The following is a 40809-nucleotide window of genomic DNA, read 5'->3' as shown; positions in this document are numbered from 1 at the left end:
TGTCAAGGATCAACCGAAACAGCTGTAAAGAATCAGCCGAAACACTGTCAGGCATCAACCGAAACCGAAACGTCAAGCATCAGCCGAGGTAATACAGAAATACGGTGGGGCGGGCGGGGCTCGAACCCGCGACCAACGGATTATGAGTCCGCGGCTCTAACCAACTGAGCTACCGCCCCGTGTGACGCGGCCACCATGCTGCCATACCGTCAGCCGAACACCGTCTGACCATCAGCATCGAGTAGATACCGCTCCGTGCCGTGCTCGACCCGCGGGGCATCGGCACCCAGCGCCACCGCGACTTTGTTACTGGCATTACGCATGATGTCGAACGTCAGCTCAATGGCCTCAGCCTCGGAGAACCGAGAACGCACCTCGGCGACATCGTCGGCGACGAGGTGCGCCGGGCTCCAAATTAACGCATCCGTATACCGCAGCGCTGCTTTTGCGCGCCCGTCAAGCAACGCCGAGCTCTCGAAACGCTCGATATCGTCGTACAACGTCTCCGAACCGCCGGCATCGAGTGCAGTGCTCTCACGCAGCGACTTGCACAGCCGGCAGTTGTGTTGGGCTGCGCCGCGGAGCCGGACGAGTTCAGACGTGATCGGGTCGAGTGCGCGCATCCGAGCCACCGCCGGTAGGAAGCCGTTGAACAACGCATCCGACGGGTCGGCGTGCTCCCACGAGATCGGTCCGTTCACCCAGCCGAGATATTCCGAACCGACGCCCAGCGCTTCCAGCCCGGCCCGCACCCGGGGAACGAAGTCGGCGATGTACATCGCAACGACGGCACCGAAAGTACTGTCCCCCAGCGCTTTCCATAGCCGCGACCGCTGCTCGTCAGTGATCACCGAGACGTCGACACTGAACTGCTCGGCAAACTCAGCAACCGTGGTCTCGGCCTGCGACGCCGGTCCGTCAACCTCGACATCGGCGGGCAATGGCGGCAGCGACAGCGCCTGCGCACACACCCGTCGCGCCAGGGCGGTAAGACGACCCGACGTCAACGTCACCAGTTGAGTGAGCTGATCTTTGTGAACAGATACCGGGGCAACCATTGATCCAACGTTAGAAGGCAAGTCGGCAATCGGCTACTGCGCCTGGCTCACCGAGGACATGTGGAAGTCCGGTATCCGCAGCGACGGCATCGCTGCGCGGGTGACCCAATCCCCCCATTCCCGAGGCAGGGTCTTCTCGCTGGCACCGGCTTCGGTGGCCCGTCGCAACAAGTCCAGCGGACTTTCGTTGAACCGAAAATTGTTGACCGCCGCGGTCACCTCGCCGTCTTCGATGAGGTAGACCCCGTCCCGGGTCAGCCCCGTAAGCAGTAGCGTGGCGGGGTCGACCTCCCGGATGTACCACAGCGTGGTCAGCAGCAGACCGCGCTCGGTCGAAGCGATCATGTCCGCCAGATCGGCCGACCCGCCGGTCATCACGATGTTGTCCGCCGCTACCGCCACCGGCTCGTCGTATTTGGCGGCGGTCGCCCGGGGGTAGGCCAGCGCGTTGATCACCCCGTTGCGGATCCAGTCGACCTGGTTGATCTCCATCCCGTTGTCGAACACCGACACCGTCTCCGAGGAGTTGCTCACCGCGACAAACGGCGTGCACGCCAGTCCGGGTGCGGACGGATCGGAGAACAACGTCAGCGGCAAATCGGTGAGCCGCTCCCCCACGCGCGTCCCACCGCCGGGGGCCGAGAATGCGGTCCGGCCCTCCTGTGCCCCCCGCCCAGACATCCTCCAAGCCAGGTGGATCATCATGTCGGCCACCGTGGACGGCGGCATGATCGTCTCGTAACGTCCCGCGGGAAGCTCGACAGTTCGCGCAGCCCACCCCAGTCGTACCGACAGGTCATCGAGCATGGCATCGATTGGCACTTCGACGAAATCAGGCGTGCCAACCCCCGCCCAAGCGCTCGCGTCGCCGAGCTTTGCGTTGATCTCCACCCCGCCAGTCGGCTGAGTGTAGCGCCGGCGCAGCCCCTTCGACGACGCCAGGAATGTTGTCGAAAGACTGTGGTGCGCAAAGCCGTACAGTTGGTCGGCGCCCGCGAAGCCCCGGCTCAACGACGACGCGACGTCGCCGAACACTTCGGCGCTAGTACCGGGTACCGGCGCGTCCCAGTCGGCCGGCACCCCGGTGTCGGCAATCAGCGGCGCGGCATCACCGGCCTCCGGCGCACACTGAGCCGCTTCCTCGGAGGCCGCTACCAGCCCGCGAATCACCGAAGGGTCGACCTCACCTGATACCACCGAGCCGACAAAGGTGCTATCGCCATGGCGCACAATCGATATCACCGCGAGATTGCGGCTGACCGAAACTCCGTTCGTGGTCATCGAATTGCCCGCCCAACGCAATGTCGCTTCGGCGCGATCGGTAACCAGGACCATGGTCTCGTCGGCGCGGGCTTCCCTCGCCGCTTCGGCCAGAACAACTTTGACAAGGTGCTGCGCTGTGATCATTTGCGCTGCTCCTCAGCATCGCTTCGTCCCCCTCGCCGCTGCGCGGGTGGGGGTGCCCCCACTGCATCGTCGCCAGCGCGGATCATCGGCCGCCCTCGGCGAGGACGTTGAGCACATTGACATTCCGGAACAACGCCGACGGACAGCCATGGCTGACCGGCGCCACCTGGCCCGGCTGGGCCTTACCGCAGTTGAGCGCGCCGCACAGTCGCCAGGTCGACGGGCCGCCGACCGCTTCCATGGAATTCCAGAAATCGGTGGTGGTGGCCTGATACGCGACATCACGCAGCTGACCGTCCAGGCGGCCGTCGCGGATACGGAAAAACCGCTGGCCGGTGAACTGAAAGTTGTAGCGCTGCATATCGATCGACCACGACTTGTCGCCGACGATGTAAATTCCGTCTTCGACCCGTGCAATCAGGTCGGCAGTGCTGAGGCCGTCGACACCGGGCTGCAACGACACGTTGGCCATTCGCTGGATGGGCACGTGATGCGGCGAGTCGGCATATGAGCATCCGTTCGAACGCGCCTGCCCAAGCCGCGGGGCGAACACTCGATCCAGCTGATAACCGACGAATACCCCGTCGCGCACCAGGTCCCAGCTCTGCGCGGCCACGCCCTCGTCGTCGTAACCCACACTGGCCAAGCCGAATTCGACGTTACGGTCGGCGGTGACGTTCATGACCGGTGAGCCGTAACGCATGGTGCCAAGCTTGTCAGGGGTGGCGAAGGATGTTCCGGCGTAGGCCGCTTCGTAGCCGATGGCTCGGTCGTATTCTGTTGCGTGGCCGATGGATTCGTGAATGGTCAGCCACAGGTTGGTCGGGTCGATTACCAGATCCTTAAGCCCCGGTGTCACGCTGGGCGACTTGACCTTTTCGGCCAGCAGCGACGGCAGCTCCGCGAGTTCCTCGGTCCAGTTCCAGATCTCGTCACCGGCCACCACTTCCCAACCGCGGGCCGTCGGCGGCGCCAGGGTGCGCATCGAGTCAAAACTGCCCGCCGCCGCATCCACGGTCACCGCCTCCAATGTCGGCTGCAGGCGCACGCGTTGCTGAGTGATCGTCGACCCGAAGGTGTCGGCGTAGAACGTCTGCTCCTTTGCTGCGGTCAGCGCGGCGGACACATGGTCGACGCCGTCGGCGCTCAGCAACCGCCCGGAGTACTCCTCGAGCACGGCGATCTTTTCCGTGGCGTCGACGTGGAACGGGTCGACTTGGTAATGCGACACCCAGGTGACGTCGTTGTACACCGGCTCGGGCGCCAGCTCGACTCGGTCGGTGTTCAGCCCGCGCAGCGTCGTGGCCACGTGCACTGCGCGGCGCGCGGTGTCGGCCGCGACAGACGGCGAAAGCTCGGCGTGCGACGCGAAACCCCACGTCCCGTCCACGATCACCCGGACCGCCAAACCGGCTTCTCTGGTGATGACAGCAGTCTCCAGCTCGCCGTCGCGCAACTGGACGATCTCGGTGCTGAGGCGGTGAATGCGCAGGTCGGCGTGGCTGGCCCCGGCTGCGGTGGCCGCCGACAATGCGGCATCGGCCAGTTCGTGGCGCGGCAGATGGAGAAAGTCGGCATCGATCCCCCGGTCGAGTGTCACGACTCCACCGTAACGAGAGGCTTTAATACAGCCATGGTCGACGCGCCCCCGCGATCCACCACGCTGGCGTATGCCCTGCTGGCGCCCAGCCTGTTCGGCGTGGTGGCTTTCCTGCTGCTGCCGATCCTCGTGGTGGTGTGGCTCAGCCTGTACCGATGGGACCTGCTCGGGCCCCTGCACTATGTCGGCCTGGCCAACTGGCGATCGGTCCTGGCCGACTCCGGCTTTGCCAACTCACTGCTCGTCACAGCCGCGTTCGTGGCGATCGTCGTCCCCGCGCAGACAGTGCTCGGTCTGCTGGCGGCTTCCCTGCTGGCCCGCCGGTTGCCGGGCACCGGAATGTTCCGCACGCTGTACGTGCTGCCCTGGATCTGTGCGCCGCTGGCGATCGCGGTGTTGTGGCGCTGGATCCTGGCGCCCACCGACGGAGCCGTCAGCACCCTGCTCGGCCACCGCATCGAATGGCTTTCCGACCCGGGCCTCGCGCTGCCCGTCGTGTCAGCGGTGGTCGTGTGGACCAACGTCGGGTATGTTTCGCTCTTCTTCCTGGCGGGCCTGCTGGCAATCCCGGCCGATATCCATGCCGCCGCTCGTACCGACGGCGCCAACGCCTGGCAGCGATTCTGGCGCATCACCCTGCCGATGCTGCGGCCGACGATGTTCTTCGTCCTGGTCACCGGAATCATCAGCGCCGCACAGGTTTTCGACACCGTCTACGCCCTGACCGTCGGCGGCCCGGCGGGCCGCACCGACCTGGTGGCGCACCGGATCTACGCCGAGGCGTTCGGCGCCGCAGCCATCGGGCGGGCGTCGGTAATGGCCGTGCTGCTGTTCGTCATCCTGGTCGGGGTCACCGTCGTTCAGCAGCTGTACTTCCGGCGACGGGTCAGCTATGACCTCACGTAACATGCCGGCCGCGCTGATCTACGCCGGCCTCGCGCTCGGCGCGGTGATCACGTTGGCGCCCTTCTTACTTGGATTGCTGACCTCGTTCACTTCGCCGCACCAGTTCGCCACGGGCGCGCCGCTGCAATTGCCGCGACCACCTACGCTGGCCAACTATGCCCATCTGGCCGGTGCCGGGTTCGGTCGCGCGGCGGTGGTGACCGCGTTGATGACCTTGTTGATTCTGTTGGGCCAGTTGAGCTTTTCGGTGCTGGCCGCTTACGCGTTCGCGCGTTTGCGATTCGCCGGACGCGACGCGCTGTTCTGGGTTTACATCGCAACTCTGATGGTCCCGGGGACGGTCACGGTAGTGCCCCTGTACCTGATGATGGCCCAGCTCGGCCTGCGAAACACGTTCTGGGCGTTGGTCCTGCCGTTCGTATTCGGCTCCCCCTACGCAATTTTTCTGCTGCGCGAGCACTTTCGGATGATCCCCGACGACTTGATCAACGCCGCGCACCTCGACGGTGCCAACACCCTGGACGTCATCATGCATGTGGTGGTTCCGTCCAGCCGGCCGGTGCTGGCCGCCCTGACGCTGATCACGGTGGTCTCGCAATGGAACAACTTCATGTGGCCGTTGGTGATAACCAGCGGCAGCAAGTGGCGGGTGCTTACCGTGGCGACGGCCGGGCTGCAGTCCCAATACAACGCCCAGTGGACGTTGGTGATGGCGGCGACCACGGTCGCGATCGTGCCGCTGGTCGTGCTGTTCGTTGTGTTCCAACGCCATATCGTCGCCTCGATCGTGGTCTCGGGTCTCAAGTGAACCGGCCCCGCTTTTCGACGCTGGTCGCTGCGGCGCTGATTTTGGTGGCCGCGCTGCTGGCGACGACGGCGGTGCTGCTGGGCAGGTCCGGCGAGCCGAGCAGCGGCAGAATCGTGGTGACGGTGCGGCTGTGGTCCGATCAGATCGCCGCGGCATATCGGGAGTCGTTCGCCGCCTTCACCCGCGCCCATCCCAACGTCGAAGTACGCGTCAACCTGGTCTCCTACTCGACCTACTTCAACACATTGCGCACCGATGTCGCCGGCGGCAGCGCCGACGACATCTTCTGGGTTTCGAACGCGTATTTCGCCGCCTACGCCGACAGTGGGCGCCTGATGAAGGTGGACATCGCTGCCGACTGGGAGCCGTCGGTGGTGAACCAGTTCACCCGCGGCGGTGCGCTCTGGGGAGTGCCGCAGCTGACCGACGCCGGCATCGCGTTGTTCTACAACGCCGACCTACTCGCTGCGGCCGGTGTCGATCCCACGCAGCTGAACGATTTGCGATGGAATCGCAACGGGGACGACACTTTACGTCCCATGCTGGCCCGGCTGACCGTCGATGCCGACGGACATGCCGCGGGCACACCGGCTTTCGACGCCGGACGGGTACGCCAGTGGGGGTACAACGCGGGCAACGATGCTCAAGCCATCTACCTCAACTACATCGGGTCGGCGGGCGGCGTATTCCAGCGTGGCGACCAGTTCGCGTTCGACAACCCCGCGGCGGTGCAGGCCTTCCGTTATCTGGTCGGTCTGATCAACGACGACCATGTCGCGCCGCCGGCCTCGGACACCAACGCCAACGGCGATTTCTCCCGAAACCAGTTCCTGGCCGGCAGGATGGCGCTGTTCCAGTCCGGCACTTACAATCTGGCGCCGGTGGCCAGCGACGCCAGATTCCGCTGGGGAGTGGCGATGTTGCCGGTTGGCCCGAAAGGCCGGGTCAGTGTCACCAATGGTATTGCTGTGGCGGGTAATTCGGCATCCAAGCACCCCGACGCGGTACGTCAGGTATTGGCGTGGATGGGGAGTCGTGCCGGCAACGAATACGTGGCTCGGCATGGTGCTGCTATCCCCGCGGTGCGCTCAGCCCAGCGGGTGTACTTCGATTACTGGGCGGCCAAAGGGGTCGACGTGACGCCATTTTTTTCCGTGCTCGACGGACCGCGAATTGGTGCACCCGGTGGCGCCGGCTTCGCAGCCGGATTCCAGGCGCTACAGCCCTATTTCGACGAAATGTTTCTCGGCCGAGGCGATGTCGCTGCCTTGCTGCGACAGGCGCAGGCTGCGGCCAATACCGCTGCACAGCGTTAGCCGGGCAATACCAGCACCGGTATCGGGCTGTGGCGGATGATTTTCGCGCTCCGGGATCCGAGGAATACTCGGGCGATGTCGCCGCGCGGTGAGGTACCGACCGCCAGTATCTCGCCGTCTTCCCACACCGCCGCGGCCAGTGCGTGAGCCCATGTTCTTCCGGTAACCACTTCCAGCACAACGTCTTTGCCGACTATGCCGTCAGTCTTCAAGTTCTCGAGTATGTCTCGCGCCTGCGACGCCCATGCTTCCAGCACCGAATCCTCGGCATGCAGGCCCACCTCGGGTGGGTACATCGTCTTTCCGCGGACTGCAAAGGTGAGCACTCGCATCGGCACCCCGAATCGCTCGGCGGACTCGACACACCGTCGTACCACGTCAACCGACTCCGGGGTGGCCGAGTACGCGCAGGTGAGCCGCGTCAGTTTGCCGGTGTGAGCGCGATATCCGCGCGGACTAATCGCCACCGGCACCGGCGACGAATGCAAGAGCCAGTCGGCGGTCGACCCGATAACCACTTGCCCACGCCGAGCGCTGGGCAGCGAACCCAACACCAGGACCTCCGCGTCGGCTTCGGCAACGACCTCGATCAGGCCACCCGAGACCGATCGGTGCGCGCGATGAAAGTAAGTGACCTCGACTCCGTCGGCCGATTTGCGCAGATAGCGCCGGGCCTCCTCGGCCGAGTCGACGGCCAGTTGATCGGCCCAGTGCTCGAATTCAGCGTCGACGCGGGCGAGCGAAGGTGTCAGCCACGGCTTGGGCACGATGGTCGCCACCGTCAGCGAGGTGCCAAGCGTGCGCGCCGCGCGGACCCCTAGATATAAGCCGGACAGCCCGACCTTGCCGGCCAGGTAACCGACAACGACCGTCACTGCACTTCCTCCGCCGTTGGCGCCTCATCGTTCAATGCGCTGTGGTGTCGGCCCCACACCAGGTAATAGGTCAGCGCCAGCGCAACCCATCCACTGAACGCAAGCCAGGTGTACCAATGCAAGCTGGCCAGGATGTATCCACACGCCGCCACGGAGAGCGCGGGTGTGACGGGATAGCCGGGCACCTTGAACCCGCGCGGCAGGTCGGGCTGGCGGATCCGCAGGATGATCACCCCGATCGACACGACCGTGAACGCGGTGAGCGTGCCGATAGACACCAGGTCCGCCAGTTTCTCGAGCGGCACGAATGCCGCCAGCATCGACGCGGCGACCGCGACGATCACTGTGTTGGTCACCGGAGTCATCGTGCGGGGGTTCACTGTCGCGAAACGGGGGGGCAGCAATCCGTCGCGGCCCATCGCGAACACGATGCGAGTCTGGCCATACTGAGTGACCAGCGTGACGGAAAAAATGGAGATCACCGCCCCGGCGGCCAGGATGGTGCTGGCCCACCGGCCTTTTGTGACGTTGTCGAGAATCGTGGCAAGCCCGGCCTCCTGCTGGCCGCCGAATTCCTGCCAACGCTGGGTGCCAAGTGCGGAGAGCGCGACGAGCACGTAGACGCTGGTGACGATAACCAGCGCCGAGATGAGCGCGCGTGGCATTGTTTTTTGCGGGTCTTTCACTTCGTCGCCCGCGGTCGACACCGCGTCGAGGCCGATGTAAGAGAAGAAGATTGTGCCCGCCGCCGAACCGATACCGGCCACACCGAACGGGGCGAAGTCCCGCAGATGGTCGGCGTCGTAGGCGGTGAATGCGAGGACCACGAACATGCCCAGCACGCCCAGCTTGATCAGCACCATGACGGCGTTGACCTTCGCGGATTCGCTGGCGCCGCGGATCAGCAGCAGTGCGCACACCCAGATCAAGAACACTGCCGGCAGGTTCATCAGGCCCGGATATTCGTCCCACGGCGCAGCCGACAACGCATGCGGCACCTGAAATCCGAATACGTTGTTCAGCAGCTTGTTGACGTAGCCGCTCCAGCCGACCGATACCGCGGCCGTGGCCACCCCGTACTCCAACAGCAGGCAGGCCGCGACCACCATTGCGACGGCCTCACCGAGGGTGGTGTATGCGTAGGAATACGCTGAACCGGAAACCGGTACGGCGGAAGCCAATTCGGCGTAGCAGATGGCCGCGAGCCCGGCAGCGATACCGGCGATGATGAACGAGACGATCACGCCGGGGCCGGCTTGGGGTACAGCCTGCGACAGCACGAAGAAGATGCCGGTACCGATCGTGGAGCCGACGCCGAACATGGTCAGCTGAAACACGCCGATACTGCGCTTGAGGTGATCTGCGGCGCCGTGAGCGACGGGAGCGCCGCTCACGGGGCGGCGGCGCAGCATCTGCTTTTTCAGACTGATCGACGGGGCCGTCATCGCACCTCCCGCTAGTAGGTCAGCTGATTATGCGGCCTGGTCCAGCGTGGCGGCGGACTTTGCCAGGCTCCGCGCCGAACCTCGTGATGAGTCCCAGGCGTCTGGCACCGGGTCGCGGACCGGTCGGCGAGTGCGTTTCTCCTGAGTCCCATCGGTCACAAAATCTGAGCCTGTGGCTTGTCCGCCTCAACGCGAAAACCGTTGCGCGGCAAGCTAATTGTCGCGTTGAGCCCAGAAAGCCCGCGCCTCGATCAAGCCTGCACTGCAAGGCGATCCCGGCCCGCCTACCGCGCCAAATGCAGGGCCGTGTCCAGCGCCACCGCAGCACCGCTGGCCGCGACCACGACACCGATTGTCACCCAGTCCGCCAGTTTCGGTCGCGCCGGATTCGCACTCAGCTGACCGGTGCCGCCGCGGGCGGTGATCGCGTCTCCCATCTCGTCCGCGCGCCGCAATGTCACGGTGATTGCGGCGGTGAGCAAGTCGATAAGTTCCAGCGCGTGCCGCCAGCGCCGGGCCTTGCGGCTGCGCGGTATCCGTTTGGGCCGTAACCGCCGAGCCGCATAAAGCACCTGGAACTCATCGATCAACATCGGGAAGGCCCGCAGCGCCAATGCCAAAGCCACCGCCCATTCGTCTACCGGTATCCGCAGAAGCCGCAAAGGCCAACCCAAAGTCGCTACCGCAGGCCCGATTTCGGCTACGTTGGTGGTCCAGGACACCATCCCACCCAACGCCAGCAACACGATCGACAGCGTGGTGAACCGCAAAAAGTTCAGCGCCCCGCCCAGTCCGATCTGGGTCCCGCCCAGCGTGACCACCGGACTACCGCTGGCTAGGGCGGCGGTGATAAACCCGAACGCGAGCAGGATCCAGAGCCAGCGCGGGATTGACGGCAGCACGCCGCGCGGGATGCGGGCGATCCAGATGGCAGCCGTCACCAGGACCCCCACCACGCCGATCGTCACCCACCCCGGATAGAACGTCAGCAGCAGCGAAACGCCGAAAACCACCAGCAATTTGGTGCCGGCCCACAGATCGTGGATCGTCGACCGTCCGGGCACCGGAACCAGCAGCACCACGGGACGAGGCTGGCGCCGGGGTTGCGCGTGGGTCGAGGCAGAGGCCGAGATCGCGGTCATGGCATACCTCCCGCCGCGGTCTGCGCCGATTCCAGCGCGCCATCGTGCAGGTGCAGGATTCGCGGGCACAAATCCTCCAGGCCGGCGACGTCGTTGGAGATAACCACCACCGTCAGGCCCCGCTCGCGGCGCAAGTCCTCCAGCAACCGCAGTAGACCGCGCTGGCTGGCCGCATCCAACCCGGCCAGCGGCTCGTCCAGAATCAATGCTCGCGGCGAACGCGCCAACAGCCCGGCCAGCACGACACGGCGCATCTGACCCCCGCTGAGCTGGTCGATGCGCCGCTTGGCCAGCGTGGGATCCAGCCCGACGACGCTCAGCGCGGCGACCACCCGGTCATGTTCGCGGTGTGAAAAGCCCGCTGCCGAAGCAACTTCCAGATCGACGCGGCTGCGCATCAACTGCAGCCGGGCCGCCTGGAACGACAACGCCACAGTGCCGACCTGCTCGTGGGTGGGCCGGCCATCGACCAGGCAAGCGCCGGCCGTGGGCACCGTCAGGCCCGCCATGATCCACGCCAGCGTCGACTTGCCCGAACCGTTGCCGCCATGGATCAGCACCCCGTCACCTTGTTCCACGACGAAGCTGACATCGCGCAGTGCGATCTTGGCCCACGGCGTGCCGCTGCCGTATTCGTGACCAACGCCGAGGAGCTCGAGCGCGGGGGCCTTGCGGCCGTGATCCACTGCGACGCGCGGCGTCGGGACTTGCGCGCGGTCGGCCATATCGGTGTTGTCCGGTGAATTGCTCAGGTTGATCGTGCGGTCGGCGGACGCGGCCTCGTTGTCGAAGTGCGTGATATGGACGAGAGCGGTCCGGTGCCGTTTGGTCAAACCGGACAGCACATTCAACAGCGCGTCACGGCCCTGCTGGTCCACCATGCTGGTGACCTCGTCCGCGATGAGCATCGCCGGTTCGCGGGCCAACGCGGCAGCCAGCGAAAGACGTTGCAGCTCGCCGCCGGACAGGCTTCCCGTGTCGCGTTCACCAAGACCTTCGAGGCCGACTTCGCTGAGCAACCGGTCGACATCGACGTGCGTGCCCGGCGGAAGACCCCACACCACGTCGTCGGCCACCCGGGTCCCCAGCACTTGACTTTCGGGGTGTTGCAGCACCACCGCCGTGCCACCCAGCTTGCCCAGACCCACCGCGCCGGGCCGATCCACGGTTCCCGACGTCGGTTCCCGGCCGGCCAGGATCAGCATCAGCGTGGTCTTGCCGGAACCGTTGGCGCCGGTGATCGCGACGTGTTCGCCGACTCGCAGGTCCAAGCTGACTTCGCGTAGCGCGTCCTGGTTTGCACCCGGGTACCGGTAGCGCACCCTCTCCAGTCGCACCGGAACCGGTCCGACCGCGACGTCCGGGTCGGCGTCGGCGGCGGGGGCGTCCAGTTTGTGGACGTCGGGGACCCCGCGCATCCGGTCCAGCACGCGCGACAACGCCCACCAGCCGATCAACGACACCACCAGGACCATCAAGACGGAATAGGCGAGCAGCACCCAGGGCCAGTAATGCATGCCGAGGGCGAAATAACGCCTCAGCATTGCGGCGAGCCCTTGCAGATGCACCCGAGACAGGAAGCTCGCCAGCCCCTCCACATTTGCCGTCATCGCGGCGAAGATGAGATGCCGTAACCGGAACATCACGGCCAGTGCTGCGACGTTCGCGACACCGAAGAAGATGCCCGCGATCAATGCCGACGCAATCACGGTGGGCGTGCCCCGGCGTCTGCGTTTGATGATGCCGGTCAGCCCGCCGATATAGGCGCTATTGACGACCGCCAAGAATCCGCCCAAACCGGCGATCAGGAAGGCGATCATCCCGGCCGCGACCAGCGCGGCGATGAGCACGCGCATCCGGTAGCGGTAGGCCAACAGCCCCATCGGCACAGTGCCCAGCAGCGCCAGGCCTGCGGCAAACGGGACAACGACGGAGATGATGGCGGTCACCGCGCACAATGCGGCCATCACAGAGGCTTGCGCCAATTCGCTCGGTTGCAGCGCTACGCCCCGGTGCGAAGAAGGTGCCGGGGCGATCACTTCACCGATTCTGCCAGGCCGCGGCGGTAAGCACTTGCGCAGCGCACCCCGCGAATGAGTTTTCCCGCGAGGCGACAGTGGAGATCGGTTATTGGTCTCGCATAGCAAAGCTATGCAACGATGGTCGCATGAATTCATCCGCTCCCGCCAACCACAAAGGCGTTGTTGAAGAGGTAGTTGATGCCGCAAGTACCCAGCCCCAGCCAGGCCTGGGAGCGGATTTGCTCGCGGTGGTCGCGCGACTCAACCGACTGGCCACGCAGCGCATTCAGATGCCGTTGCCGGCGGCCCAGGCCAGGCTGCTTGCCACGATCGACGCCCACGGTGAAGCCCGGATCGGTGACCTGGCCGCCGTCGACCACTGTTCGCAGCCGACGATGACCACGCAGGTACGACGGCTCGAAGACGCCGGCCTGGTCACCCGAACCGTCGACCCCGGAGACGCCCGGGCAGTCCGAATCAAGATCACGCCCGCGGGGATGCGCACGCTCACCGCGGTCCGGGCCGATCGCGCCGCGGCCATCGAACCCCAACTGGCACAGCTCGATCCGGCCGACCGCAAGGTGCTGGCCGATGCCGTCCAGGTATTGCGCCGCCTTCTCGAGAGCTCCGCAACCACGCCACGTCGCACCACCCCGTGACCAGGGCAGGACGTTTGAAGTGGCTAGACCGTCTGCTGCGGGTGGACACTTGAACCAATAGCTGGCCTGGCCGGATCGATGCGGTCGGCGCGAGGCCAAGGATGAAAGGTGGCGGGCATGCGGACCGAGGCTTCCGCTTTCCAAGCCTCCCCCTTGACCGTTTGGGTCGGTTCGACGAGGTACGTCTGCCTCCCTGGGCCCGACGTGAGCGTAGGCACTGGTAGCCAGTGCGACATCCGGCTGGAACCAGGCGACGCCGCCGGTATCGCGCACCCGGCATCCGAGGACCTGGTGCTGCGGTTCGCCGGCACGCACTGGTTGGCCATCGATAGAAGCGGACAGGGCATCCTCGTCGACGGCGTCCGGGTTGCGACGGTCGACATCCAAGACGGTCAGGCGATCACCATCGGTGATCCACAGCAAGGTCAGCAGCTCACTTTTCACATCGGCTCCCCAGACCACACAGCTGCGGAACCCGCCTCGCCAACCGTCGCGCACCATACCGTCCCGACCGAGCAATCCACTGGGCCGATGCGCGTTCCCCAGATCGCGGCCGCTACGGACTCACCGACCGGTCCGATCCCATTGCCGCCGATGGCGCAGCGCGAGCAACCTCCCGTCGCGCCGGACATTCCGGAGCCGCCGCCGGCTGAACCCAGTTCGACCTTCCGGCTGCCGCTGAAGTCCGACGCACGCACTGACGGCGTGGCCGCGTATCAAGTCGCGCTGACCGCGGGCAAGGCCGGCGAACACGAGTTGCTGGCCAACGTGTCGTTCGCGGCCCGTCCGGGCACGCTGACCGCGGTTGTCGGACCTTCGCACGCACGCAACTCGGCTCTGCTGGACGTGCTCAGCGGCGCCCGCGAGCTCAGCTCGGGAAGAGTCACCGTGGACGGCCAAGACGTGCAGCATGTACAGGAGGCGGTGCCCGCCCGGATCGGGATAGTGCCCCGCGGCGAACGGCTCCATCCGCAGCTCACCGTGGAGCGGGCGTTGAGTGATGCCGCCAAGTTGCGGCTGCCGCCCGACACGTCGTCCGAGCACCGCGAACGGGTGGTCGGTCAGGTGCTCGACGAGCTCGAATTGACGCCGCACGGTAAGACGCGCATCCGCAAATTGCCGCCCGAGGTTCGTCGGTGCGCATCGATGGCGATCGAACTCATCAGCAGACCGACGCTGCTCGTGGTCGACGAGCCGGCCGTCGGGCTTGATCCGGCGCAGGCTCACCACGTCCTCGCAATGCTGCGGCGCCAGGCCGACATCGGTTGCGTAGCAGTGGTAGCGGTGTCGTCGCAGTCCTCGGCGATCCATTTGCATATGTGCGACGAGGTGCTGCTTCTCACCGCTGCCGGCACGATGGCGTTCGCCGGCCCGCCTGCCCAGATCGGGCCCGCCATGGGTACCGCCGACTGGCCGTCGATCTTCGCGCGACTGAACTTCGATCCCGCGGGGGCCCACCGCGCGTTCCAGGCCCGCCAACCGGCGGCAGCGCCTCCACCGCCTCCATCCGCTGCGGCTGTGTCGCCGCCGGCCCGCCTCACCTTCATCCAGCAGACCCGCTTCGTTGCCGCCCGCCAGCTGCGCCTTCTGCTCGCCGGCCGCGTTTACCTGCTCTTCTTGGTGCTGTTGCCGGTGGCGCTGGCAGCGCTGACGCTGCTGATTCCCGGTGACTCCGGGTTCAGCCGGCCGGCCCCGTCGAGTCCCAACGCGCACGAAGCCGTCGAGATCCTGGCGCTGCTCAACCTCGCCGCAGTGATCATCGGTACCGCGCTGACCATCCGCGACCTGGCTGGGGAGCGCGGCGTGTTCCGGCGGGAGCAGGAAATCGGGCTGTCGACGTCGGCCTACCTGCTCGCCAAGATCATCGTCTTCGGCGTGGCCGCGGCCACCTTGGCGGCAGTCCTGACCGGAATCGTGATCGCCGTGAAGGGCGAACCGGTGCGCGGCGCTGTCTTACTGGGCAATCCGGTGGTCGAGGTGTACCTGGCTGTGGCCGCGACGGCCATGGTCTCGGCGATCGTTGGGCTGGCGGTGTCGAGCCTGGGCAACTCGCTGCGCGAAGTCCTGCCGCTACTTTTGCCGGTGCTGCTGGCGTCGTTGGTGTTCGCCGGTGGGCTGATCACCCTGGTTGGCACCTGGGGCTACGACCAGATTTCCTGGTTCATTCCGGCCCAGTGGGGTTTCGCGGCGGCGGCGTCGACCGTCGACCTGCGCCGGGTCGACGCGCTTGCCGCCAACGCCCAGATGTGGACCCATTATTCGGGCTGGTGGGTGTTCGACATGGGCGCACTTCTGGTGCTCGGCGCGCTGTGGGCCGGCTTGGTCCGGTATCGGCTGCGCCCGCCGGAACGGCTAACCCGCAGCCGGCCGCGACCAGCTCCGACATCGCAAAAATAGTAGGCACTGAGTGACCTAACCTCGGCGAGAACTGTTGCATCACATCACACATACCGCCGGACACGGTCGCAGTACTCGAGGTATTCCCGGCCGTACCGATGACGCATGAATTTTTCCTCCCGTAACACCTGGCGATGGAACAGCAGAGTGCCGGCGACCAGGTAGAACAGCGGAACCCAGTTGGGAAACACCAACAGCTGGCCGACCAGGAACAGAAAGAAACCGACATAGATCGGATTGCGGCTCACGGCGAAGACACCAGTGGTGACCAGCCGGCCAGGTTTGTCGACGTCGATGCCGACTCGGAAGCTGCTGCCGAACGCCACCAAGCTCAGCACCAGGATCAGCACGGCACCCACGCAGAGCCCTACCCCCAGCCAGGCAACAGCCGTTGACCGGAAAAATCGCTGGGAGCTGGCCAGGGGCCAGCCGAAAGCGGCGGCAAACACCGTGTAGAAGTAGAACAATGCCACCGGAGGTATCAGAAAATCTGTCTTGTCGAGTTCTCCGAAATGCATTGCCCGAGTGCCGCTTCGGCGCAACAGGAGGACTCGGCCCAACACCGTGCCCAACAGCAGCACGATCATGACAGCGGCCAGGTATTGCGGCATGCCGTTTAGTGTGCGCGCGCAGTCCCCGCCAGCCGGTGGCGCCCCCTCGCCGAGCCTATTCCCGCGGCGCGCACGGCACGTTACGGTCTGGTTATGGCGCCGAACATGACAAGCACTGCCGAACATCTGCGCAACACGCTGGACGGGCGTTGGCGCGACGTGAAGAACCAGACCCGGGCCAAGTTCGAACACGAACAATTCCGGCCGCACTACACGCCGAACACCGTCATCGCCCGCGCCAAAGTTTTCGAGCAGATGAAGATCATCTCCGCGGCCGGCATCTCCGACGAAGGGTTCCGGAAGGAGCACGGCGGCACCGGCGATGTCGGTGCCGCGATCACGATGATCCAGATGCTCGCGATGTCGGACCTGTCGCTGATGGTCAAGGCCGGCGTGCAATGGGGCCTGTTCGGCGGTGCCGTGGAGAATTTGGGCACCGAACGCCACTACGACTACGTGAAGGACATTATCTCGCTGGAATTGCGCGGTTGCTTTGCGATGACCGAGACCGGGCATGGCAGTGACGTTCAGTCGCTGGAGACGACGGCCACCTACGACCCCGAAACCGAAGAGTTCGTCATCCACTCGCCCACTCCCACCGCCCGGAAGGATTACATCGGCGGCGCCGCCGAAACGGCTTCCATCGCAGCGGTTTTCGCGCAGCTGATCACTCACGAGAACGGTGAGCCGGTCAACCACGGCGTGCACTGCGTCCTGGTGCCGATCCGCGACGTCGAAGGTAACGACCTACCCGGCGTGACGACATCGGACTGCCACTACAAGGGCGGGTTACCCGGTGTCGACAACGGCCGCATCATGTTCGACCATGTCCGGGTTCCGCGGGTGAACCTGCTCAACAAGTACGGCGAGGTCGAGCCGGACGGCACCTACACCTCACCCATCGACAATCCGAACCGACGATTCTTCACGATGATCGGCACCCTGATCCGCGGCCGGGTGACCGTGGGCGGCAGCGCAGGTGCCGCGGCTCAGGTCGCACTCGACATTGCCACCCGATACGCGTTGCAGCGCAAGCAGTTCAGTTCGCCCGATGACGACCGCGAAGTGCTGATCATGGACTACCTGGTACATCAGCGGCGGCTGTTTCCCTTGATAGCGCGGTCCTATGCACTGCAATTCGCACAGAATGAGTTGGTGTCCAAGTGCCACGACCTGCAGACGTCGGACGTTGTGGATGCCGATGAGCAGCGCGAGCTGGAAGCTCGCGCTGCGGGGTTGAAGGCGGCCAACACCTGGCACGCCAGCAAGGCCATTCAAGAGGCTCGGGAGGCATGCGGCGGTGCGGGTTACATGGCGGAGAACCGGCTGATCGCGCTGCGCGCCGACACCGACGTGTTCACCACCTTCGAGGGCGACAACCATGTGCTGACCCAGCTGGTGGCCAAGGAGTTGCTGACCGCCTACGCCGACGACATCCGGAGCATGAGCCCGGTGGAATGGGTGCGGTTCGCCGCCAATGCCGTCGGTGATCGGGTGATGAAACGCACTGCGGCCGAAGCGATTATGCAGCGGATCGTCGACGCCAGCCAGGATAGCGAGGAGGAAGGCAGCCTGTTCAACCGCGGCACCCAGGTCACCATGTTCGAGGAGCGCGAGAACTACCTGCTGTCGTCGGTTGCCCGCCGGCTGCAGGGCAAATCCAAAGAGATGTCGGCGTTCGACGCTTTCAACGCGGTGCAGGATCACGTCCTGCACGCGGCGAGCGCACACATCGATCGGGTGATCCTTGAAGCGTTTGTCGCCGGCATCGAGTCGTGTGAGGACGCCGAGGCCCGCGAGTTGCTGGATATGGTTTGCGACCTGTATGCCTTGTCGGTGATCGAGGAGGACAAGGCCTGGTATGTCGAGCACCGGTACCTGTCCACTGAGCGAGCCAAGGCGGTCACCCGCGGCATCAACGACCGGTGCCGCAAGCTGCGCCCGCATGCCGAGACGCTGGTCGACGGCTTCGGCATCCCCGAGCCGTTGCGCTACGCCGAGATGCTGCACCCGGAGAATCTGCCCGGCTGACTGAAGTTGTTCGTCGCGTTTTGCTCAGAAGTCCCACGAGTCCCAACAAATTCGGGGTGTCTTTTTGCCCGACTCGTAGCGACAACCGTTGCACGCCAGCCGATTTGTCGCTCGGAGCCGGGCAGAAGGACACATTCCCCGCTGCGGGATTGCAGTGACAGGCGGGCCTGGCGATGCACCGAAAGTGCTCCGCCGCAGCCGAAGTGCCCGCATCCTGGCGGCGCAACAGCCACGTTATTGGTTCGGGATCGGGCCGAGCGCCGTCAGCTTGCCGTCCGGTCCGATCTGGAACTTCACCGTGCCGATGCCGGTGGGGCAGCAAGGCTCGTCCTTGCCCTTCTGCCACTGGTATTGGACGGTGATCGTGTCATCCGAGGGCGGCAGCACAGTGATGTACGGCTTCGGGTTCGGCGTCGCTGAGCCCAGCGGGGTGTTGTGGTCGAAGAACAGCAACTGCTGGGGAGTCGACTGGCTGGCAATCGTCGGGATGATCTGCACCCAATACAACCGGCACTTCCTGGTGTGTCCCCGGGCGATTTCCACCCACATCGAACCCGGCACCACGATCGGGACAGCGGTGATGGCCTGCTTTACCGTGTCGGCAGTCGGACCGTCGGAAACCTTGCACTTGTCCGGCGGTGGCGGGGACGCGGTCGGCGGCTTCCAGCCACACCCCGAAAACAGAACCAGCAGGATCAGCAGGACGACGACCAGCCGGCGGGACACGCAACGAGCTTAACGAAAGCTGTAAATGTCCCATTTGTTTCGTCGGAGCGCCGGTTTGAGCACGCGCCGCAGGGCCCATTGCGGGTAGCCTGATCCAAGATCGGCTGGTCCCGGTTGGTCGATGCTGACCCGCGAAAGCCGTGGTCAACCGCAGTTTTCTTACCCATTTCACCAGTGCGCCGCATGCGTTGCGAGGAAGCCGTAAAACGGCGGAAACGTCGGATACCCGGTGCAGAAACATCCTTGACGCACGATTCAGCGGTAAAGCCTCGTGCGCATTTGAGGGGAGGTAGGCGTGGCCGGCGATACCGTGCACACCCTGTGCGCCTACTGCGGTGTGGGCTGCGGCATGGTGCTGCAGCTCACAACCGACCCGGAAAGCGGCCTGCGTCACGTCGCGAAGTCCGCCGGAAACACAAGCCATCCCTCGAATTTCGGCCGGTTGTGCACCAAAGGCGCAACCACCGCGGACCTGCTTGCCGCACCCGGCAGGGCGGAGTCGGCATACGTTCGGGCCGACCGTGGCCAGGCCCTGGAACCCATCGCCATCGATGCCGCGATCACCCGGTCCGCCAACCGGTTACGAGCCATCATCGACAAGCACGGTCCCGACGCCGTGGCCTTCTACGTGTCGGGGCAGATGTCCCTGGAAGCCCAATACCTGGCGAACAAGCTGGCCAAGGGTTTCATCGGCACCAACCAGATCGAGTCGAACTCACGATTGTGCATGGCCGGTGCCAGTTCGGGTTACAAGCTATCCCTCGGCGCCGACGGCCCCCCCGGCTCGTATCAGGACTTCGACCATGCCGACGTCTTTTTCGTCATCGGCTCCAACATGGCCGACTGCCACCCAATCCTGTTTCTGCGCATGATGGATCGCGTCAAAGCCGGCGCCAAACTGATCGTCGTCGACCCCCGCCGCACCGCGACCGCCGCCAAGGCCGATCTCTTCCTGCAGATCGCACCCGGCTCTGATCTAGCACTGCTGAACGGCCTGCTGCACCTCATCGTCGAAAACGGGCACACCGACCCCGAATTCATCGCGCAGTTCACCAAAGGCTGGGAGGTGATGCCGAGTTTCCTGAAGCAGTTCACCCCGGACAAGGTCAGCGAATTGACCGGTATTCCGGCCGACGACATCCGCACGGCAGCACGATGGATCGGCGAAGCCGGAAACTGGATGAGTTGCTGGACAATGGGACTCAATCAGAGCACCCACGGTACCTGGAACACCAACGCGATCTGCAACCTGCACTTGGCTACCGGGGCGATTTGCAAACCGGGCAGCGGCCCGTTCTCGCTCACCGGTCAGCCCAATGCGATGGGCGGACGCGAGGTGGGCTACATGGGTCCGGGTTTGCCCGGACAGCGCACGGTGATCTCCAGCGATGACCGCGAATTCGTGGAAGACCAGTGGGGTATCCCGCGTGGGTCCTTGCGCACCGACGTCAGCGACGGTGTGATCGACATGTTCTCCCGCATGGCCGACGGCAAGATCAAGGCGTGCTGGATCATCTGCACCAACCCCGTTGCAACTGTTGCCAATCGAAGAACGGTGCTGGCCGGCCTGGATAAGGCCGAGTTGGTGATTACCCAGGATGCGTTCCTGGAGACCGAGACCAACGACTATGCCGACGTGCTGCTACCGGCGGCCTTGTGGACAGAATCAGACGGGGTGATGGTCAATTCTGAGCGCACCCTGACCCTGTTCCAGCGGGCCGTCGATCCGGTGGGTCAGGCGCAGCCGGATTGGCAAATCATCGCGAAAATGGCTTGCGCAATGGGGTATTCGGATTCATTCAGCTATACGTCCGCTGAGGAGGTGTTCGAAGAGATCAAGCGGTTCTCGAACCCTGCGACGGGATATGACCTACGCGGCGTCAGCTACGACCGGCTGCGGCAGACGCCGCTGCAGTGGCCCTGCCCGCCGGACAGCGATACTGACCGCAACCCGATCCGCTACCTCAACGAGGGTGTCAGCCAGACACGCCTGGTGCGTGAGGACGGCACCGTGCCCCGCATCGCCTTCCCCACCCCACACGGCCGGGCGGTGTTCTTCGCCCGGCCGCACCTGCTGCCCGAAGAGATGCCCGACGCCGAGTATCCGTTCCTGCTCAATACCGGGCGTCTGGCGCACCAATGGCACACCATGACCAAGACCGGCAAGGTTGCCAAGCTCAACCAGCTCAACCCGGGACCGTTCGTCGAAATACATCCCGACGACGCCGCCAGGCTGCAGATCCGCGACACAGATCAGGTCGAAGTCGCTTCTCGCCGTGGCCGGGCCGTGCTGCCCGCCGTCGTCACCGACCGGGTGCTGCCCGGTACGTGCTTCGCCCCGTTCCACTGGAACGATGACTTCGGCGAGTACTTGTCGATCAACGCCGTCACCAACGACGCCGTCGATCCGATTTCGCGCCAACCGGAGTACAAGGCGTGCGCAGTGACATTGACCAAGGTCGGCGTCGCACCCAGCGCCGATCCAGCGGTACCCGACACCCGAGCTGTCCCCGAAGCATCCGAAATCAGCGTGGCGCAGGTCGATGCCCTTGCCGAGATCCTCGGTATGGCAAATGAACCGGCCCCGCAGTTCGGTCCGCTTGGACGTTCTTACCTCGCGGGACTCATCGCGGGCTTGCGGTCGGACGCCGGTCGCCGCACCGCGGGCGTGCCCACCGTGCCGCTGAGCGCCCCTTTCGATTCGGCCACCCGGCTGTGGGTGGACGGCCTGCTTGCTGGAATCTTCGCGCGCGCCGATACGCCGCCAATCTCACAACAGTCAGATGTCGTGTCCGCTGGCCCGAAACCCGCTCCGGCACAAGCAGATGCGTCCGAACGTGCGCCGGTCGTGGTGTTGTGGGCCTCGCAGACCGGGAACGCCGAAGTGCTCGCCACCGACTTCGCCGCGCAACTGGGCGCGGCCGGGATGCCGGTCGCGTTGCACGGCATGGACGACTTCCCCGTCGCCCAACTACCGGCGACGCGACAGCTATTGCTGATCACCAGCACCACCGGTGACGGCGAACCACCCGACAACGGTGCCGGCCTGTGGCGTGCCCTAACTAGTGGTGACGCACCGCGATTCAGCGATACGCGCTACGCCGTACTGTCGCTGGGCGACTCCAACTACAGCGACTTCTGCGGTCACGGACGCAAACTCGACGAGCGGCTGGCGGAGCTGGGTGCCACCAGGATTGTCCCCCGGGTCGACTGCGAACCTGACTACGAGGACGCGGCGGCCGGTTGGCTGAGTACGGTCATTCGAGCGTTGACCGACACTACCGCGGCCACCGAAGCCGGCGGCGCGCCCACCAAGCTGGTCGTATCGCCCCGACCGGCGACCAAGCCCGCGACGCCCACCTACACGAAGAAGCGCCCGCTGGTCACCGGCATGATCCGCAACACCATGCTCAGTGGACCGAGCTCCGCAAAAGACGTGCGGCAGATCGTATTTGACCTTCCCGATGAGGCCGCCACTTATGAGGCGGGCGACGCCCTCGGGGTCTGGCCGCGCAACAGCGACCGCCTGGTCGACGAATGGCTGGCGGTCACCGGCCTGGACGCGCAGACCCCGGTCGAGGTCGGAGAACATGGTCTGATGTCGTTGCGCTCCGCGCTCACCGAGCGAATCGAGATCGCCCACATCAGCCGAGACCTGGTGCGGTTCGTGCAGCAACGCACCGGCAACCCGAAACTCGCGGAGATGCTGAAGCCGGAAAACAAAGCTGCGCTGAGTAATTGGGCATGGGGGCGCCAGTCCATCGATCTGCTTAGGCAGCTGCCGGTCTCCGCATCGGCCCACGAATGGCTGCGGGTCCTCAAACGCCTTCAGCCGCGGCTGTACTCGATCTCGTCGAGCCTGAAAGAGTGCCCGGGGGAAGTTCACCTGACGGTCTCGCCGGTGCGCTACAACTTCCAGGGCGTCCCGCGCCGCGGGGTGTGTTCGACCTACCTTGCCGATCGTTCCCCCGGCGATCGAGTCGCCGTCTATCTGCAGCCATCGAGCAACTTCAGGCCTCCGAGCGACTCGCGCACGCCAATGATCATGATCGGACCGGGAACCGGGATCGCACCCTTTCGTGGTTTCCTGCAGGAGCGCCGCGCGCTCGGCCACACCGGACCCAACTGGCTGTTCTTCGGCGAGCAACACGCCGCCACCGATTACTACTACCGCGACGAGATCGAAAAGATGCACGCCGACGGCTTGCTCACCGAGCTGGACCTCGCCTTCTCGCGGGACCAGGACGAGAAGGTCTACGTGCAGCATCTGATGCGCAAGCGGGGGGCCGAGCTGTGGCGATGGCTGCAGGACGGGGCCCATCTCTTCATCTGCGGCAACGCCGACCCGATGGCCAAAGACGTTGACCGCGCGATCTGCGAGATCGCGGCCGAACACGGGAACCTCGACCCGGAAGCGGCCGCGGACTATGTCCGGCAGTTGGGCGCCGACAAGCGCTACCACCGAGACGTCTACTGATCCAGCTGTACCCAGAAATGAAATCATCACGGTCAAAACTGTTGCGCCCCCGTTTCCCAACCGCTTGACGGTGCGAAAGCCTCTGCCCGCGGCGGGCTGAGCGGTGTTTTTGCCCTACCGTGCGGATGAGGCGCCGGCGCGACAATTGATAACCTGCGCGACAACGAATATCGGCGACTCGGCACGCCGGCGAATCGCAATTACATTGGGCAAGTGGGCGCCTTAAACGACCAACGCGCAGGCACGTTGCACGTGAGGGTTATCGAGACCTCAGGATTGGGCGATCGCAGTTATCTGGTTAGCGACGGTGAAGTCGCGGTCGCCATCGATCCGCAGCGGGACATTGATCGGGTTCTCGAGCTGGCGGCCGACCTGCGAATAACCCACGTGCTCGAGACCCACATCCACAACGACTACGTGACGGGCGGGCTGGCGCTGGCCGACGCTACCGGTGCCCAATACGTCATTCCCGCAGGAGAAGACGTCGAGTTCAGCTGTCGCGCAGTCACCGACAGCGACCACATCGACACGGGCGGGATACACCTAAAGGCCCTCTTCACTCCCGGACACACCAACCACCACATCAGTTATGTGCTGCGCGAAGACTCCGGCGACACCGTGGGGGTATTCACCGGCGGGTCGATGCTTTTCGGCAGCACGGGAAGAACCGACCTGACCGGCGACGCCGTCGAAATGACTCGCCGCCAATACCATTCGGTACGGCGTCTCGCCGAAGAGCTCCCGCCCTCAACTCCCGTCTACCCCACGCACGGATTCGGTAGTTTCTGCTCCGCCGCCCCCGCCGACGGCGACAGCTCCACCATCGGCGAGGAACGCCGAACCAACCCTGCGCTGACCAAGGACGAACAGACGTACGTCGACGAACTTCTCGCGGAGTTGTCGGCCTTCCCGGCCTACTACGCGCACATGGGCGTCATCAACAGGACCGGGCCGACGGCACCAGACCTGTCTTTGCCCGCTCCGGTGGACGCGGGTGAATTGCGTGCGCGGATCGAGGCCGGCGAATGGGTGGTAGATCTACGTAAGCGAACCGCATTCGCGGCCGGACACCTCTCCGGCACATACGGATTCGAGCTCTCCGACCCGTTCGTCAACTACCTGGGCTGGCTCTACACCTGGGGTGCGCCGCTGACCTTGATCGGCGAGGACACCCGGCAGGTCGCCGATGCCCAGCGCGAGTTAGCCCGCATTGGCGTGGACCGGCTCACCGGCGGCGCCAGCGGCGACATCCGCGCGCTGGCGGACGGAACCGAGCTGCGGAGCTACCGCGTTGCGTCTTTCAAGGACCTTGCCGAAGCGCTCAGCGAGCGTGCCGACGGGAATGTCTTCGTGCTGGACGTCCGCCAACCGGGCGAATTCGACGCCGGCCATGTGCGCGGTGCGGTCAACGTCGCGGTGCACGAGCTGCCCGAACGCCTCGCCGATATCCCAGCCGACCGCGAGCTGTGGATCCACTGCGCGAGCGGATATCGGGCGTCGGTGGCCGCCGCGCTGCTCGACCGTCACGACCGCCAGGTCATACTCGTCGACGACGATTTCGACAACGCCGACAAGGTGGGAATCACCAGGTCGAGCTGAGCGGCGCGGGCGAATTTGATTGCGGCGCCTGACAACTCGACCAAAGACTCAGGCTGAGCAAAAGTATGTGGTTTCCGGCGGAGGTGGGTACTTCTGGCTCAGCACCGAACACAGGAGCAGCGAATGAACGCAGCCATTGCCACGATCACCCCGACACAGCTTCGCCGGTTGCTCGCGTCGCCGGATCCCCCGCGTGTCGTCGACGTGCGGACCCCTGCCGAATTCGAAACCACTCACATCACCGGCTCGGTCAACGTTCCCCTCGATGTGCTGGACAAGCACAGCGGCGAAATCGCCGAGTACCTCGACGAGGAGCATGAGGTAGTCGTGGTGTGCCGGTCGGGGCAGCGCTCCGCGACGGCAGCGCAGCACCTGCGCAGTGCGGGCCTGACCGGCGGGCGGGTTCTCGAGCATGGGCTGACCGAGTGGGAATCCCAGGGTTTCGAGGTCGAACGCGGCGCACAGCGGTGGGAGCTGGAACGTCAGGTGCGCCTTGCCGCTGGATCGATCGTGCTTTCCTCCGTTGTCGCCAGTGTGGTGATTCCCCAGCTCAAGTGGGTAGCGGCGGCAGTGGGCGGCGGCTTGACGTATGCGGCGATCAGCAATACCTGCGCCATGGCTACGGCGTTATCCAAGCTGCCCTACAACCGTGGCGCTACCTCGGATGCTCGCACGGTCCTGTCCCGACTCGGTGGTCCGCCCACCGCCGAGAAAGTGAGCTAGGCCCGCGGCACGCTCACCGGAGCAACCGTAATACGCCGGAAACATCGCACACCCGTAGGCGAAACATCCTCGTCGCACGATGCACTCAGGTGGTCACGCAGTCGAGGAGGGGTGTTCGCATGACTCGAGAGTGTGACGGTCTCAGCAGGGCCGCCGTGCACAATGACTGCCCGTTGCAATGCTGGCGGCGACGCGACGATGCCCCTGACAATTCGTCCAGTAGCCAGACCTGGGCCCGGGACCATGTGGACTGGGCAGGGCTGCCGGTCAATCTGGACCTGGCGTTCTCTCCACAGCATCGCGATAAGGTTTACGCGCAGCACATGATGCGCAAGCGCGGCGCCCAGCTGTGGCGCTGGCTGCCGCGCACCGCTGCGCTTTGTGTCTGCGAGGCCTCAGCCGAGCGGCTCGACACGAGCGCTGCCAAAGACTACGTCTGACACCGACGATCTCGTCACGCCTGCGCCGCTCAGCACCGATTTGATCAACTGAAATCCCTTGCTGCGCACGGTCACCGATTCCGCGCAACAGGTTGGCCGTAGACAGCAACTACAACGGTTCGGTCCAGACTGTTTTCCGACCACACCCCGATGGCGGTGTTGCCGCAGTCGCGCATGATGGCCAGATAATCAGGGTTGTAGTACCACTGCTTGATCAGTTCGAGGTTGCTGATGGACAAAGCGGGGTTGATACCTACCGTCTCGGCGACCCTGCCGTGAAAGCCGGCGGCACCGGCGCGGTCTTGCGGGTTGGATCCGTCGGATCCGATGTCGCCGTCGAGGTTTCGGTTGTTGAGCACGTCGACTGCATGCCACTGGGCGGCCAGTTGTAGCTGTAGGTTGATGACGACGTCATTGGTGCAGCCCGCTTGGTGCTGGATGGTGTACACATCGGAGACGACGGCGTCGTTGAGCCTCTTATTGTCGGCGTTCGCCGCAGAACCCGCCAATGTGGTTGCCGCCAAGAGGATCACCGTCCCGGACAGGACGCGGGATATTCGCCGGATCATCAGATTTGCCCTCACACCGGATCGAAATGCGAAACCAGCCACTTGCCGTTGACCTTGTCCAGCGTCACGCGCAACACGGGTGTGGTATCGGTGGGCGCACCGTTACCGATGGTCACCGTCTGGTGGACGAACGCCAGCACCACCGCATGGCTGCTCGTCGCTGAAACCGATGCTGCCGCCGTCACTTTGGCGACCGCAGCAATGTGCTTCTCCTTCGCGCCGGGGATGACCACCTCGCGGGTCAGCGCGGTGTACGCGTCTTTGAAGTCGCCGGTCAACCGTTCCCGTGCCACGCCGAGGTCTCGGTCTACCGACTCCGGCCGGTAAGACAACAAGACGGCCGCGTCGTCGCTGGCGACGCGCACCGATTCGCTGCGGGCTGTGGCGAAGTCATCGCCCGACCGGTCCCACCAGCTCAGGTACGCCGCGCCCAGGGCCAGCACGAGCGCCACTCCGGGCAGCACCCAGTAGCCAAGCACCCGCGTCCAGGCGACCCGGCGATGCGTGCTGCCCTCATCGGTGTCAGTGGATGCCGGGTCCTGCGCCGCCTGCGCGTCGGCTGCCGGCTCGTCGATCTCCGCGAGTTCCTCGTCGCGGGTGGTGGGTTCTTTCAGCGTGGTCATGGGACGAACACCACGTTGGATACCTTGGCGCCGTCGCCGACGGCCTGCACCTGAATTCTCATCCGCCACTCCCGCGGCGCTTGCTCACCAACAGCGGTCCGCGACTTCACCGCTACCGCCACCAGCACCTCGGCGGAGTCGCCCCGTTGGGATTCCAGCCCCGCCTCGGTTATGGTGCCTTCCGATTGTGACCGCGCCGCCTTGACGACCTCGATGAACGGCTGGGAGCGTTTCGCGAAGTCGTCGCGGAAAGCGCCGGTGGCTGAATCGAGAACCCGCTGCACGTCGGCTTCGGCCTCGGTGTAGTTGATCGTCGTGAGGTTCAGCGCGCCTTGACGAGCGGTCTGCACGAAAAGCTCACGCAGAGCCTGGGCTTCATGCTTTTGATAGCCGCGGTAGCCGAACCAGCCCGCCAATCCCGCCAGCATCGCGACGACGAGAGCGCTGGCCACCAACGCCCACCCGGCATTCGAAAGCCGCCGCGGGGCGCGTGGTTCGACCGATTGAGGTTCTTTCTCATCGGCCTCGCCGTCGTCGGCTTCGTCGTCCGCGTCGACTTCGTCGGACTCGACGGCGTCAGCGGCCTCATCGTGTTCGCTGTCGTCGATCTCGACCTTCGTTGTTTGTTCCCCGGAGTCGGGGTTGTCAATTTCGGTGGCCATGGTGCTCCTTCATGCGGCGGGCCAAGTTGTTATCTGAGTTGTCACGAGTTCGCTTCCTTGCCAATGGCATTCGGTGGCTTACGGCGGCGGCACCAGCAGCTGCTGCCAATTCTTGGCGCGTGGATGCGCGAGATCGGACTCGGTGTAGCGACGCCCGTCGGGTGCTATGTACTCGCCTGTCGCGGGGTCATAGGTGGTAACCGCGAGCGGCGGGGCCGACGGCGCAGTCCCCCGTGGCGGTGGTAGCCGCGGATCGGCCCCCGGCGGATATTGCGGGACGCCCTGACCGGTGTAAGTGGCATTCGGGTCGCCCTTCCAGTTGTAGCCCTCGTTGAGCGGCACATACTCCTCGTTGCTCTCACACAGTTCGACAGTGGGGGCGCGCTTCCACGGCTTGGTTTCACACGGAATGTTGCGCACCCCACGGACATTGAGCTCCGAATCTTGCGGCAGCCGGCAGTACAGGTCGGCCGCCGGCCGGTCTGGGGCATCGACGCTGGCCGGTGAGCGTCGCTGTTTGGGTGGCAGATATCCGGTGGTGCAAGGCGGCGGCAGGTTGAGGTTGAGATTGAAGTCCAGATACGCGCCGCGGTAATCCTGCTTGGTGCCCGAGTTGGGCACGATGATCGCCGACATGGCCGCAATGCCTTGCGGCAGCAGCACCAGCAGTTGCTCGATGTCGTGGCGATAGACCACGGCGATATCACCCAGGCTGACCAGGTTGGCCAACAGCAGCGGCAAGGCCGGCGCCACCCGGTCGAACAACCGGTGGCCTTCTTGCACGCCCGCCGCGCCCTGGGTGAGCAGGTCGCGCAGGGCCGCGTCCTGCGCCTTGAATTGCGCCATGATGGCCGCGGTCCGACTGGCCCAGGTGGCGATCGCATCCGACGTCCGCACCTGGGAGTCCAGCACCGGAGGGGACTGGTCGATCAGGGCGGCAAGCGGGTCGGCGGTCCGGCCTCCGGCGATCGCCAGCGCCGCCGACCCGTCGACGATGCGGGACAGCTCGGGCCCGAGCCCGCCGACCGCCCGGTTGCTCTCCTCGATCACCGTGCGCAGGTTGTCTCGCGGAATCGCCTGCAGCGCACGGTTGGTGATGTCGAGCAAGTGGCCGATGTCGACGGGCACGTCGACGCGTCCTACCGGAATGACATCCCCGGCGCGCAGGGGCCGGGCATGTACGCCGGCGTTGCCCGGCTTCGGGGTCAGTTCGATGTACTGCTCGCCGATCGCCGAACGGCTGTGCACCGACGCCTGCACGTCGGAGGGCACCGGTGTGCCGGACTTCATTGAGAGGACGGCACGTACGCCGCTGGCGGTTACTTCGATCGACTTGACCTGGCCGACGTCGGTGCCGCGATAGGTGACAACCGAGGTCTGATACAGGCCGCCCGACTCCGGCAAGTCGACCGTGACGTTGTACTCCCCGACCCCGAACAAGGTCGTGGGAAGCTTCATGAAGTCCAACGCCATTGCCCCGCAGGACAATATCGTGACCAAAGCCAAGACCGCCAGCTGAATCCATGTCTTGCGATGCAGGCGCAGCATTCAGTACCCCCCGTCGTGGTACGGGAAGGTCAGCGGGTTGCCGCCGGTCGCCGGGCTCGGCTGCATGCCGATGGTGCGTCCCCACTGCAATTCGAGTCGGGTGAGGTTGCCCTCCCAACGCGAACCCGTGAAGATCCCGGTGTCTATGCGGCTCAACGTCAGATCGACGATCAGGGTGAGATTCGCGTAGTCACCGCGGAACCAGTTTCGGGCCGTGGATGCCGGCCACGGATAGGTCAGCAGCATGTCCAGGCCCTTGGTCAGCGCCGGACCGGCATCCGCCAAAGACCGCAGCACCGGCGCGATGTCACGCAGGTTGGCCACCAGTGATTCCCGGGTTTGGTGGACGGTGTCGGCCGCGATCGCGCTGAACTTGCCGAGCTGGTCGATGGCGTCGGCGATGTTGCCGCGCTGCTCGGCCAGCACGGCCAGCGCCTTGGGCACAACGGTCAGCGCCTTGTCGACGACGGGATCCTTCGCGGCAACCTGGCCGACCAAACTGTTGAGATTCTCTGCGGCAGCGATGATGTCGTCGGTCTGCGCGTTGGTGCCGGCGATGAACCGGTCCAGTTGGACGAGCAGGCTGCGCATGTCGTTTTCACGACCGGCGAACGCCGTGGCGATCGACCGGTTGATTTCTTGTAGCTGTCCGAGCCCGCCGCCGTTCAGCAGGATCGACACCGCAGCCAGAGTTTGCTCGGTGGTCGGATACATGCTGGCGTGTGAAAGCGGGATGACCGAGCCGTTTTTCAGCTCGCCGACCGGCGGCTGGTCTTTGGGCGGTGCGAGTTCGATGTGCATCGAGCCGAGCAGGCTGGTCTGCCCGAGCTTGACGGTCGAATTGGCCGGCAGGCGAACGTCGCCATTGATGCGCATCGTGACCAGCGCGTGCCAATCCTGCACCTCGATCTTGGTGACGTTGCCGATGTTCACGTCGTTCACCCGTACCCGGGTGTTCTCCTGAATGGTCACGACGTCGGGCATCTGCGCCTGGATCGTGTAGGAACTCGGTCCCCCACCGGCGGTACCCGGCAGGCGAAACGAGTTGAGTCCCCGCCATTCACACGCCGGCAGGGCGGTGATCGTTGCCGCACACAGTGCAGCGGCCATGGCGCGTCTCACGATCCACCCACCGGAAGCAGCAGATTCCGAAGCACGTCCGTCGAGCTCACCGTCGTACCCGGCGGTGGCCGCTCGGCGGGCGGCGGGGCACCGTCGGGTTGCGGCTGCTCCGCGGGCATCGGCTGGTCAGCCGGCGCCGGCTCCGCCGGCGGGCTCTGCGGCGGGGCATAACCCGGCCGCAGCCACTCTTCGCTGTAGGTGATCTCGTTCGGCCTGGCCTGTGGTCCGACGAAGGGATTGATCCCGATCGGGATGTAGTTGTAGATGCGGTTTTTGATCACGGGATTGACGTACTGCAAGCACAGCTTCGAAACCCGGTCCAACCGCGCCCGAGACGCCGACTCGATAGCGCTGCAGATCCACTGCGGGATGTCGGCGAAGTTGTTCAATGCCAAGATGCCGGTCATCGCGCTCTGTGCGGGCTGGTAGATGTTCATGAAGTTCTGGAACACCGTCGGCGCGATGTGCAGGATCTGCTTGATATCGCCGCGACTGTCGTTGAGCGCGGTCGTGATGGAACTCAGCCGGTCGAAGGCGACACCGAACGCTTCCCGGTTCTCGCCGACAAAGCCGCGCAGGTCCGCCAAGGCCGCGTCGAGTCCCTGCAGCGCATTAGCGATTTCGTTGGGCGTGTTGGACAGGACGCTGGTCACGCTGGCCAGATTCCGGTTGAACGAGGCCAACAGGTCGCTGCTGGAGTACAGGGCCGAGACCAGCAGCTGCAGATTGCGCACCGTGCTGAAGATGTCGTCGGCATGATCGCCCAGCGCTGAGATCGCCTTGGACAGCTTGATTACCGTGTCCCGGGCGGTGTCACCCGTGCCGCGCAGGTTGTCCGCCGCCGAGTTGATGAATTCGCCGAGCGTGTTCACCCCACCCGGGGTGGTGGGCCGTAGCGTCTCGCTCAGCGTCTCCAGTTGCTTGCGGAAGTCGTCCCATTCGACGGGTACCGCGGTGCGGCTCAGCGGGATCGCCGCTCCCGGACTCAATTTCGGGCCGCCGGAGTAAACCGGGACAAGCTGGATGGCGCGCGACGTCACCAGCGACGGCGACAGAATGGCGGCTCGGGCGCCGGCCGGGACGGAATATTGCTTGTCGACGGAGAACGTGACCAAGGTGGCGGTGGGTTGCGGCTCGATCTTGTCCACCGACCCGACCGCGACGCCGAGGATCCGGATCTCGTCGCCGACGAACAGGCCGTTGGTCTCGGCGAAATACGCCGAGTACGTGTTCTTTTCGACAACCTTCCACAGTCGCGCACCGACGATCACCGACGAGATCGTCAACGTGGCCGCGAGGCTTATGGCGGTCAAAATCCGCAGGGTGCGCCGGTTCATGTCACGACCCCCCGGGCTCGGGAGGCGGGGGCGCCTGCCGGCCGGTGGTGTGCAGCGGTGGCGTCGCGGGCGGGGGCGACGGCGGTTGGGACCACAGCGGTACGGGTGCGTTCTGCGGCGGGACCGGCGGAGACCCGGTGGGCGGGTCGACGGCCTCCGACGGCAACTTCGCGTTGGGGTCAAGGAACCGGTCATACATGTCCGCGTCAATGACCGGTCCACCGATCTGGCCGGGAACCAAGTTGGCCACGTAAGCCTTGAAAAACGGCCCGGAGCCCAGTGATTCGCCGAACGACATCGCGTATCGCTTGAACTTGGGCAGCGTCGCCTGCAATTCCTGCTTGCGGTTGTCCAGGATCTCGAGCACCCCGATGAGCTTGTCCAGGGCCGGCTTGAGTTGCGTCCGGTTGTCGTTGACCAGTCCGGAGATCTGATGCGAAACCGCGGTGAGGTTGTTCATCAAGGCGTCGATTGAATCTCGTTCGTCCAGCAGCGCCGCCAACAATGCGTTCGAATTCGCTACCAGCCCGGCGATCTGCTGACTACGGCGACCCAAGACCCCCGATACCTTGTTGGCGTTGCCCAGCAGGCTGCGCAGTTGCTCGTCGCGAGTGTTCAGGGTGTCCGAGAACCGAGCCACGCCCTCGAGTGCGGGCCGAAGATCGGGTGGTGTCTCTTTGAACGTATTAGCCAATGTTGTTAGGGCCGACGACAATTGGGCGGTGTCCAGACCACTGATCGTGGTAGTCAGGTCGCCCAGCGCGTCGGGCAGGTCGTAGGGCGAGCGGGTTCGTTCCAACGGAATGGTGCCCGTCAACCGGCCTTCGCCACGTGGCGTGAGCTCAAGCATCTTGGCGCCCAGTACCGTCTCCGTCTTGATCGCCGCTTCCGTGCGGTCGCCCAGTTCGACGTTCTTGCGGACGGTGAATCCGACCCGGACCTTGGTGCCGTCCAAGCGGACTTCGGAGACCCTGCCCACGCCCATCCCCGAAACCCTTACGGTGCTACCGGTTTTGATGCCTCCGGCTTCAGCGAAATAGGCCGAGTAGTCGTTGGAGCCATTGACGAAGGGCAGCTTGTCGTACTCGAAGGCCCCGATGACCACTGCGGCGACGATGGCCAGCCCTGCCAGCCCCACCATGACCGGATTACGCTCGCTGAGCGGCTTGAACCTGAATCGTCTCATTGCGGCGTGCACCGTCCGCTGGGCTGGCCCAGCATCTTGACGTAGATCGGGTTGCCGCCTTTGCCGTTGAGCTTGAGCAACACATCGCAGAAATAGAAGCCGAAGTAGTCGCCGTTCAGACCTTGCCGAGCCAGCACCTGATAGACGTCGGGCAGTGTCTTGAGCAGGTTGTCGACGTACTCGCGGTCGGCCAGCACCTGACCGGACATCCGGTCGGTTTCGCGTACCACGTCCTTGATCGGCTGGCGTGCCTGGGCAAGGAGGTCAGTGATCGACCCGGCTGCGGCGTTGATGTAGGCCAGGCCGTTGGAGATGTCGGTCTTACGCTGCGCCAGCCCTTCCACCAGTTGAGCGAGTTTGTCCAGCCCATCAGAGAATTCGCGGTCGCGGGTGGCGAAGGTGTGCAGCACGGTGTTCAGGTTCGTGATGAGTTCGCCGATCAGCTCACTGCGTCCGGCCAGGGTGGTGGTCAGTGTCGAGGTCTGTGCCAGCGCCGAGGCGATGGTGCCGCCCTGGCCCTGGAAGATTCGCAGCAATTCTCCGGATAAGGCATTGACCTGGTCGGGATCCAGGGCCCGGAACAACGGCCGGAAGCCTCCGATCAGCGCGTCGATATCCAGGGCGGGCGCCGTTCGCGTCAGCGGAATCGTCGCACCCGGTGCCAGCCGATGCGGCGGGCCGGCGCCCTCGACCAGCGCGAGATAGCGGTCGCCGATCAGGTTTTCGTAGCGCACGACGGCCTTGGTGCCCTCGGTGAGCCGCAGACCCTTGTCGACCGCGAAGTCGACGGTGACCGTGCCGTCGTGGTGCAAGGTGAGGTCGCCGACCTTGCCGACCTCGACACCGGCGACGCGGACGAAGTTGCCGGACTTCAGCCCGGAAATGTTGGTGAACACCGCGTGATAGGGCATGCGGTCTTCGAACCGCAGCTGCCCGAAGACGGCGACGAGAGTAAAGGTGAACACCAGGCAGACCGCCGTGAAAAGCGCGACCCGGGCGATGACAGCCGATAGTCTCCTTCTTTTCATGGCGGCGGCTGCCCTCCGCGCCAGAAGTACCGCGGTGGTTCGGGCGGGTTCTTGGTGGTCGGGAAGTAGTTGGACCACCACGGATTTCCGGTAGCCAGGTTGGTGCGGATCTCGTTGGGCTCGGTCCCCCAACCGGTGTCGGTCACCAGTTGGCGAACCGGGTAGTTCGCGCTGGGGTCGGGCAGTGAACCACAGCTCGGCCGGCCGCCCGGCCCACCGGTGGCGTTGACCTTCGGCAAGTGCCGCGGGTAACGGTAGGGGTCGTCGCCGAATAGCAGCGCGGCGTCAAGGATCACCGAATAGCCGTTGCCGCCGAACGCGTCTCGGCCGCCGTGGTCCAGAAACCATTGCGCGCCCTGGAACAGACACGTGTAGGTCGATGAGTACTTGCGCAGTAGCGCCGTGGTGGGTTCGAACAGGTTGACGGATCGCACGATGTTGGATTCGTTGGTGCCGACCACGCTGATGCCGGCCTGACTGAAGCCGACCGCCGACAACAGCAGGGTGTCGAGCGCCTGCTGATTGGCGGTGATGGTGGCGCTGGGCGTCACCGCTGAGTCGAGAATCGACAGAATATTCTGCGCGGCATCGGAATACGCTGCCGCGGTCTTGCCGAACAGTCGCCAGTCCTGATGGATCGTGGACAGCCGGGGGTTCACGGTCAGCAGCAGGCCGTTGGCATCGGTGATGGCTTGCCCGAGTCGATCGCCCTTGCCGCGCAGCGCTTGTGAGAACGCCGACAGGATCGCGTTGAGTTTGGCCGGGTCAATCGCCGAGACCACCGACTGCAGGTTCTCAAAGACGGTGTTGACCTCGACTGTGACGTTGCGCGACCGCAGCACCGAGCCGGGTTTGAGTGCTTGCGGGCTGCGATGGTCGGGCACAATCAAGTCGACGTACTTGGAGCCGAACGCCGTCGTCGACTTGATCTCGGCCTCGACGTTGCTCGGCAGATACTTGAACGGCCCGGGGTCCATTTTCAGTTGCAGCTGGGCAGATTTCACGTCGCTGCCAATCGACACCACCTGGCCGATCTGCACGCCGCGCAGCTTCACCTTCGCGCCGGTTTCCATGACCAGTCCCGCCCGGTCCGATACCAACGTCAGCGGGATGTAGCTGCGGAACGTGCCGGAGAACGATGCCGCGGTCAGCGCGACCAGGCCGGCGATCAAGATGAACAACGTTGGAGCCCACCAGATCGGGTCGATCCTGCCCCTGCGGGGCCGATTGACCCTGCTGCGCGTGTTGCCCCCGCCGGATATGTTGGCCATGCGGTCACCCGGACAGGTTGAAGTTGCCGGACTGCCCGTAGATGGATAACGAAATCAAAAGGCAGACAAAGGCTGTGACGATCATCGATGACCGTACCGACCTACCGACCGCTTCGCCCACCCCGGCCGGGCCACCCGTCGCGGTGAATCCGTAGTAGGTGTGCACGACCATCACGCCCATCGCCATGGTCAGCGCCGCCAAGAACGACCACAGCAAGTCGGTCGGACGCAAGAACGTCGAGAAGTAGTGCTCGTACACGCCGCGGGACTGCCCGTAGATGTAGATCGTGCCGAACTTGGCCGCAAAGAACGACATCAGCACGGCGACGGCATAGAGCGGGATGACGACCAAGATGCCGGCGATGATCCGTGTCGACGCCAGGTAGGTGATGGAACGGATGCCCATCACCTCGAGCGCGTCGATCTCTTCGTTGATGCGCATCGCACCGAGTTGCGCTGTGGTGCCGGCTCCGATGGTGGCCGCCAATGCCACCCCGGCGGTGCACGGTGCGATCATGCGGACATTGAAGAACGCCGACAGGAAGCCGGTCAGCGCCTCGACGCCGATGTTGGACAACGTGTCGTAGCCCTGCACGGCGACCAGGGCGCCCGTCGTCAGGGTCAAAAAGCCGATGATCCCCACCGTGCCGCCGATCACCGCCAACGCGCCTGCACCCAGGCCCATCTCGGCTATGAGCCGCAGCAACTCTCCGGGGTAGCGCCGTACCGCATCGCCGGTAGCGGCCAACGATTGCACATAGAACGCGGTTTGTTCGCCCAGGCGCCGGGTAGCGGCCACCATCCTTGGGCCGAGGGTGGCCAGCCACGGTGGCTCGCTTGCGGTGGCGCTCATTTCGCGGTCACCTTCACGCCCAGGGCGGTGACCACGATGTTGATGAAGAACAAAGCCATGAACGAGAACACCACGGTTTCGTTGACGGCGTTGCCGACGCCGGTGGGACCGCCACCGACCGACAGGCCCTTGTAGCAGGCGATCAATCCGGCGGACAGCCCGAACAACGTCGCCTTGATCAGCGAAATCACCACTTGCGGCAGGCCGGTTACCAGTGTCATGCCGGCGATGAAAGCGCCCGGTGTGACGTGCTGAACGAAGACCACGAAGATGTAGCTGCCGGTCAACCCGGTGACCGCCACCACCGAGTACAGCAGCAGCGCGACGAAGGTGGCGGCGATGATGCGCGGAACCACCAGGGCCTGAACCGGATTGACGCCGATCACCTTCATGGCGTCGATTTCCTCACGAATGGTGCGCGCACCCAAGTCGGCGCACATCGCAGTCGAGCCGGCGCCGGCGACGGCCATAGCGGTGACCACCGGCCCGACCTGGGTTACCGAGGCCAGGGCGGCCCCGGCGCCGGACAGATCTCCGGCCCCGATCTCGACGAGCAAAATGTTGAGCACGAACACGATCAGGACCGTGTATGGAATCGACAGCATGATGGTCGGGAAAATCGAAACCCGGGCCACGAACCAAATTTGCTCGAGCAGCTCGCGCCACGCCCACGGGCGACGCACCATGACAACCAATGATTCGACGCTGAGCACGAAGAACTGGCCCAGCGCGTTCATGGGCTTGACAATGGCCGCGCCGTTCATACGTTCCGCTCGGCCCACCGGGTGTCGATACCTCGCATCCGGTCCCCCAATTTTGGTAATAAGTGCAAGACACTTTTAATTTATTGGCCTCTTGTGGCTAAAAGGAAGGGTCAGTTTACGGGCATGACGGTGACTGCTCGTAGGTTTGAAATCAGCCAGAACAAATCTAGCCAGACGGCAATAACCGTCCAGCTCACGCATGGGCACCGCATCGCCGATGCCGTCGAGCACGAAAGCCAACCCTGAAATGCAGCGCACGCGCAAGAGTTTTCTTTAGGGTGAACTTAATTGCATATCCGGAATTGCTGCGGGAGCAGTTTTGAAGGAATCGGATTACGTAGCCGGCGGTCGCTCGCGCAACAATTCGGGCGGCCGATCAGCTGGCATTTGCGCCATCCCTGCCGATGCGGCGCGACGCGTTGCTGAAGAGGTCGATGTCCCATCCATGACTGACTTGGTTGGTGTGCTCGGGTTGCTCGATATGGGACTGTCATATAGTGGTGCCATGCAACAGCCCACACTGCCGCGCTTCGTCCTTACGCGCCGCCCCGTGGTGAACTGTTGTTGTTGTTGTCACTGTTGATTTGCTGACGCCTCACCGGACGGGTGCTGACCGGAGCGGCGTGCCACGGGCGCCTCAGTGACTCACACCCGCTTCGACATCACCCGGCAGTCCGACGAAGCTGTACCGACATCGCCGAAGGACCCACATGACCATTGCCGACAACATCACCCAACTGATCGGTGGCACCCCGCTGGTCCGGCTGCGCCGTGTCACCGATGGCGCCGTGGCCGACGTGGTTGCCAAATTGGAATCCTTCAATCCGGCAGGCAGTGTGAAGGACCGCATCGGGGTGGCCATGATCGACGCGGCCGAGCGGGCGGGCCTGATCAAGCCGGACACCATCATCCTCGAGCCGACGAGCGGGAACACTGGCATCGCGTTGGCGATGGTGGCCGCCGCGCGCGGCTATAAGTGTGTGCTGACCATGCCGGACACGATGAGCATCGAGCGGCGGATGCTGTTGCGCGCCTACGGCGCCGAACTCGTCCTCACGCCGGGCGCGGAGGGCATGGCGGGTGCCATCGCCAAAGCCGAGGAACTGGCCAAAAGCGACGAACGGTATTTCATACCACAGCAATTCGAGAATCCGGCCAACCCCGCTGTGCACGCCGTCACAACCGCCGAGGAGGTCTGGCACGACACCGACGGCAAGGTCGACATCTTCGTGTCCGGCATCGGCACCGGCGGCACCATCACCGGAGTAGCTCAGATCATCAAGGAGCGGAAGCCGTCTGCCCGGTTCGTCGCCGTCGAGCCCACCGCGTCGCCGGTGCTGTCCGGCGGCCAGAAGGGACCCCACCCCATCCAGGGCATCGGCGCCGGGTTCATCCCCGCCGTCCTGGACATGGGGTTGGTCGACGAGGTCGTCACCGTGGAAAACGAAGACGCCCTCGATCTGGCCCGGCGGCTGGCCAAGGAAGAAGGGCTGCTGGTCGGCATTTCCTCGGGCGCTGCCGTTGCCGCCGCCCTCGAGGTGGCCCGGCGACCGGAGAACGCCGGCAAGCTCGTCGTCGTCGTGCTGCCCGACTTCGGCGAGCGGTACCTGAGCACGGTGCTGTTCGCGGACCTGAGCGATTGACATGCTGACAGCGATACGGCGTGACATCCGGGTGGCCCGGGAACGTGATCCGGCCAAGCCCACGACGCTGGAGGTCATCTTTTGCTACCCCGGCGTGCACGCGGTGTGGGGCCACCGGATCAGCCACCGGCTATGGCAGCGCGGCTGGCGATTGGCCGCCCGCGTTATCGCGGAGGTCACCCGCATCCTGACCGGCGTCGACATCCACCCCGGTGCGGTGCTGGGCGGGGGCCTGTTCATCGACCACGCGACCGGCGTGGTAATCGGGGAAACCGCGGAGGTAGGCGACGACGTGACGCTCTTCCACGGCGTCACCCTCGGCGGCACTGGTTCGGATACCGGCAAGCGCCACCCCACCGTCGGTGACCGGGTGATCATCGGCGCCGGAGCCAAGGTGCTCGGTCCGATCAAGATCGGCGACGACAGCCGAATCGGCGCCAACTCCGTTGTGGTCAAGGAGGTTCCCTCAAGCGCCGTGGTGGTCGGGGTGCCCGGGCAGGTCATCAGCCGTCCCGGCAAAGCCACCGAAGACGACTCTGCGCTGCCCGATCTGGTGGGGGCCAGCCTGCAATCCCTGCTCACCCGGGTGGCCAGGCTGGAAGGCAACGGCGCCGGCCAGCAGAGTGACCGCGTCATCCGGCCGCCGGAAGGTGGAGTGTGGCATGGCGAAGACTTCTCGATCTGAAGGCGGTCCCGGATGAGCATTGTCGCAGCCGCCACGATCGCAACCGCCGCCGCACTGGGCGGCGCCACGGCGATTGGCGTTGCGGTCAACCGACGATCCGGGGTTTTGCGGGAAACCGGCCCCGAACCCGAAGACGACAGTACGGAACTCGGTTTGTCCGATGTGGGGCCGACCGTGGTGCACTTCAGCGCCGCGTGGTGCGGTCCGTGCGCCTCAGTGCGTCGGGTGGTCGACCAGGTATGCACAGACCTGCCCGGAGTGGCGCACATGGAGATCGATATCGATACCAATCCAGTTGCGGCTAAACGATTTTCGGTACTCTCGCTGCCCACCACGTTCATCTTCGATGCCGGCGGGCGGCAACGATATCGCAGCGCAGGCGTGCCAAAGGCGGCTGACCTGCGGACGGCACTAGAGCCACTCTTGACTTGACTATCGATTAGGAGCGGTAGATGTCAACAGACAACGGCCAAGTCGACGTACGAGGTCCGCGATTCGCCGCCTGGGTCAGCACCGCGGTGTTGGTGCTCACGCTGGTCGTCTCTGCGTTCAGCGCGCCCGCGGCCGCGGTGATCTTGGCCGCGCAGACCATCGTCTTCGCAGTCACCGCCTGGCGCGGTCCTCGCAACGGCCCGTACGGAGTGCTGTTTCGCAAGCTCGTCGCGCCGCGGCTGGGACCGGTCACCGAGCGTGAGCCGGTACCGCCGCTGAAGTTCGCTCAGTTGGTCGGGTTCATCTTCGCGGCGTTCGGGGTGGTCGGCTTTGCCGCCGCCATCCCGCTGCTCGGTGTGATTGCTACCGGGTTCGCGTTGTTCGCCGCGTTCCTCAACGCCGCGTTCGGGATATGCCTGGGCTGCCAGCTGTACCCGCTCGTCGCCCGACTGCGCCGCGCACCGGTGGCCTAGGTCTCGTCACATCTGTCACTCGAGTACCGGGACGGAACCGGGCGACGATTCTAAAATGCGCTATCGGGTCCTATCAGGTTTCAAGATCGCCGGCCCAGCACCGCAGGGGCTGGTGTGACTGATGTGGTTCCGGCCGTCCGCCGCGCGACCTTTCCATGGGTAATCCTTTGCACCGCAGTGTATTCCGCGTTCTGCGATAAGGCGTACGGTGAGTCATGATCGCATGGTCATGAAACGCGTCGAAGCCGCTGTTGCTTACCTCTATCGTCGCGAAAGTGCAACCGGCAACACGTTTCCCGAGTAATGCGGTCGGTCGTTGCACTTTCGCGGGGTCATCCTGCTCCCCCGCCTGGACTCGAACCAGGAACCCTT

General features: G+C 64.8%; 34 protein-coding genes and 2 tRNA genes (1 of these 36 cut by a window edge). 14 read left to right on the top strand and 22 right to left on the bottom strand.

Going from position 1 to position 40809, the window contains the following annotated elements; genetic code table 11:
• Positions 1-105: 105 nt before the first annotated feature.
• The 4 genes from A9W99_RS18635 to A9W99_RS18620 all read right to left on the bottom strand — a co-directional run bounded on the left by A9W99_RS18635 (position 106) and on the right by A9W99_RS18620 (position 4065).
• Positions 106-179, bottom strand: a tRNA-Ile gene (locus A9W99_RS18635).
• A gap of 30 nt (positions 180-209) precedes the next feature.
• On the bottom strand, positions 210-1058 hold the full coding sequence (locus A9W99_RS18630) for a carboxymuconolactone decarboxylase family protein (RefSeq protein WP_067381322.1): 849 nt from the start codon (positions 1056-1058) through the stop codon (positions 210-212).
• A 33-nt stretch (positions 1059-1091) separates the two neighbouring features.
• A complete protein-coding gene (locus A9W99_RS18625; RefSeq protein WP_067381319.1) occupies positions 1092-2465 on the bottom strand; it encodes a TldD/PmbA family protein in 1374 nt (457 codons plus the stop codon).
• 82 nt (positions 2466-2547) lie between these two features.
• Positions 2548-4065 (bottom strand): TldD/PmbA family protein, encoded by a 1518-nt coding sequence (locus tag A9W99_RS18620; protein WP_067381316.1) that lies wholly within the window; start codon positions 4063-4065, stop codon positions 2548-2550.
• A 33-nt stretch (positions 4066-4098) separates the two neighbouring features.
• Here A9W99_RS18620 and A9W99_RS18615 point away from each other — a divergent pair, with 33 nt between their 5' ends.
• From A9W99_RS18615 to A9W99_RS18605, 3 genes are read left to right on the top strand one after another with little or no spacing between them, the layout of a single operon-like run.
• Positions 4099-4971, top strand: coding sequence for a carbohydrate ABC transporter permease (locus A9W99_RS18615; protein ID WP_067381313.1), 873 nt, complete (start codon positions 4099-4101; stop codon positions 4969-4971).
• Positions 4958-5779, top strand: coding sequence for a carbohydrate ABC transporter permease (locus A9W99_RS18610; protein ID WP_067381310.1), 822 nt, complete (start codon positions 4958-4960; stop codon positions 5777-5779). The genes A9W99_RS18615 and A9W99_RS18610 overlap by 14 nt, the downstream gene beginning before the upstream one ends.
• On the top strand, positions 5776-7095 hold the full coding sequence (locus A9W99_RS18605) for a sugar ABC transporter substrate-binding protein (protein WP_067381307.1): 1320 nt from the start codon (positions 5776-5778) through the stop codon (positions 7093-7095). Before A9W99_RS18610 ends, A9W99_RS18605 begins: the two co-directional genes overlap by 4 nt.
• On the opposite strand, the gene A9W99_RS18600 is transcribed toward A9W99_RS18605, so the two are convergent.
• The 4 genes from A9W99_RS18600 to A9W99_RS18585 form a co-directional block, all read right to left on the bottom strand.
• On the bottom strand, positions 7092-7970 hold the full coding sequence (locus tag A9W99_RS18600) for a universal stress protein (protein ID WP_067381304.1): 879 nt from the start codon (positions 7968-7970) through the stop codon (positions 7092-7094). The genes A9W99_RS18605 and A9W99_RS18600 overlap by 4 nt on opposite strands.
• Positions 7967-9415 carry an amino acid permease gene (locus tag A9W99_RS18595; protein ID WP_067381301.1) on the bottom strand — a complete coding sequence of 483 codons (1449 nt, stop codon included), beginning with the start codon at positions 9413-9415 and terminating at the stop codon, positions 7967-7969. The genes A9W99_RS18600 and A9W99_RS18595 overlap by 4 nt, the downstream gene beginning before the upstream one ends.
• Positions 9416-9699: 284 nt before the next feature.
• Positions 9700-10557, bottom strand: coding sequence for a CbiQ family ECF transporter T component (locus A9W99_RS18590; protein WP_067381298.1), 858 nt, complete (start codon positions 10555-10557; stop codon positions 9700-9702).
• Entirely contained in the window at positions 10554-12596 is a 2043-nt protein-coding gene (locus tag A9W99_RS18585; RefSeq protein WP_253870042.1) for an ATP-binding cassette domain-containing protein, read from the bottom strand. Before A9W99_RS18585 ends, A9W99_RS18590 begins: the two co-directional genes overlap by 4 nt.
• 128 nt (positions 12597-12724) lie before the next feature.
• Between A9W99_RS18585 and A9W99_RS18580 the strand changes: the two genes are divergently transcribed.
• Both A9W99_RS18580 and A9W99_RS18575 read left to right on the top strand, forming a co-directional pair.
• Positions 12725-13237 (top strand): MarR family winged helix-turn-helix transcriptional regulator, encoded by a 513-nt coding sequence (locus A9W99_RS18580; RefSeq protein ID WP_082930087.1) that lies wholly within the window; start codon positions 12725-12727, stop codon positions 13235-13237.
• 117 nt (positions 13238-13354) lie between these two features.
• A complete protein-coding gene (locus A9W99_RS18575; protein ID WP_067381369.1) occupies positions 13355-15634 on the top strand; it encodes an ATP-binding cassette domain-containing protein in 2280 nt (759 codons plus the stop codon).
• A gap of 44 nt (positions 15635-15678) precedes the next feature.
• Here A9W99_RS18575 and A9W99_RS18570 read toward each other — a convergent pair whose 3' ends face one another.
• Positions 15679-16245: an isoprenylcysteine carboxylmethyltransferase family protein gene (locus tag A9W99_RS18570; protein WP_067381292.1), complete on the bottom strand. Its 567-nt coding sequence runs from the start codon at positions 16243-16245 to the stop codon at positions 15679-15681.
• 93 nt (positions 16246-16338) lie between these two features.
• Between A9W99_RS18570 and A9W99_RS18565 the strand changes: the two genes are divergently transcribed.
• Positions 16339-18276: an acyl-CoA dehydrogenase gene (locus A9W99_RS18565; protein ID WP_067381289.1), complete on the top strand. Its 1938-nt coding sequence runs from the start codon at positions 16339-16341 to the stop codon at positions 18274-18276.
• A 234-nt stretch (positions 18277-18510) separates the two neighbouring features.
• Here the strand turns inward: A9W99_RS18565 and A9W99_RS18560 are convergent, their stop codons facing one another.
• Positions 18511-19002, bottom strand: a complete 492-nt coding sequence (locus A9W99_RS18560; RefSeq protein ID WP_253870039.1) for an LppP/LprE family lipoprotein — start codon at positions 19000-19002, stop codon at positions 18511-18513.
• Positions 19003-19351: 349 nt separating this feature from the next.
• On the opposite strand from A9W99_RS18560, the gene A9W99_RS18555 reads away from it, so the two are divergent.
• The 4 genes from A9W99_RS18555 (at position 19352) to A9W99_RS27380 (ending at position 26241) form a co-directional block, all read left to right on the top strand.
• Positions 19352-23479, top strand: a complete 4128-nt coding sequence (locus A9W99_RS18555) for a bifunctional nitrate reductase/sulfite reductase flavoprotein subunit alpha (protein ID WP_067381363.1) — start codon at positions 19352-19354, stop codon at positions 23477-23479.
• A 246-nt stretch (positions 23480-23725) separates the two neighbouring features.
• Positions 23726-25078 carry an MBL fold metallo-hydrolase gene (locus tag A9W99_RS18550; RefSeq protein WP_067381360.1) on the top strand — a complete coding sequence of 451 codons (1353 nt, stop codon included), beginning with the start codon at positions 23726-23728 and terminating at the stop codon, positions 25076-25078.
• Positions 25079-25201: 123 nt separating this feature from the next.
• Positions 25202-25801 carry a rhodanese-like domain-containing protein gene (locus A9W99_RS18545; RefSeq protein ID WP_067381287.1) on the top strand — a complete coding sequence of 200 codons (600 nt, stop codon included), beginning with the start codon at positions 25202-25204 and terminating at the stop codon, positions 25799-25801.
• 119 nt (positions 25802-25920) lie between these two features.
• The gene (locus A9W99_RS27380) at positions 25921-26241 is read left to right on the top strand and encodes a hypothetical protein (RefSeq protein ID WP_253870037.1); all 321 of its coding nucleotides are present in this window, start codon (positions 25921-25923) and stop codon (positions 26239-26241) included.
• 71 nt (positions 26242-26312) lie between these two features.
• Here the strand turns inward: A9W99_RS27380 and A9W99_RS18535 are convergent, their stop codons facing one another.
• From A9W99_RS18535 to A9W99_RS18485, 11 genes are all read right to left on the bottom strand, one after another.
• Positions 26313-26810: a CAP domain-containing protein gene (locus tag A9W99_RS18535; RefSeq protein ID WP_067381283.1), complete on the bottom strand. Its 498-nt coding sequence runs from the start codon at positions 26808-26810 to the stop codon at positions 26313-26315.
• Between the two features lie 11 nt (positions 26811-26821).
• Positions 26822-27433 (bottom strand): hypothetical protein, encoded by a 612-nt coding sequence (locus tag A9W99_RS18530; RefSeq protein WP_067381281.1) that lies wholly within the window; start codon positions 27431-27433, stop codon positions 26822-26824.
• Positions 27430-28095, bottom strand: coding sequence for an Mce protein (locus tag A9W99_RS18525; RefSeq protein ID WP_156623177.1), 666 nt, complete (start codon positions 28093-28095; stop codon positions 27430-27432). The genes A9W99_RS18530 and A9W99_RS18525 overlap by 4 nt, the downstream gene beginning before the upstream one ends.
• A gap of 78 nt (positions 28096-28173) precedes the next feature.
• Positions 28174-29643 (bottom strand): MCE family protein, encoded by a 1470-nt coding sequence (locus tag A9W99_RS18520; RefSeq protein WP_067381278.1) that lies wholly within the window; start codon positions 29641-29643, stop codon positions 28174-28176.
• Complete coding sequence (locus A9W99_RS18515; protein ID WP_067381276.1) at positions 29644-30765, bottom strand: MCE family protein; 1122 nt, start codon at positions 30763-30765, stop codon at positions 29644-29646.
• A complete protein-coding gene (locus A9W99_RS18510) occupies positions 30762-32102 on the bottom strand; it encodes an MCE family protein (protein ID WP_067381273.1) in 1341 nt (446 codons plus the stop codon). Before A9W99_RS18510 ends, A9W99_RS18515 begins: the two co-directional genes overlap by 4 nt.
• Position 32103: 1 nt before the next feature.
• On the bottom strand, positions 32104-33288 hold the full coding sequence (locus tag A9W99_RS18505; protein ID WP_156623176.1) for an MCE family protein: 1185 nt from the start codon (positions 33286-33288) through the stop codon (positions 32104-32106).
• Positions 33285-34316, bottom strand: a complete 1032-nt coding sequence (locus A9W99_RS18500) for an MCE family protein (RefSeq protein WP_067381270.1) — start codon at positions 34314-34316, stop codon at positions 33285-33287. Before A9W99_RS18500 ends, A9W99_RS18505 begins: the two co-directional genes overlap by 4 nt.
• Positions 34313-35587: an MCE family protein gene (locus tag A9W99_RS18495; RefSeq protein ID WP_067381267.1), complete on the bottom strand. Its 1275-nt coding sequence runs from the start codon at positions 35585-35587 to the stop codon at positions 34313-34315. The genes A9W99_RS18500 and A9W99_RS18495 overlap by 4 nt, the downstream gene beginning before the upstream one ends.
• A gap of 4 nt (positions 35588-35591) precedes the next feature.
• Positions 35592-36440: an ABC transporter permease gene (locus A9W99_RS18490; protein WP_067381264.1), complete on the bottom strand. Its 849-nt coding sequence runs from the start codon at positions 36438-36440 to the stop codon at positions 35592-35594.
• Positions 36437-37204 (bottom strand): ABC transporter permease, encoded by a 768-nt coding sequence (locus tag A9W99_RS18485; protein WP_067381261.1) that lies wholly within the window; start codon positions 37202-37204, stop codon positions 36437-36439. The genes A9W99_RS18490 and A9W99_RS18485 overlap by 4 nt, the downstream gene beginning before the upstream one ends.
• A gap of 710 nt (positions 37205-37914) precedes the next feature.
• On the opposite strand from A9W99_RS18485, the gene cysK reads away from it, so the two are divergent.
• The 4 genes from cysK to A9W99_RS18465 are packed head-to-tail and all read left to right on the top strand — an operon-like array spanning position 37915 to position 40437.
• The gene (gene cysK / locus A9W99_RS18480; protein ID WP_067381258.1) at positions 37915-38847 is read left to right on the top strand and encodes a cysteine synthase A; all 933 of its coding nucleotides are present in this window, start codon (positions 37915-37917) and stop codon (positions 38845-38847) included.
• Position 38848: 1 nt separating this feature from the next.
• The gene (gene cysE / locus A9W99_RS18475; protein WP_067381256.1) at positions 38849-39532 is read left to right on the top strand and encodes a serine O-acetyltransferase; all 684 of its coding nucleotides are present in this window, start codon (positions 38849-38851) and stop codon (positions 39530-39532) included.
• Positions 39533-39544: 12 nt separating this feature from the next.
• Entirely contained in the window at positions 39545-39964 is a 420-nt protein-coding gene (locus A9W99_RS18470) for a thioredoxin family protein (protein ID WP_067381253.1), read from the top strand.
• Positions 39965-39984: 20 nt separating this feature from the next.
• Positions 39985-40437 (top strand): DUF4395 domain-containing protein, encoded by a 453-nt coding sequence (locus A9W99_RS18465; protein ID WP_067381250.1) that lies wholly within the window; start codon positions 39985-39987, stop codon positions 40435-40437.
• A gap of 340 nt (positions 40438-40777) precedes the next feature.
• Here A9W99_RS18465 and A9W99_RS18460 read toward each other — a convergent pair.
• Positions 40778-40809, bottom strand: a tRNA-Asn gene (locus A9W99_RS18460); it runs 41 nt beyond the window's last position.

This window comes from Mycobacterium sp. 1164966.3, assembly GCF_001665395.1.
In the GTDB taxonomy this organism is placed as follows: domain Bacteria; phylum Actinomycetota; class Actinomycetes; order Mycobacteriales; family Mycobacteriaceae; genus Mycobacterium.
This window is presented reverse-complemented; position numbering and strand designations above follow the sequence as displayed.

Excerpts from the sequence above, each read along its gene's own strand:
- A9W99_RS18630 (WP_067381322.1), bottom strand. The coding sequence starts at position 1,058 with ATGGTTGCCCCGGTATCTGTTCACAAAGATCAGCTCACTCAACTGGTG.
- A9W99_RS18625 (WP_067381319.1), bottom strand. The coding sequence starts at position 2,465 with ATGATCACAGCGCAGCACCTTGTCAAAGTTGTTCTGGCCGAAGCGGCG.
- A9W99_RS18615 (WP_067381313.1), top strand. The coding sequence starts at position 4,099 with ATGGTCGACGCGCCCCCGCGATCCACCACGCTGGCGTATGCCCTGCTG.
- A9W99_RS18610 (WP_067381310.1), top strand. The coding sequence starts at position 4,958 with ATGACCTCACGTAACATGCCGGCCGCGCTGATCTACGCCGGCCTCGCG.
- A9W99_RS18595 (WP_067381301.1), bottom strand. The coding sequence starts at position 9,415 with ATGACGGCCCCGTCGATCAGTCTGAAAAAGCAGATGCTGCGCCGCCGC.
- A9W99_RS18590 (WP_067381298.1), bottom strand. The coding sequence starts at position 10,557 with ATGACCGCGATCTCGGCCTCTGCCTCGACCCACGCGCAACCCCGGCGC.
- A9W99_RS18580 (WP_082930087.1), top strand. The coding sequence starts at position 12,725 with ATGAATTCATCCGCTCCCGCCAACCACAAAGGCGTTGTTGAAGAGGTA.
- A9W99_RS18575 (WP_067381369.1), top strand. The coding sequence starts at position 13,355 with ATGCGGACCGAGGCTTCCGCTTTCCAAGCCTCCCCCTTGACCGTTTGG.
- A9W99_RS18570 (WP_067381292.1), bottom strand. The coding sequence starts at position 16,245 with ATGCCGCAATACCTGGCCGCTGTCATGATCGTGCTGCTGTTGGGCACG.
- A9W99_RS18565 (WP_067381289.1), top strand. The coding sequence starts at position 16,339 with ATGGCGCCGAACATGACAAGCACTGCCGAACATCTGCGCAACACGCTG.
- A9W99_RS18555 (WP_067381363.1), top strand. The coding sequence starts at position 19,352 with ATGGTGCTGCAGCTCACAACCGACCCGGAAAGCGGCCTGCGTCACGTC.
- A9W99_RS18545 (WP_067381287.1), top strand. The coding sequence starts at position 25,202 with ATGAACGCAGCCATTGCCACGATCACCCCGACACAGCTTCGCCGGTTG.
- A9W99_RS27380 (WP_253870037.1), top strand. The coding sequence starts at position 25,921 with ATGACTCGAGAGTGTGACGGTCTCAGCAGGGCCGCCGTGCACAATGAC.
- A9W99_RS18535 (WP_067381283.1), bottom strand. The coding sequence starts at position 26,810 with ATGATCCGGCGAATATCCCGCGTCCTGTCCGGGACGGTGATCCTCTTG.
- A9W99_RS18530 (WP_067381281.1), bottom strand. The coding sequence starts at position 27,433 with ATGACCACGCTGAAAGAACCCACCACCCGCGACGAGGAACTCGCGGAG.
- A9W99_RS18525 (WP_156623177.1), bottom strand. The coding sequence starts at position 28,095 with ATGGCCACCGAAATTGACAACCCCGACTCCGGGGAACAAACAACGAAG.
- A9W99_RS18520 (WP_067381278.1), bottom strand. The coding sequence starts at position 29,643 with ATGCTGCGCCTGCATCGCAAGACATGGATTCAGCTGGCGGTCTTGGCT.
- A9W99_RS18510 (WP_067381273.1), bottom strand. The coding sequence starts at position 32,102 with ATGAACCGGCGCACCCTGCGGATTTTGACCGCCATAAGCCTCGCGGCC.
- A9W99_RS18505 (WP_156623176.1), bottom strand. The coding sequence starts at position 33,288 with ATGAGACGATTCAGGTTCAAGCCGCTCAGCGAGCGTAATCCGGTCATG.
- A9W99_RS18500 (WP_067381270.1), bottom strand. The coding sequence starts at position 34,316 with ATGAAAAGAAGGAGACTATCGGCTGTCATCGCCCGGGTCGCGCTTTTC.
- A9W99_RS18495 (WP_067381267.1), bottom strand. The coding sequence starts at position 35,587 with ATGGCCAACATATCCGGCGGGGGCAACACGCGCAGCAGGGTCAATCGG.
- A9W99_RS18490 (WP_067381264.1), bottom strand. The coding sequence starts at position 36,440 with ATGAGCGCCACCGCAAGCGAGCCACCGTGGCTGGCCACCCTCGGCCCA.
- A9W99_RS18485 (WP_067381261.1), bottom strand. The coding sequence starts at position 37,204 with ATGAACGGCGCGGCCATTGTCAAGCCCATGAACGCGCTGGGCCAGTTC.
- cysK (WP_067381258.1), top strand. The coding sequence starts at position 37,915 with ATGACCATTGCCGACAACATCACCCAACTGATCGGTGGCACCCCGCTG.
- cysE (WP_067381256.1), top strand. The coding sequence starts at position 38,849 with ATGCTGACAGCGATACGGCGTGACATCCGGGTGGCCCGGGAACGTGAT.
- A9W99_RS18470 (WP_067381253.1), top strand. The coding sequence starts at position 39,545 with ATGAGCATTGTCGCAGCCGCCACGATCGCAACCGCCGCCGCACTGGGC.
- A9W99_RS18465 (WP_067381250.1), top strand. The coding sequence starts at position 39,985 with ATGTCAACAGACAACGGCCAAGTCGACGTACGAGGTCCGCGATTCGCC.